Annotated in this window: 47 protein-coding genes and 2 pseudogenes; 27 read left to right on the top strand and 22 right to left on the bottom strand. The window is 59.7% G+C overall.

What is annotated here, in order from left to right; translation table 11 throughout:
• Positions 1-111: 111 nt before the first annotated feature.
• Positions 112-360 carry a CsbD family protein gene (locus LJ655_RS15945; RefSeq protein WP_230562246.1) on the bottom strand — a complete coding sequence of 83 codons (249 nt, stop codon included), beginning with the start codon at positions 358-360 and terminating at the stop codon, positions 112-114.
• Here LJ655_RS15945 and LJ655_RS15940 point away from each other — a divergent pair.
• Positions 274-453, top strand: a complete 180-nt coding sequence (locus LJ655_RS15940; protein ID WP_230562250.1) for a hypothetical protein — start codon at positions 274-276, stop codon at positions 451-453. The genes LJ655_RS15945 and LJ655_RS15940 overlap by 87 nt on opposite strands.
• A gap of 318 nt (positions 454-771) precedes the next feature.
• Here the strand turns inward: LJ655_RS15940 and LJ655_RS15935 are convergent, their stop codons facing one another.
• The gene (locus tag LJ655_RS15935) at positions 772-1,893 is read right to left on the bottom strand and encodes a sensor histidine kinase (protein ID WP_230562207.1); all 1,122 of its coding nucleotides are present in this window, start codon (positions 1,891-1,893) and stop codon (positions 772-774) included.
• A 125-nt stretch (positions 1,894-2,018) separates the two neighbouring features.
• Between LJ655_RS15935 and LJ655_RS15930 the strand changes: the two genes are divergently transcribed.
• The 6 genes from LJ655_RS15930 (at position 2,019) to LJ655_RS15905 (ending at position 8,801) form a co-directional block, all read left to right on the top strand.
• The gene (locus tag LJ655_RS15930; RefSeq protein WP_230562206.1) at positions 2,019-2,399 is read left to right on the top strand and encodes a response regulator; all 381 of its coding nucleotides are present in this window, start codon (positions 2,019-2,021) and stop codon (positions 2,397-2,399) included.
• A 745-nt stretch (positions 2,400-3,144) separates the two neighbouring features.
• Positions 3,145-3,732, top strand: a complete 588-nt coding sequence (locus LJ655_RS15925) for a phasin family protein (RefSeq protein ID WP_230562245.1) — start codon at positions 3,145-3,147, stop codon at positions 3,730-3,732.
• Positions 3,733-3,748: 16 nt separating this feature from the next.
• Entirely contained in the window at positions 3,749-3,904 is a 156-nt protein-coding gene (locus LJ655_RS15920; protein WP_230562205.1) for a hypothetical protein, read from the top strand.
• A 510-nt stretch (positions 3,905-4,414) separates the two neighbouring features.
• Positions 4,415-6,400, top strand: coding sequence for an acyl CoA:acetate/3-ketoacid CoA transferase (locus LJ655_RS15915; RefSeq protein WP_230562204.1), 1,986 nt, complete (start codon positions 4,415-4,417; stop codon positions 6,398-6,400).
• Positions 6,401-6,438: 38 nt separating this feature from the next.
• Positions 6,439-7,677, top strand: coding sequence for a thiamine pyrophosphate-dependent enzyme (locus tag LJ655_RS15910; protein WP_230562203.1), 1,239 nt, complete (start codon positions 6,439-6,441; stop codon positions 7,675-7,677).
• Positions 7,674-8,801: a zinc-dependent alcohol dehydrogenase family protein gene (locus LJ655_RS15905; protein ID WP_230562202.1), complete on the top strand. Its 1,128-nt coding sequence runs from the start codon at positions 7,674-7,676 to the stop codon at positions 8,799-8,801. Before LJ655_RS15910 ends, LJ655_RS15905 begins: the two co-directional genes overlap by 4 nt.
• Positions 8,802-8,970: 169 nt before the next feature.
• Here LJ655_RS15905 and LJ655_RS15900 read toward each other — a convergent pair whose 3' ends face one another.
• Positions 8,971-9,198 (bottom strand): hypothetical protein, encoded by a 228-nt coding sequence (locus tag LJ655_RS15900; protein WP_230562201.1) that lies wholly within the window; start codon positions 9,196-9,198, stop codon positions 8,971-8,973.
• A 326-nt stretch (positions 9,199-9,524) separates the two neighbouring features.
• Between LJ655_RS15900 and LJ655_RS15895 the strand changes: the two genes are divergently transcribed.
• A complete protein-coding gene (locus LJ655_RS15895; RefSeq protein WP_230562200.1) occupies positions 9,525-10,400 on the top strand; it encodes a manganese catalase family protein in 876 nt (291 codons plus the stop codon).
• 121 nt (positions 10,401-10,521) lie between these two features.
• Positions 10,522-10,926 carry a hypothetical protein gene (locus tag LJ655_RS15890; RefSeq protein ID WP_230562199.1) on the top strand — a complete coding sequence of 135 codons (405 nt, stop codon included), beginning with the start codon at positions 10,522-10,524 and terminating at the stop codon, positions 10,924-10,926.
• Here the strand turns inward: LJ655_RS15890 and LJ655_RS15885 are convergent.
• From LJ655_RS15885 to LJ655_RS15870, 4 genes are all read right to left on the bottom strand, one after another.
• The gene (locus LJ655_RS15885; protein ID WP_230562249.1) at positions 10,923-11,108 is read right to left on the bottom strand and encodes a hypothetical protein; all 186 of its coding nucleotides are present in this window, start codon (positions 11,106-11,108) and stop codon (positions 10,923-10,925) included. The genes LJ655_RS15890 and LJ655_RS15885 overlap by 4 nt on opposite strands.
• Before the next feature lie 91 nt (positions 11,109-11,199).
• Complete coding sequence (locus tag LJ655_RS15880; RefSeq protein ID WP_230562198.1) at positions 11,200-12,057, bottom strand: YsnF/AvaK domain-containing protein; 858 nt, start codon at positions 12,055-12,057, stop codon at positions 11,200-11,202.
• 59 nt (positions 12,058-12,116) lie between these two features.
• Positions 12,117-12,539, bottom strand: a complete 423-nt coding sequence (locus LJ655_RS15875) for a YsnF/AvaK domain-containing protein (protein WP_230562197.1) — start codon at positions 12,537-12,539, stop codon at positions 12,117-12,119.
• A gap of 84 nt (positions 12,540-12,623) precedes the next feature.
• Positions 12,624-13,340, bottom strand: a complete 717-nt coding sequence (locus LJ655_RS15870) for a TIGR04086 family membrane protein (RefSeq protein ID WP_230562196.1) — start codon at positions 13,338-13,340, stop codon at positions 12,624-12,626.
• A 1,173-nt stretch (positions 13,341-14,513) separates the two neighbouring features.
• On the opposite strand from LJ655_RS15870, the gene LJ655_RS30235 reads away from it, so the two are divergent.
• A complete protein-coding gene (locus LJ655_RS30235; protein ID WP_329959706.1) occupies positions 14,514-15,203 on the top strand; it encodes a sensor histidine kinase in 690 nt (229 codons plus the stop codon).
• Between the two features lie 234 nt (positions 15,204-15,437).
• Here LJ655_RS30235 and LJ655_RS30230 read toward each other — a convergent pair.
• Positions 15,438-15,674 (bottom strand): annotated as a pseudogene (locus tag LJ655_RS30230) (transglutaminase family protein); the annotation flags it as partial.
• Positions 15,675-16,045: 371 nt separating this feature from the next.
• Here LJ655_RS30230 and LJ655_RS15860 point away from each other — a divergent pair.
• From LJ655_RS15860 to LJ655_RS30225, 12 genes and pseudogenes are all read left to right on the top strand, one after another.
• Positions 16,046-16,318 (top strand): hypothetical protein, encoded by a 273-nt coding sequence (locus tag LJ655_RS15860; RefSeq protein WP_230562195.1) that lies wholly within the window; start codon positions 16,046-16,048, stop codon positions 16,316-16,318.
• 43 nt (positions 16,319-16,361) lie between these two features.
• Positions 16,362-16,790 carry a type II toxin-antitoxin system HicB family antitoxin gene (locus LJ655_RS15855; protein WP_230562194.1) on the top strand — a complete coding sequence of 143 codons (429 nt, stop codon included), beginning with the start codon at positions 16,362-16,364 and terminating at the stop codon, positions 16,788-16,790.
• A 285-nt stretch (positions 16,791-17,075) separates the two neighbouring features.
• Complete coding sequence (locus tag LJ655_RS15850) at positions 17,076-17,528, top strand: DUF2934 domain-containing protein (protein ID WP_230562193.1); 453 nt, start codon at positions 17,076-17,078, stop codon at positions 17,526-17,528.
• Between the two features lie 1,530 nt (positions 17,529-19,058).
• Positions 19,059-19,645, top strand: a pseudogene (locus LJ655_RS15845) (BPSL1445 family SYLF domain-containing lipoprotein).
• A gap of 94 nt (positions 19,646-19,739) precedes the next feature.
• On the top strand, positions 19,740-20,534 hold the full coding sequence (locus LJ655_RS15840; RefSeq protein WP_230562192.1) for a PRC-barrel domain-containing protein: 795 nt from the start codon (positions 19,740-19,742) through the stop codon (positions 20,532-20,534).
• A 321-nt stretch (positions 20,535-20,855) separates the two neighbouring features.
• On the top strand, positions 20,856-22,040 hold the full coding sequence (locus tag LJ655_RS15835; protein ID WP_425605813.1) for a DesA family fatty acid desaturase: 1,185 nt from the start codon (positions 20,856-20,858) through the stop codon (positions 22,038-22,040).
• 526 nt (positions 22,041-22,566) lie between these two features.
• Positions 22,567-22,818, top strand: coding sequence for a hypothetical protein (locus LJ655_RS15830; protein WP_230562190.1), 252 nt, complete (start codon positions 22,567-22,569; stop codon positions 22,816-22,818).
• Between the two features lie 99 nt (positions 22,819-22,917).
• Positions 22,918-23,949: an alpha/beta fold hydrolase gene (locus LJ655_RS15825; protein WP_230562189.1), complete on the top strand. Its 1,032-nt coding sequence runs from the start codon at positions 22,918-22,920 to the stop codon at positions 23,947-23,949.
• Between the two features lie 95 nt (positions 23,950-24,044).
• A complete protein-coding gene (locus LJ655_RS15820; RefSeq protein WP_230562188.1) occupies positions 24,045-24,539 on the top strand; it encodes a YciE/YciF ferroxidase family protein in 495 nt (164 codons plus the stop codon).
• A gap of 1,736 nt (positions 24,540-26,275) precedes the next feature.
• Positions 26,276-26,737 carry a hypothetical protein gene (locus LJ655_RS15815; protein WP_230562187.1) on the top strand — a complete coding sequence of 154 codons (462 nt, stop codon included), beginning with the start codon at positions 26,276-26,278 and terminating at the stop codon, positions 26,735-26,737.
• 9 nt (positions 26,738-26,746) lie between these two features.
• The gene (locus LJ655_RS15810) at positions 26,747-27,439 is read left to right on the top strand and encodes a nucleotide-binding protein (protein WP_230562186.1); all 693 of its coding nucleotides are present in this window, start codon (positions 26,747-26,749) and stop codon (positions 27,437-27,439) included.
• Complete coding sequence (locus LJ655_RS30225) at positions 27,432-27,668, top strand: hypothetical protein (RefSeq protein WP_329959705.1); 237 nt, start codon at positions 27,432-27,434, stop codon at positions 27,666-27,668. The genes LJ655_RS15810 and LJ655_RS30225 overlap by 8 nt, the downstream gene beginning before the upstream one ends.
• Positions 27,669-27,798: 130 nt before the next feature.
• On the opposite strand, the gene LJ655_RS15800 is transcribed toward LJ655_RS30225, so the two are convergent.
• The 11 genes from LJ655_RS15800 to LJ655_RS15750 form a co-directional block, all read right to left on the bottom strand.
• On the bottom strand, positions 27,799-28,044 hold the full coding sequence (locus LJ655_RS15800; RefSeq protein WP_230562185.1) for a hypothetical protein: 246 nt from the start codon (positions 28,042-28,044) through the stop codon (positions 27,799-27,801).
• Between the two features lie 84 nt (positions 28,045-28,128).
• Entirely contained in the window at positions 28,129-30,342 is a 2,214-nt protein-coding gene (locus LJ655_RS15795; protein ID WP_230562184.1) for a ParB/Srx family N-terminal domain-containing protein, read from the bottom strand.
• A 120-nt stretch (positions 30,343-30,462) separates the two neighbouring features.
• Positions 30,463-31,296 carry a DUF932 domain-containing protein gene (locus tag LJ655_RS15790; RefSeq protein WP_230562183.1) on the bottom strand — a complete coding sequence of 278 codons (834 nt, stop codon included), beginning with the start codon at positions 31,294-31,296 and terminating at the stop codon, positions 30,463-30,465.
• A 1,105-nt stretch (positions 31,297-32,401) separates the two neighbouring features.
• Positions 32,402-33,514 carry a hypothetical protein gene (locus LJ655_RS15785; protein ID WP_230562182.1) on the bottom strand — a complete coding sequence of 371 codons (1,113 nt, stop codon included), beginning with the start codon at positions 33,512-33,514 and terminating at the stop codon, positions 32,402-32,404.
• The gene (locus LJ655_RS15780; protein ID WP_230562181.1) at positions 33,484-34,629 is read right to left on the bottom strand and encodes a hypothetical protein; all 1,146 of its coding nucleotides are present in this window, start codon (positions 34,627-34,629) and stop codon (positions 33,484-33,486) included. The genes LJ655_RS15785 and LJ655_RS15780 overlap by 31 nt, the downstream gene beginning before the upstream one ends.
• Before the next feature lies 1 nt (position 34,630).
• Entirely contained in the window at positions 34,631-38,833 is a 4,203-nt protein-coding gene (locus LJ655_RS15775) for a DEAD/DEAH box helicase family protein (RefSeq protein ID WP_230562180.1), read from the bottom strand.
• Complete coding sequence (locus LJ655_RS15770) at positions 38,833-41,208, bottom strand: hypothetical protein (RefSeq protein ID WP_230562179.1); 2,376 nt, start codon at positions 41,206-41,208, stop codon at positions 38,833-38,835. The genes LJ655_RS15775 and LJ655_RS15770 overlap by 1 nt, the downstream gene beginning before the upstream one ends.
• Positions 41,209-41,663: 455 nt before the next feature.
• Positions 41,664-43,400, bottom strand: coding sequence for an HsdM family class I SAM-dependent methyltransferase (locus LJ655_RS15765; protein WP_230562178.1), 1,737 nt, complete (start codon positions 43,398-43,400; stop codon positions 41,664-41,666).
• A gap of 296 nt (positions 43,401-43,696) precedes the next feature.
• Positions 43,697-45,760 carry a DUF3732 domain-containing protein gene (locus LJ655_RS15760; protein ID WP_230562177.1) on the bottom strand — a complete coding sequence of 688 codons (2,064 nt, stop codon included), beginning with the start codon at positions 45,758-45,760 and terminating at the stop codon, positions 43,697-43,699.
• Entirely contained in the window at positions 45,757-46,233 is a 477-nt protein-coding gene (locus tag LJ655_RS15755) for a three component ABC system middle component (protein WP_230562176.1), read from the bottom strand. The genes LJ655_RS15760 and LJ655_RS15755 overlap by 4 nt, the downstream gene beginning before the upstream one ends.
• A complete protein-coding gene (locus LJ655_RS15750) occupies positions 46,233-47,447 on the bottom strand; it encodes an ABC-three component system protein (RefSeq protein WP_230562175.1) in 1,215 nt (404 codons plus the stop codon). The genes LJ655_RS15755 and LJ655_RS15750 overlap by 1 nt, the downstream gene beginning before the upstream one ends.
• Positions 47,448-47,498: 51 nt before the next feature.
• On the opposite strand from LJ655_RS15750, the gene LJ655_RS15745 reads away from it, so the two are divergent.
• Complete coding sequence (locus tag LJ655_RS15745; RefSeq protein ID WP_230562174.1) at positions 47,499-47,759, top strand: hypothetical protein; 261 nt, start codon at positions 47,499-47,501, stop codon at positions 47,757-47,759.
• A 378-nt stretch (positions 47,760-48,137) separates the two neighbouring features.
• Here LJ655_RS15745 and LJ655_RS15740 read toward each other — a convergent pair whose 3' ends face one another.
• Positions 48,138-48,521, bottom strand: a complete 384-nt coding sequence (locus LJ655_RS15740; RefSeq protein WP_230562173.1) for a hypothetical protein — start codon at positions 48,519-48,521, stop codon at positions 48,138-48,140.
• A gap of 457 nt (positions 48,522-48,978) precedes the next feature.
• Here LJ655_RS15740 and LJ655_RS15735 point away from each other — a divergent pair, with 457 nt between their 5' ends.
• The gene (locus LJ655_RS15735) at positions 48,979-50,034 is read left to right on the top strand and encodes an AI-2E family transporter (protein WP_230562244.1); all 1,056 of its coding nucleotides are present in this window, start codon (positions 48,979-48,981) and stop codon (positions 50,032-50,034) included.
• 40 nt (positions 50,035-50,074) lie between these two features.
• Here the strand turns inward: LJ655_RS15735 and LJ655_RS15730 are convergent, their stop codons facing one another.
• Entirely contained in the window at positions 50,075-50,824 is a 750-nt protein-coding gene (locus tag LJ655_RS15730; RefSeq protein WP_230562243.1) for a TetR/AcrR family transcriptional regulator, read from the bottom strand.
• Positions 50,825-51,079: 255 nt separating this feature from the next.
• Here LJ655_RS15730 and LJ655_RS15725 point away from each other — a divergent pair, with 255 nt between their 5' ends.
• Genes LJ655_RS15725 through LJ655_RS15715 form a run of 3 tightly spaced genes read left to right on the top strand, consistent with a single transcriptional unit; the run spans position 51,080 to position 56,819 of the window.
• Positions 51,080-52,183 (top strand): efflux RND transporter periplasmic adaptor subunit, encoded by a 1,104-nt coding sequence (locus tag LJ655_RS15725; protein WP_230562172.1) that lies wholly within the window; start codon positions 51,080-51,082, stop codon positions 52,181-52,183.
• Positions 52,180-55,353 (top strand): efflux RND transporter permease subunit, encoded by a 3,174-nt coding sequence (locus tag LJ655_RS15720; protein WP_230562171.1) that lies wholly within the window; start codon positions 52,180-52,182, stop codon positions 55,351-55,353. Before LJ655_RS15725 ends, LJ655_RS15720 begins: the two co-directional genes overlap by 4 nt.
• Before the next feature lie 2 nt (positions 55,354-55,355).
• Positions 55,356-56,819, top strand: a complete 1,464-nt coding sequence (locus LJ655_RS15715) for an efflux transporter outer membrane subunit (protein ID WP_230562170.1) — start codon at positions 55,356-55,358, stop codon at positions 56,817-56,819.
• Positions 56,820-56,843: 24 nt separating this feature from the next.
• Here LJ655_RS15715 and LJ655_RS15710 read toward each other — a convergent pair whose 3' ends face one another.
• Positions 56,844-57,593 carry a TetR/AcrR family transcriptional regulator gene (locus LJ655_RS15710; protein WP_230562169.1) on the bottom strand — a complete coding sequence of 250 codons (750 nt, stop codon included), beginning with the start codon at positions 57,591-57,593 and terminating at the stop codon, positions 56,844-56,846.
• Positions 57,594-57,671 lie beyond the last annotated feature (78 nt).

Below are 57,671 nucleotides of genomic sequence, written 5' to 3'. Positions count from 1 at the left end.
TCACGAACCAGTCGTTTCCTCGTCTCGTCGAGCTCGACGGCGACCAGCTCACCATAATCAGCGGCTCGTTCGACACAGAAGCTGCTGACGTTTCGCCAACCCTGAATCGCTTTACCTCCGGTCTCTCAAGTCGTGCGGTGCGTCGTTGGGCCGGGAGCGTGTTGCCGCGTGTAACGCGCCGAGTACGAAACCCACGCCGGCGGCTATCGCCAGTGCCGCGAATGGCCGCTCTGCGGTAGATTCGCGAACGACGTCCGTGAAATCTGCATAGAGTTGCTGCGCTTTACCGCTCAATTCCTTCGCCGTACCGCTAACTTGTGCACCGACATCGCCCAGCAGATCACCGGCAATGATGCGCAAAAGCCGGGCCCGCTTCCGCAATTCATCGAGGCGCTGACGAGAATCGCCGGCGTGCTTCGCCTTCGGTTCTCGACGCATTTTCGCCGGACCTGACGCAAGCGGAGCACCGGTCGCCTGATCGGTATCAATTCGCCCGGCCGGTATCCATCGATCGCACACCGCGCGAGCCTGCCGGCTGGCTGCGGCTCGTGTCCGGAATCGAGCCCGGTGAAGAACAGTTCAATGAATATTTTGCAACGGACGATTCGTTGGACGACGGCAGTGAACCGTGTTCACCCTGACCCCGGCGAGATTGGCGGCGCCCGAACGGCGGCCTGATATGACGGCCCCCACGCTTCTGATCGGCAATCGCAAGTGTGCGCACTCCAAAGCACGCCGACGCTCGATCCGTGCGGGGCGCGTGCATGAGCGCTACTGACCGCGCGGCAGGCGCACAGCGAAGACGGTTTCTTTCTCGTCGGACCGCGCCTCGATCTCACCCCCATGCGCCTTGGCAATCTCGCGCGCGATATACAGTCCGAGCCCCAGACTGCCGTCGGCGTTATATGCGCCTTCCTCACTCAAGCCACGCTGAAGTGGGTCAAAGATCCGATCCAGCGTGATTCGCTCGATGGCGGGCCCGTGGTTCCTGACCTCGAAGCGGACATCCCGCGCGTCGCCTGTCACCACCACCCGCACCGGCGCATCGGGCGCTCCGTACTTGATTGCATTCAACACCAGATTGCCGAGCAACTGCTGCAGACGACGGCCGTCCCAAACACCCCGACAGTCACCTTCCACGACCAGATCGACCCGACGGTCTGGATGCGCTGCCCGCAACTGATCGAGTTCATCGGCAAGCAGTTTGTCCAGGTCGGCATTAGTCGGCGCGATATTGATGCCCAAACCCAGCCTGGTTCGATTGAAATCAAGCATATCGCTCAGAAGGGCCTGCATGCGAGTGCCGCTTCTGATCAAACGGGATGCGGCTCCGGATACCTGCTCCCCGGCGTTCAGCGCTGCAAGATATTGGGCCGTCATCAGGATGGTCTGGAGCGGGCTGCGCATATCGTGTCCGAGCATCCCAAGAAAAAGATTCCGAGCCTGGTCTACATGCGCGCTGAAATGACCGACCGATTCCGCAAGTGCCTGGTCGATGGCCTCGTTGAACCGGATGACATCATCGGGATGCGGGGATCTAGGCTGACAGTCGTCCATCCAGAGGCGCAGAACGCTGGCTCGCAGCGCGCGGTACTCCGCGGCCAACTGGTTGATGTCGAAGCCGCCGCGCGCCCGCAAAAGGGCGTGCGTCTGCGCGGCTGTCGCTGGAGCGCCGATCCGTACGGGGGCTCGTCCCATTGACTTTTCGGTTTGCGCCTCCCTGGTCTGGTCCGTCGAAAGATCCTTCGCTACGGCTTGCAGAATCTGTTGTGCATGGTCTCGCAGCGCCAGTGATTGCATGGTTGCGGCTGCCGGCAACAGGGTGGTGGCAAACGCCTCCCAGTGCGCCAGAATCGTTTCCATGTCGCGGAGGATGAAGTCAGCCAGTCGCATGTTCGCCCTCGAAGAAGGAAAAAATCCGTATGGAGTATTCGCTGAATTTGTATTAGCTGAAAAGATCCGCTTTGATTCTATCGGGTCCCTAAATTGCGTGACATAGGGGCAACCTACAGGAATCTATGTCCACCGTGAAAACGGAGCGCTTACTGACCGCCGACGACGACGCGGGTTTGGTCGAAGCCTACGTATTGTTCTTCGAAGCTTACGGCTACACCGTCCAGACGGCGGTAGATGGTGCAGCCGCGCTCGCCGCGTACTACACCTGGCGTCCGGACGTGGTGATGCTCGATATTCAGATGCCCGGCGTGGACGGCCACGCGGTGGCGAGAGAAATCCGGCGTATGGGTTTCACCCCCCGTCCGTTTCTGCTGGCCGTAACCGCACTGCGTGCGCCCGCAGAAAAAGCCGAATCGATCAAGGCCGGTTTCGATCATCATTTTGTAAAACCGGCCCGACTACCGGTCATTCTGGCTGCAATTGCGTCCCGCCCGACCATTTGAGACCGGACGTCCTATAAAAAAAGGAAATCGACAGCGGCGTTGAGCGGTTGCTCCCGTGGCGCGCGGTCGACCACGCGGATAGGGCCGGTCCACGCGTTCTGTAAGCGCCAGCGTCGGTCGATATAAGTGGCCGTTGTTATCGGGCAATGTGGCAATGTTCTTGCGCGCAATCGTACGAAAACCTGGGTCCACTGACGGCACGTTGCATCCCTGAGAGGGGATGGCGCTGGGCCGTGTGACATACATGTGGGAAGTGGTAAGGGGTAGCTCGCACATCGCCAGTACGCGCAAACCGGAGACATTGCAACACGCCATCGTCGAGGTGCTCGCGGAGTTCCGCCAGTTGCACGGCGTACCGGGGTTGGGCGTTTTCCGGGAACTGCTTGCGCAGGACGTCGAGCAAAGGGGGAATCTAGGCGCGGCTTCCGCTATACGCGGTTTTCGATCCGAGAGAGTAGACGAAAACACCCCCGATGCCTTATCGAAATCGGCCTGAAAAGCTTCTGGTTCTGACTAGCCTCGATCGAGCGACACCCGAATCCAATTACACATTTTATTCACCAGCATTCAAAGCAGAAATATGTTCGTTTTTTTTCTGCCTGGATCCGTAAATTGTACTTTCATAGTATATTAAGGATCTGCAAATGTTTGTTGACTAAATAGTTTAATGCTGTAGGCTTGAAGATGTTGGTGCGGCGCAGCATGAAAAATGCGTCACGGCGAATTATTTCGTGCGTGACACCTCATTCGATATTGGAGGCGGAATGTTTTTTACTCGCAACAGCAGATTTCAGACATTAATAAAGCAAACTATCAATCGTTTGTAAATGTGGTTGGAAAATTCATGAATGGTTATCGGGAACTGGCGGAGCTGAACATGCAAACCGTCACGACGATTATCAACGAAAGCAACAATTTGCCGACAAATGCAATCGATGAAAAAACCGATAATCTTCCGGAATGGCAATCCAGCATGCTGAGTCAATTTCCTCAGAAGGCGGCCGCCTATAACCGTCATTTCCGCACGATAGTGCTATCGACCGGCGCCGAAGTTGTGCGCGAAGCTCGACGTCAGTATGAAACCCGCGGCAACCAGATTAACGCGATTGTCGCGGAGGCGGTAGAAAGCGCAACGACGGCGTCGACCAGAGCAGTTGAGAAAGTGGCGGAGAAGATCGCACAGCCAGCGCAGGACTCCTTTGACGCCACTGGGAAAGGGGTGGAGCGCTCGTCATCGGAAGCCCTTTCGCAAGGGATCAAGGCGGGCGACGATATCGAAGGCGCGATTGAAGCCCAGCAGCAGGCACACACGAAATCAGGCAACAAGCGTTGAGCAATGCATTTTGCCTGTGGATGAACTGTTCCCAGTAGACGAGACCCGCCAGGCGCGGGTTTTATTTTGCACGTATCTGGAGCACGGCCGCTTCATACAGAAAGGATGGCTGGTGGCGCTGTCTTTTTCGCTGTACGCCTGGCTCCAAACCAGCGCCGCGCCGTGCCGCTAAGAAGTTCTGTTTTAAATGGCGCGTCGGGCACCGACGCACGAGGACAGCTGGTTCCAGCATGTCGAATTTGGCGCCTGTCCCGGATCCGCTCGGCATCATGAACCTGTTCCCTTCGCTGGCGGATGCGTGTTCGTTGCGCGCGCCGCATGACTCAATCAATGTAGGACCGTGAGTGGGCTCGCATCGCCCCAGGGTGGCCCAAATAGGTGCGATCCGCTCAGCCACGAACGGGCGCCGGGAAACGTCACTTATTTGTCCCGGCCGGCGCGATTAGAACCGGTCCGTTTTTACTCTTTGACTGTTTGCCGTCCGGTCTGGGAATAGCCGTTGCGCAAACAGGGATGCCGATGCGGCACGGACCCGGAGCGTCTTTCGGTTTCCGAACTATTGGCAACTCGTGCGCCGCCTGCGAATAGGTAGACAGCCACACGTATCTACAGGTCATCTCGCATAGGTTTCTTTTGTGGGCCACGGCGCCGGTTGCGACTTCAACTTTTTCAGATAGGCAATATGCACGACAAGATTGTCACTGCTGACGACGCGATCGGATTGATCCGTGATGGCGAGGCCGTCTGTTGTTCGGGTTTTGTCGGCATTGGTACGCCAGACGAGTTGATCTCGGCTCTGGCCCAACGTTTCACCGGCTCCGGCTTTCCCCGCGACCTGACGCTAGTGTTCGCGGCCGCGCCAGGCGACGGCAAGGATCGCGGACTCAACCGCATCGCGCTGAAGGGATTGATCAAACGCGCCATTGGCGGACATTGGTCGCTGGTGCCAAAGCTCGCTCGAATGGCGACCGACAATCTGATCGAGGCTTATAACCTGCCGCTCGGGACGATGTCGCATCTGTATCGCGACATCGCGGCGCACAGGGCGGGCACGCTTACTCAGGTGGGATTGGGCACCTTTGTCGATCCGCGTCAGGCGGGCGGGAAGATCAACGCGCGCACAACCGAAAACCTCGTTAGCACTGTCGATATCGACGGCAAGACGTGGCTTTTATACAAGGTCTTTCCGCTGAACGTAGCGCTGATTCGCGGCACAACGGCCGATCCGGAAGGCAATATCACGATGGAACGTGAGGCGCTGGTGCTCGACACCCAGGCGGTGGCCATGGCGGTTCACAATTCGAACGGACTCGTGATCGCGCAGGTGGAGCGGATCGCGGCAAGCGGGACGCTCGACCCCCGTGCAGTTGTTGTTCCGGGCATCTTCGTTGACCGTGTTGTGGTCGCATCGCCCGATGCGCAGCCGCAGACTTACGGTACGGCCTACAACCCCGGGTTTTCCAGCGAGATCACGATGCCGTCTGAAACGAACGCATGCCCGCTACTCGATGAGCGGAAGGTGATGGCTCGTCGTTGCGCGTTCGAGCTTCCCCTCGGTGGCGTGATCAACCTGGGTATCGGTGCCCCCGAAGTCGTTGGTGCAGTCGCGGCGGAGGAACGCCTGCTGAGCCATCTGACTTTGACAGCCGAGCCTGGGATCATCGGCGGCGTACCGCAGGGTGGCCTGAACTTCGGCGCAGCCGTCAACATGGATGCGCTGCTTCACCAGAACCAGCAGTTCGATTTTTACGACGGCGGCGGCCTGGATCTCGCGTGCCTCGGTATGGCGCAGATCGACCGGAGCGGAAATGTCAACGTAAGCCGCTTTGGTTCACGACTAGCCGGAGCCGGCGGCTTTATCAATATCAGTCAGAATGCCTCGCGCGTGGTATTTGCTGGAACGTTCACGGCTGGTGGTCTCGAGGTCGTCGTGGAAGCGGGGCAACTTCGTGTCGTCACGGAAGGTGCGCAGAAGAAACTTGTCGAGTCGGTCGAGCAGATCACATTCAACGCACAACTAGCTGCCGAACGCGGCCAACCGGTGCTGTACGTGACTGAACGATGCGTGTTCCGTCTAACGTCCGATGGGCTCGAACTGACGGAAGTCGCACCCGGCGTAGACGTTGATCGGGACATTCTCCCTCAAATGGACTTCGCGCCGATCGTTCGAAAACTACGACCCATGGATTCGCGAATCTTCTTGCCGCAACTGATGAATCTGGCAGCGGAGTTGCTCGATTCGCAACTCACCCAGCGGCTCAGCTACGAACCCAGGCAAAACACCTTGTTTGCAAATTTCGAAGGGATGGCGGTTCGCTCGACTGGCGACATTGAAAGCGTGCAGCGCGTGTTCGAGACATTCTGCAAGCCCATCGGCCGGAGAGTTTCACTCATCGTCAACTATGACGGTTTCAGGCTGGACCTGGCGGTGGCCGATCAGTACTTTGAAATGGCAGCGCGGCTGCAATCGCAGTACTGCCGATCGGCGAGCCGCTTCACCAGTTGCGCGTTCATGCGTGCAAAGCTGCACGCGGCTTTCTGCGACGCGGCTTCGGTCTCCCACGTATGTGAAACACATGCCGACGCCATGGCGTTTGCGATAGAGCAGCACGAAGCTGTCGCCGACGGCGTGCCGCGGTTCCCCCGGCGTCGCCACCAGCCGTTCTGAAGGGCTGGCAGCGTATTGAAGAAACAAGGAGTCTATTTGTGAAAGCGTCCGACCTGTTCGTCATGGCACTGGAGAATGAAGGTGTCGAACGTATTTTCGCCGTGCGGGGCGAAGAAAACCTCGATGTACTGGAGTCGTTGCGGCACTCGGCTATTGAACTCATCGTGACTCGCCATGAACAATCGGCTGCCTTCATGGCGGCCACCCATGGCCGCCTGACCGGAAAGCCGGGAGTCTGTATGGCGACACTGGGCCCCGGAGCATTGAATCTCGTGACCGGCGCTGCGTACGCGCATCTTGGTGCGATGCCGATGGTACTGATCACGGGCCAGAAGGCCATCATGACAGCGCGCCAGGCGCGCTTTCAGATCGTCGACATCGTCGCCACGATGAAGCCGCTTACCAAAGCGTCGCGGCAGATTGTCAACGGCGCCAGCATCCCGACCGTGGTGCGCGATGCATTCCGCGTGGCCTCAGAAGAGCGGCCGGGCCCAGTGCATCTCGAGTTGCCGGAAGACGTGGCGGCTTCGGAGGTGTTCTTCCCGCATGCGGAAGTGGTGGGGGACCTCGGCCTGAGTCTTGCGCGGCTTGCGGATCTGGTCGAAGGCAAGCTGCCGTATGCGGCTGCAATGGCGCCGCTGCGTGAAGGCATCCTGATGCGTACGCTGGAACGGGCGAATGAATCGCGCTTTCCTTTGACGCCGCAACGCATCGTCCACGACGTGTGGAAGATCATGCCGGCCGACGGTATCGTCGCGCTGGACAACGGCATGTACAAGCTGTGGTTCGCGCGCTGCTACAGAACCCGCAGCGCCAATACGCTATTGCTCGACAATGCGCTGGCGACCATGGGGGCGGGCTTGCCTTCGGCGATGATGGCCGCGATTCTTTATCCGGATCGCCGTGTCATGGCCGTCTGCGGCGACGGCGGTTTCATGATGAACTCGCAGGAACTCGAAACCGCTGTGAGGCTGAAGCTCAATCTTGTTGTGTTGATCATTCAGGACGATGCCTACGGAATGATTCGCTGGAAGCAGGCCGTCGACAGCTTCGCGGACTGGGGTCTGACTTTCGGGAACCCCGATTTCGTCAAATATGCGGATGCATACGGCGCAAAAGGCAGGCGCATCGAGACGGCCGAAGCGCTGGCTCCGACACTGGAGAGCGCATTTCGCGAAGGCGGAGTTCAATTGGTCATCGTCCCGGTTGATTACTCGGAGAACGTTCGTGTCTTCGTTGAGGAACTGGGCAATCGGGTCATGGAGGTCGCGCAATGAAGATCAAGGCAGCAGTGCTGGAAGCAATGGGCGCAGCGTATCCCTATGCCGTTTCCCGTCCTTTACGCATCGACGAGGTCGATCTCGCACCACCCGGCGCTGATGAAGTGTTGATCAAGGTCGCGGCTGCGGGTCTGTGTCACTCTGACCTCTCGGTGATCAACGGCGATCGGCCTCGCCCCATGCCGATGGCGCTCGGACATGAGGCGGCGGGTGTCGTGGTGGAACTGGGAGCAAGTGTCAGCGATCTCCGGATTGGCGATCACGTCGTGGTGGTGTTCGTGCCGAGTTGCGGTCATTGCGCGCCTTGCGCCGAGGGACGGCCAGCCTTGTGCGAGCCGGGCGCCGCGGCGAACGGCGCGGGCACGCTGCTCTCCGGCGGGCGTCGCCTCACGCGTAGTGGGGAGCGATTGAATCACCACCTTGGATGCTCGGTATTTGCAGAGTACGCGACCGTGTCGCGGCGCTCGGTCGTCAGGATCGATGCCAACGTGCCGCTGGATGAGGCCGCGCTGTTCGGATGCGCTGTGTTGACAGGCGTCGGTGCTGTGGTGAACACGGCGCAAGTCCGCGTGGGCGCTTCTGTTGCCGTGGTCGGTCTGGGAGGAGTGGGCCTTGCGGCACTCATTGGCGCGCAAGCGGCCGGCGCTCGTCAGATCATCGCGGTCGACCTCTCCGATGCGAAACTCGACCAGGCGCTCGCGCTCGGCGCCACTCATACTGTCAACGCGAGTCGCGATGACGCTGTTGAGCAGATCCGGGCATTGAGCTCCGGTGGGGTCGAGATTGCGTTCGAATTCGCAGGTGCCATTCGCGCGTTGGACCTCGCTTATCGCATCACCCGTCGCGGTGGAATGACCGTTACGGCTGGGCTGCCACCTGCTACTGCACTGTGGCCATTGCCGGCAGTGAGTCTGGTGGCCGAAGAGCGCACATTGAAGGGCAGCTATACCGGCACGTGCGTGCCGGCGCGCGACCTTCCCCATTACATCGATCTTTACATGCAGGGCAGGCTGCCGGTGAACAAGCTACTTACGGGCCATCTGGCGCTTGATGAGATCAATCATGGTTTTGATCTGCTTCACGAAGGCAAAGCGATCCGCCAGGTGGTGGTGTTTGGCTGATCCTCGATGCCGGCCCGACCATGCACCTCACCTCGCAGGACAGGAACGCGATGCAGCCACACAGCTGAAGCAGCTCTGCGTACCACAACGCGGTAGGCCTTCATAAGCTCGGATGATGGGGCACTCCAGCGGTACCACCGAAAAGGTGCGGACGAGACCAGTGTTGAGTCTAGAGCAGACCGGTTGCGATCGCTCTCGCGTTTTCCAGTTGTTGAAGAAGCTGGAAACGGTTTGCCGGCTCCACGTTCTGGTTGCGTTCGATCTCCGTGCGCAACGCATCGATTTCGCCTTCAATCGCTGCCAACCATGCCTGGCGGCTTTCCTCGGGCATCCCCGCGGTTTCACGACCGGCGTTGGCAAGGCGTGCTGTCAGATTGCTGAGTTGCGCTTCATACATCTTGTGTCTCCGAGGCTGGGTCATTTGTGACGCGCAGACAAATACGTCGACGCTATCAACGCGCAACGCCTATTCCCGGAGTCCTGATCACCAAAAAATATATTCGAGACGTGCGCGTTGTTCCGGGAACGCGTCATGCGGAACAAGGACGCAGTCTCCCTGCCCATGTGCGGTGCGTTTGCCGCCCCTCGCCAGAACTCATCCTTCTGAGACCTCCGTTGTGAAGGCGGTGCGCGACAGCGCCGCCGCTCTCATGACTTCCGCATTCTGTTGCCTGGCGTTATGGACGGTGCTCCGTCCTTCCCAGGCCCTGAAAGGAGAACACCATGTTTGTCCATAACAAGCGCCTCCAATACACGGTGCGTGTTTCCGCGCCTAATCCCGGCCTCGCAAATCTGCTGCTCGAACAATTTGGCGGACCACAAGGTGAGCTCGGCGCGGCATGCCGGTATTTCACTCAGGCTGTGGGCGAAGATGATCCTGGTCGCAAGGACCTCCTGTTCGACATTGCAACGGAAGAACTGAGCCATCTGGAAATCGTCGGGTCCATCGTCGCGATGCTGAACAAGGGGGCCAAGGGTCAGCTAGCAGAAGCGGTTGAAAGTGAAGCCGAGCTGTATCGAGGCATGACCGGCGGCGGCAACGACTCGCATATCACAGCGCTGCTGTACGGGGGCGGCCCGGCACTCACCAATTCCGCTGGGGTTCCGTGGTCAGCGGCCTATGTCGATACCATCGGTGAACCTACCGCAGACCTTCGTTCCAACATCGCGGCGGAAGCTCGAGCCAAGATTGTGTACGAACGGCTGATTAACGTGACCGACGACCCCGGCATCAAAGAAACATTGGGCTTTCTAATGACGCGCGAAATCGCACATCAGAAGTCGTTCGAAAAAGCGCTTCACTCAATCCTGCCGAATTTCCCGCAGGGAAAGCTTCCCGGTGTCCCGGAATTTACAAGCGTCTATTACAAAATGTCCGCAAGTGATGGGGCTCCACGAGGTCCGTGGAATGAGGGACCCCAGTGGGAATTCGTCGAAGCGCCGAAACCGGCTGTGGACGGTGGCGACGGCACGGCAACAGTGAACGTGACTGCCGACGAGGCCGAGGTTCTTCGCGCTATGGCCTCGCGTACGGCGTCAGACACTGCCTCCGACCCCATGACCGGCGCTGACCTCGGTGTGGGAGAGGCTGTGAAGTGACAATCTGGCGGGGCTCTGGGTAGGAGCCCGTCCTCCAGATTTTCCATTAAGCGCTTAACAGAAGCAGATCCATAGTCGCAACAGTCGGCCCGTTTCATTAATCGGTTGGAGCCTGGGCGGGGTGTATGCGCGCGAACTCGCGAAAAAGCACCCGGAACTGGTGCGGCAGGTTATCACCCTTGCGACTCCGTTCGCCGACCAGGCGAACTCAACCCATGCCGGTTGGCTTTTCACGCTCCTGAACGGGGGAGTGTCGCCGATGGATGAGGCGCTGCTCCGGCAACTGGGTATCGACCCTGTGGTTCCCTGCACGTCGGTATATTCGCCATCCGACGGTATCGTGGGGTGGTCAGGATGCGTCGGGACAGAGTCCGAATACCATCAGAACGTCGAAGTGGATAACGTGAGTCACTGGGGCATGGTTCACCATCCGGAAGTGCTTCGTGTCGTGGCTCGCCTTCTTGGCGAGCCTCGGCACCGCTCATTTCGCTCGCTGCTCGATGCCTGTGTCACCAAACTGTTCTAGACGAAAAAAGCTCGAGTCACCGTCGCGCTTTCCTTTTGTTGGGTTTCGGCGGCGCGAGCGCCGCAGTCCAGAATGCCGCAGTTCCACGCTTTGCGGCAGCCGTTGCGTGACCTCGCGCCGAGCCCGTCACGGCATTTGCCCCGCTTAGCCACATACTGAGAAAGGGGTTTTTCTTTGTCCATGGATTTTTCATGTCGTACTCGATCGATTGGAGCATGAGGCGGAGGTTCCCGTCCGCAGCGGCATGCGGCCGACGGGAACCAATGACTGCACTTAGGGGCGCTTTGCGGGCAGTGAAGCTGACTGATCGCCAGGCGAAGCAGACGGTGCAGTTTCGACGCGCTCGACCTCGACTTCGGTGCCTTGCAGCGTCTCGTTGATCGTCTCGATGTGATCTGAAGCCTCCTTGCCGACCGTTACCTCCTCGACCACGTGCGCAGTCTTCGCGACGACCGCGTGCTCTGCCTTTTCGCGGATTTCGACGGATGCCGCCTTGAGATCCTCGGCTGTCGCAATGCGGTCTACGGGTTGCCGCTCGATTGTGGCGTGCTCTTCGCGCAAGCTGACCGTCTCGGTGACGGGCGTTTCAGTGACGCGTGAATAGACGCGTACACCACCGGTCTGCACCTCGCGCTTGCCGACCTCGAGCGACTCCCGCACAACCGCAAAGGACTGGCGCTCTGCGGCCGTCTCATCGGCGGAAAATCGTGCTGCGCTCGGGTCGTATCCCTCATATCCTGTGTTTTTCCACTGGGCAACGCGCTCTTCAATATCCACTGCGCCAGCTTCGTGCAGGGCGGAGCGCACGGCGATCATCTGTGCTTCAACGACAACGGTGACCGTAACGACGGCGCTTCCTCGGCGCACGGCCTCCTGATAATGGCCGACCTCGGCGGGCTGCCCACCGCCGCCAAAAAGTTTGCCGAAGAAATGCCCGATCTTGTACGACGCGCTTTCCTCGGCGTGCGCGCCCGGTTCCACGGCGCGGTTGCCCTCCGGCAGTCCTGCGCTCGTCTGGCTGTCTGCGTGAACCTGTATAGCGCTTCTGGCAATGCCAGTTTGCGACAGATGTTCCTGCGCCTCCTCGGCCTGTTCAAACGAATCGAATACACCTACAACGACTTGTGACATTTTCAATACTCCGTGATTGTGTGAGTGGCTCTACGTCAGCCAGACGGAACTGCTGTACTTCAAAATGCCGACTGCTCGCCATCGTCGGAGGACGGTGCGGCTGATTGCGCGATCCAGTCTCCATCAGTTCCGGTTCGCCGTTCCACCACGAGCTCCTGCCGTTGCACTTCGGCCTCGTGCACGCTCGTTTCTTCAATTTCTTCAAGTCGGATCCGGACTTCTTCTGTCAGCATCAATTTCATTTCGGTGACGGGCACATATTCGAAGACCGGAACGACAAGAACGCTTCCCTCCCGGAAGGGCTCGAATTCGCTATCCACAAGCCGGTGCGCGGGGACGCGTTCAATCGTGACAACGCGCCGCGTGAGTACAACCGGGATTTCCTTCAACTCCTTGTGGACGACGGTTCTGACGCGTACGGCTGCCGTTTCCTTTTCCGTGACGTCGACACACAGCCGCTCCTCCACTCTGGGGACTTTCATCGTTGCCACGGGCGGCACGGATGAGGGGTCGGATACTGTTTGTCGGCCATGGCAGCTCCTGCAACGTATTTTTAACGACACAGATCAGGGAGCCTGATGTCCAGACATCGCGCGGGCTGGATTGCGACGAAGGGGTACGCCATCAGTCGAAGCACCGCCAGCTTCTTCAAACGGCGGTTGATGCCGGAACCCGGCGCGCCCTGACACGATGGAGATAACTGCGCCGACAACGAGTGCCGCAAACGAAAACCACGACGCGCGCGCCGCGCCCCGTGCTGCGGTATCGGCCGTCTGACGTGCGTCGGCTTCGGCTTGCGGACTTGAAGCTTCGGCGCTGGCAGAGGCGATCACACCTTGCACCCGTTGCGTCAAAGAGCCCGTAATTGTCGCGGCGGCGCCCGAGGGACTTGCCGCAGCGCCGACGGTTGCACCAGTGGCCGCTACACTTGCTGCGGCGCTCACCGCGCTCCCGACGAGGGACGTCGTGCCATACACAATCATCAGGATCATGACTGCCCACGCAAGCAGGCCATGGAGCCAACCAAGCACCGGTGCGCAGCGGCCCGCAAAGTAAGAGCCGATGAAGACTGCAATCACCGTCATCACGATTAGATAGGCACCCGAAGCGAAACCAAAGCCCTGGAGCGGGTTCGGGCGAGACAGGGGAGAAAGGGGCGACATCCCGATCGCGGCCCCGAGCACACTAAGAATGAGATAGACGATGAGGGAAAGAATAACGCCGGCGATGACGGAACCCCATGAGACCCGGGGTAGACCGTCTTGGCTAGTAAGGAGTTGCATGGATAAGCCCTCAAAGGAACTGCGTGGATCGACCGGGCGGACGCTCCGGTTCGTGACGCAGCAGAGGGCGCAACGGCTGTACCTGGCTGTCCGCGGACGTCGCCGCAACCCTAAAGAAGTAGGGAGATCGAGTCAGTGAATGCAAATGGGTAGATCCCACTTGTGTGCGCGAGCCGGTCGCGCGGAATCTGCCTCGCGGGCAGGTGTCGACAGCACGGTCGAGATGCACTTTTGACAACGACAGGTTCGACACGACAATTGCCGGGAGTGGCGCGTTTAACCGTAATTGCTCATCAGCGCCGCATCAATCGCCAGGCTTCAATCGTTATCGACAGACTGGTGCTGCGAGCTTCCGGGCACGTCGCATGCGTGCACAGAGGGGCAGTTTCTCCGGTGCGTTACTGCGCGCACGCCAGGCCAGGCAATCGCTCTGAGACTACGGCCGGGAAATCCCGACACGCGTTCTTACCGCCCTCCAGCCTCTTTCCAGGACAGGCCTCCTGTGGAGGCAGCCTCAATGAAGAGCGCCTCGGGCGCCTGTGGAGAAGAGAATGCGCAGCTTCAGACGCATCATGCTGGCTTTGCAGCTGGCCGTGTGGTCAGTGGCACTGATTCTTTCGTACGTCGGGCCTCCGGGCTGCGCCGCGATCAGTCGCTGATCTGATGTCCGAGCAGGTCCGTCGGTGAGTCGGAGCGCCGGCCGCACGGGTCCGTATCCGGCACTCCTCACGCACCCGTGCGGGAGGCATCATGCTTCACACACTTCTGGCAAATAACCGCGACGAACTTTTATCGCGGAGCAGGACCAAAGCGGCCCAGCGGCCCAGCGGCCCAGCGGCCCAGCGGCCCAGCGGCCCAGCGGCCGGCGCGCGGCGCGTCTGTTGTGCAACTCGAAAACGGCGTGCCGCTGTTTCTCGAACAGCTCATTGAAGCGTTGCGGGTCGTTCGGACATTGGAGAGGCGGCAGCCCAGCACGGACACGAGTTGTTACGGTAGGGGTACACGGTTGATCAGGCTATCCATGATTATGGAGATCTATGCCAGGCCATTACCGACCTGGCACATGAACGCGATGCGCCGTTTTCGATCGACGAGTGTCGCACGCTGAACCGCTGCCTCGACAACGCAATCGCCGACGCAGTCACTGAGTTCAGTTATCAGCGAGACTTCAAGATGGCTACTCAACACGCCGTGGAAGAAGGCGAGCGCATGGGGTCGTTCGCCCATGAGCTTCGCAGCTTTCTGCACACTGCAATTCTCGCATTCGCCGCAGCAAAAGCCGGAAATTTGCCCCTGTTTGGCGCTACCGGTGCCGTCCTCGAGCGGAGCCTGGCGGGCTTGGGGAAACTTATTGAGCATTCAATCGAAGACACTCGCATCCCCTCAGGCGATAGCGCGATATGGACGCTGTTTTCACTTGCAGACTTCATAAACGAAACAAAGCACGCCGCAAATCTGGCCGCACATCTACGCGGGTGCGGCCTGGTGGTAACGCCAGTCGATCCCCAACTGGCTGTTAGCGGAAACCGCGGCCTTCTTTATTCGGCGCTCGGTAATCTCATACAAAACGCATTCAAATTTACTCAACCAAACTCTGACGTCACCCTGAATGCATATGCCGTCGCCGACAAGATTCTTATTGAAAAAAAGGATCATGGCGGTGGTCTCCCGCCAGGCAAGGCAGAACAGATGTTTCTGCCGTTCCAGCAGTTCGGTGCGGATAAGTCCGGGCTTGGACTCGGCCTGTCTATAGCACGTCGCAGCGTCGAGCTGAATGACGGCGTTCTGAGCGTGCGCGATATTCCCGGCGTGGGATGCATATTCACCATCAGTCTTCCGCGACACACGTTGATGAAGAAATAGCCGATGAACCATTGATAGACAGACATCCAAAGAGGAAACCTCGTCGGTGCTTCATGGCCGGCTGGTCTCTGACTCGGTCGGTCGGCTCGGGTCGTCTCACACCGGGCATTCGGCTTTGCCCAAAGCGGCCGCCGGGAGAAACTTCGGTGCGTAGCCATCACCTCTGCACCCACCACGAAGGCTCAGCACTGCGTAGTGCGCCACTCTCAGCGGTGGCAGAATGCAGCCCGGTCGTTCCTCGTCGCAGTGCATCTTGAAGTGCGTTAGCACGGCTGGCCCGAATGCATGACTGATTGCGACGTCCGCGGCGTCACGACCCTACGCCATCAGCACGCGCCCGATGCGCGGCGCGATGTTGGCGGATCGAAGGTCTGCCAGCTACCCTCACATAGGCTTCAAACCACCCGCGAAATCCATCGGCGCGGCAACGGACCGCGAGCGCACATCGCCGATATAACCTGCGCAGTAGCGCGTTGTTCCGTATGCTTTGCCCGATCTGTTCCTGACGCCGTGCAATCTTGTTGGCAGCGCCCAGGCGCGCAGCGGCTATCAACGGTTCAGGGCTTTCGGCCAGCTTCTCCGACTTGCTGGTCTGGTGATCTGCGGCAGCGTCGCAGGGACCGTGCGGCAGCAATGACGTATGCAGCGGCCGGACGGTCTCGCCGTCCGACGAGAGGCTGGCAAGTCGCTGTCATCTATTCTTGCGTCCGCAAGATTTCGCTTGCTTTGCAGTGCCATTGAGCGCATTGTGAAGTAGTCCAGATGTACCTCTGGCCGCCCTTTTCAGCATCCGGATGGATAGAGTTCAATGACGGTCAGCACCGCTTACGGAGCGTGTCATCATGACCATTCCCACCATTGAATACCGAGGGCACGAACTACGTGCCTACTCTCATCAGGAATTTCCGCTGCATCGTGACCCGTATGCCACGGGTCCGCGTCAGTTTTCGTCCGTCGTGCGAATCGACACGATCCAGCCCAGCGAGGCCAAGGCCCAGCGCTATGCGACGGTGTTTGATACAGCGAGTCCCACCACTGCAGGCGATGCCATCGACCTTGCGATGCAATACGGGAAGGACATCGTCGACGGCAAGGTTCAGGCGAGCGGGCTTTGACACATCGAATTCCAGTCAGTCCGCAGTTCGAGTGGAGCAGATCATGCAATATCCGCTTTATGTCCACCGCGAAGGTGACGCCAGCTTTCGCGCCAGTTTTCCCGATTTTCCCCGTGCGGTTGCGCACGGCAAATCAATGGACGAAGTAAAGATCGATGCGAAGCGGGCAGTCGAATTGACGTATGACCGTAGCGAGCAACTTATACCCGCCCCGACGTGCAGTACGTCGGAGTTGCATGCGCTCGAGATGGACGATGGGGAAGGGATCTGGATGTTTGTCGACATCAATCTTGCGCGGGTTACCTCGCAAGCCGCCAGCATCCAGGTTAGTTTGCTTAGCACCTTGCTGCAGCAAGTCGATCTGGCGGCAAGAGAACATCATATGACGCGCTCCGCGCTGATCACGCTGGCTGTCGTACACGAACTTGCGGGTCGGCACGCAGGACAAGTGCCCTACGTGCCGGTTTCCTGACGAGCTCTGGTGGACAGATGACCTGCGCGGCGCGACACCGTCAGAAAACCAGTTCAATGCTCAATGCGTCGCGCAGGTCACACGATTAACTGATGTTCGCTCAGACAGCGACTCGCTGCTGTCGCACCATCCTTTGCCGAGCAGCAAAAAGGGAGCAAGAGTGTATTTCTCGTGCCATCGAAAAATGACAGGGAACGCAAAATGTATCGCTACAGTCGTTCTCAAGGTGGCCCAACTGTAAGCGTCGGCCCCTATCTGATGCGAACGACGATTGAAGGAGTTGTAATGCAACGACTTGTTGATGTATTGAATGGCAGAGGCGCTGTGCTGCACACGTACCCCATCACCCTGGGGGAAATGGGAAATGCAACCGACGATAGCCTATACGAAGCGAAGGCACTGGAGGCTGCAGCGAACGGCCGTTTGGTTCCTGACGATGAAATCGAACGTTTAACGGCTCGACTGCATGTCAGCCGGAGCCGGCAGATGACTTCCTATGGTGACGACCTTGAACGAAGCTCCGAAACGAAGGACGGACTGGAACAGTCGGTTCGTGAACGCGCTTATGCTCTATGGGAGCAAGACGGTCGCCCGGACGGGCGAGCGGAGCTGTACTGGCATCGGGCGCTAGATCATCACCTTAGCCAGCGCGCGTATGCATTGTGGCAACGGGAGGGCTGCCCGGACGGGCGCGCGGACGAATTCTGGCATCGTGTAGTCGGTTTTGAGGCACAGTAAAGCGCGTCGGGCCCGCTACCGTCGCTGAGTCGACGTGGGATCGTCGAGCGCACGGCGATCCGTCACAAGCTGACGGGCGGCCACGTCTGGTCTGAAACGCCCACTATGGTCGCATTGGTCGAGACAGCGGAGGCTTCTGCGGCCCGTCGCGGGCACTCGGCACATAAGTCAGGTTCGTCAACAACCGGTGCATATTTCACCGAATGATCATTGCGGTCCAGTCGCCTCCGGTTTGCAGCCTTTTTTCGCATGGCGGCGCATGCTGGCAAGCGCGCATGGTAACGTCTGTGGCAACGAAAGTTTCCGTGCGACGCCTGTGCAGGATGCCGTAACTGTCAAGCGGATCGTTTTTGGATCCGCTCGAACGCAATCAGTAGACGCGTCACCCGCCGCGCACCATTTGGAAGCGATCCCTGAACTGCTTCCAGCGCTGCAATACGGCCACGCCAATAAGGGAGTCCGAGCGGGCTGTTAACGGCGAGTTGCGGGACTATGCGTTCGAGGTGAGCGAGATCGTCTTCAAAGTGATGATGCGACACATCGATCCTCGCTGCGTTAGAGCGGAACGGCAAGGACCTCGCCATCGAGGATGTCCTTGCCGGATTGCTTTCTGAAGGCTGCGTCGAGCATTCCGTCGGCCTGGACGCGGACCGGCTCTTTCATCACTGCTCTGACTGGCACTCCATTGCTACTTGAACACTGTCGTGGGCGGCGGCCGACACGTCGGGATTCGTGCGACCGTCGCATGCCTTGCCTCGTGGCCACACAGTGGCCCGCTGAATCGGCGTTCACTCTATGTTACGCGCCGGCGGTCACGGAATCCGTCCGGCACCGTACCGACTTCCACAGAGCAGCGCGCCCCTGCCGCTGATTTTCTCGCTGCTTTCCCTATTCCACGCTGTTGAACGTTGCCAACGTGTGACAGAAATTCGCGACTCTGCGCGTCGGCAAACTTCAGAGCGTTGAAGGGACCGGGCTCTTCATGATCATCGCTAGCTGGCGCGTTGCTTGTGTCGATCAAGACGGCGGCATAAGGAAAGCGGGGCAAATATTGCGAAACGCGAGCGCTCTTTCTGCAGATGCCGGGTAGCCTGACGAGGCCGTCCCGGTTTGTTGCGAACCGGTGGCTACAAGCCTAGCCTCGCGCGCAATCTGTCGATCACGTGATGTTCATTCAGCCCGCGGATTTTCTCTCGTCGTGCCAGGCTTTGCCGATACCTGTAGAGCGAGAAGGCAAACATCGTCGTCATTCCGGTCAGAATGCCCCACGTTGAATCGTTCATGTTTTCCCTTTGGATTTGCCGAGTCCGTCACCATTGGGTGAACTGGCAGCGGAGAGTTGGGCTTTATATCTTTCCCATGAGAACCATCATGAGTAGAGCCATCACGACTGCACCTGGCGGCCAATCGTTAGTTAGCCGCTAAGCTCAAGCCTAATGAGTGCGCAGCGGCGTGTCTGTACGCTGCCGTACCGCTTCCGTACGGACTCTCGCGTAGCGTCGGACGCATCCGTTCAACAGGGAGACGGGTGTGCAACGACGAACATTCCTCTGGGGCGTGCCGGGATCGATGATTGCTGCCAGTCTGTCGCTGTCCAGCTGTACGGCGACGCCTGCCGGACTGACACGATGGCCGAGCATAAGGACAAGCGCCGTACCATCGACTCCGGTGTCGACTTTACGCTCACCCGGCTCTATAACGTGGCTCCCGGCGCCCGCGAACTGGTCGGCAAGTCGAGCGGCTTGCTCGTGTTTCCGACGGTTATCAATGCCGGTATCGGATTGGGCGGACAGTATGGAGAAGGGGCGCTGCGTGTCGGTGGAAAATCGGTGGGGTACTACAGCACCGCGAGTGCTTCGGTTGGTTTGCAAGCCGGCGCGCAATCGAAGGCGATCGTCTTTCTGTTCATGACCGCGAATGCACTCGATCGATTTCGCAGCAGCGAAGGCTGGTCAGCGGGGGCTGATGCATCGGTGGCGGTGTTGAAGGTTGGCTCCAACGGTGATCTCGACACGGGCACAACCGGTCAGATCAATGCATTCGTGCTGACGAATGGCGGCCTGATGGCAGGCGCGACCGTGGACGGTACGAAAGTGACCCGACTCAAGACGCTGTAGCGGGCAAGATCGTCGCAGCGGATATTTATCCTTCGTTCGGCAATCGTGAGTGCATTCATTGATGCCGTTTCACACATAGCAGGAGCATCGAATCATGTTGCGAAGTATCGAGAGTCTGAAGGGATGTACGGTGGCCGCGAGCGATGGCGAAATAGGCAATGTCGAAGAGGCCTACTTCGATCACGATGCATGGGGTATCCGCTACCTGGTGGTCAAAACAGGAAACTGGATCGACGGGCGGCGCGTGCTGATCTCGCCCTATTCGGTCATCCGCATGGATCCGGCGTCGTTGAGCGTCCACGTCGATCTCACGCGTCAGCAGGTGAGCGACAGCCCTCCTCTCGATACCGACGAACCCGTCTCGCGTCAACACGAAGCCGAGTATCTTCGCTACTACGGTTACCCCGTGTATTGGGGCGGCATAGACGTGTGGGGCGCGGGCAGCCATCCGGCGTTCAGCCGTGCGGCCCTATCGCCTGTGTCACCGGAGACGCTTGCGCAACTCCCGTTGTTCGGCGACAGCTCGCCGGGCGACAGCCATCTGCATAGCACTGACGAGGTGGATGGTTACCACGTCGAGGGGGCCGATGGCGACATTGGGCATGTGTCCGGATTCATTTTCGACGATGAGGCCTGGACTATCCGCTATCTCACCGTCGATACGCAAAGCTGGTGGGCGTCAAAGGAAGTGTTGTTGGCAACTGAGTGGATCTTCCTTATTGACTGGCTCGATTCGACTGTTTCGACACAACTGACAAGCGACGAGATCAAGGATAGCCCGGACTACGACAACAGGATTCCGCTGGAGCGCGATTTCGAAGCGAAGTTGTACGCGTTCTACGGCAAGGCGGGGTACTGGTCGGAGGAAAGGGCGGCATTGCGACTCTAACAAACTGGCGCAACCGGCTCTGCGGCGTCTTATGTAGAGCGATGAGTTATTTCACTGTGTTTGGCAATCGATGTCGAGGTCAATTCGCGTGAGCCGGCCACCTGTGATGGCTCTTTAGCGGATCTCCTTTCGACACCCAGCCGTGGGTATCGCCCGCGGGGTCGACAGGTACGGCACCGTACCGACGCACGGAACAGGCGGGCGCATACTCTGCCTGGTGTCGTTGTAGCGCCATTGCGTTCCCGGAGGGTTCAAGCCGCGAGCGTTGGTGTCTGCGGTCATTGTTGCCTGAAAAAGAAGGTCCATTTGATTACTTCGTTGGTGACGTTTTTCTCGCAGGGCCTGCTTTCGCTGCCGTGGTGGCAAATCCTGCTTACGACTCTGCTGCTGACGCACGTCACGATCGTCAGCGTGACGGTCTACCTGCACCGTTGCCAGGCACATCGGGCGCTTGAGTTGCATCCGGTTGCCGGCCATTTCTTCCGCTTCTGGTTGTGGATGACAACGGGCATGCTGACGGGAACGTGGGCTGCCATCCATCGCAAGCACCACGCGAGATGTGAGACCGATGAGGATCCGCATAGCCCTCAAATCCGTGGGATCTGGACCGTATTGCTGGGCGGCGCGGAACTGTACCGCGCTGAAGCGAAGAACGAAGAAACGCTGCGGAAATTCGGCCACGGCACGCCGAACGACTGGATGGAGCGCAACGTCTATTCGAAGTATCCGAATCTCGGCATCAGTTTGCTCATGGTGATCGACGTAGCGCTATTCGGTGTAGTCGGCGTCTCGGTCTGGGCCGTCCAGATGATGTGGATTCCGTTCTGGGCTGGCGGTGTGGTCAACGGCGTTGGACATTTTATCGGCTACCGCAACTTCTCTTCGCCCGATGCGAGTACGAACGTAGTTCCCTTGGGTATCCTGATAGGCGGCGAGGAGTTTCACAACAACCATCACACCTATGCAACCTCGGCCAGGTTCTCGAGTAAATGGTTCGAATTCGATATTGGATGGATGTACATCTGCATTCTTTCTTCGCTGGGACTGGCAAAGGTGAAAAAGGTGGCACCGACGCCGCATCTGGTCAAGAGCAAGACGGTGCTCGATGACGATACGGTTCAAGCCGTTCTCCGCAACCGTTATGAAGTGATGGCGCGCTATTCCCGGTCGGCCGAACGCGCGCACCGGCAGGAACTCAGTCGTATGAGACACATCGGCCTCTGTGAACGATTTCTCCTCAAACGCGCTGTAAAAAAATGGCTTGACGGCGCTTGCGGCGGTGCATACAACCATCGACGTCAGCAGCGATTGGCGGAAATGTTCGACGGTAGCCAGACGCTGCGGATCTACCTGGATCTGCACGACGGCCTGTTGGCTATCTGGGAGCGGTCGAACGGGTCGCGCGAGCAATTGCGATCACAGCTACAGGAATGGTGTCGTCGCGCCGAGCATAGCGGTATCAATCCACTAAGAGAATTCTCGGAGTGCCTGCGGCAGTACGCGTGATGGTTAGCAAGGGCTTCGCGGGATCGGCTTCACACCTGATGCGCACCGCGGAAGATGCATGACTGAAAACGCAATACGCAGTACAGTTTGAAACCGCTATCCCCCATGCCGCAATCGTTCCAGCTTCGCCTGTTTTTACGCAGAGCAATGTCTTTTATGAGTAGCTGGCATTCAAACCCGTGTTAAGCCGCTACCAGCACCCGGCCGGGCTCGCCCCCGCGGGCTCTGGCAATCTGGCGCGCCATGAAGCCATGTCCCTCCTGCGGGTTGTAGCGCGAAAGCGGCGCAAAAGCGTGGGCCGTGATCATTCTGCTCGTACCCGGCGTGTGGGCAGCCCTTGGGACCGGAATACGTTGCGGCGCGCGCACATCGTGTCTTCAAGGACACGAGTGAAGGGCTCGGGGTCGCACGTCGGATTTGAACTTGCCTTGTTGCGAGCACTTCTCGGATAAAAATGAAATTGTCGCGCTCTTGCGGCACAGCGATTGCGCTTACACAGGAGCCACAAACCTACGAGGAGTGAATCATGACGCACACACCTGTTGAGCAACGCGTACCGGACGAAAAGCCCGACGGCGTTACTGACCAGACAATCGAGGACACCTTTCCTTCAAGCGATGCGCCGGCGACAGGCGGAGCGACGCGGATCGAAGATGAGGAAGATAGTGGCCTGCCCAGCATCGAGCCGGATGAAGAAGGCCCGGAAGATGAGATGCCTGGTGAGCCGTCACCTGGCGATGTTCCACCCGACGAGGCTACACCTCAAGGGAAGAAGTAATGCAGTGCGGCCGCACGAGACGCAGTCGCTCCAATCTTATCAAGCGCCGATTTTCTGGAATGCTGATCTTTCTTACCTGTACCTTCTACAAGGGACGTCATGCCCACCTCTTTCAAGAAAGCCGGCTTATCTCGCGGCACGGCCGGAGCGGTCGCAGCCACGGCAATCGCCGGTGCAGCCACAGCGCTGTGGGTTTTGCATCGGGCACGCAAAGCCGAACGCGATAATCCGCCCCTGGGCCGCTTTATCGAAGTGGATGGTGTTCGGCTCCACTTCATCGACAAAGGCAAGGGGCCAGTTGTCGTGTTGCTGCACGGGAACGCCGTCCAGTTGCAGGATTTCATCGGCTGCGGTTTGATAGACCGGTTAGCCGAACATCACCGGGTGATCGCATTCGACCGCCCGGGATTCGGACACAGCTTGCGTCCGCGAGATCGCCTCTGGACCGCGCAGGCCCAAGCCACAGTCATACGGCAGGCACTCGTACAGATCGATGTGAAGCAGCCCGTCGTGGTGGGGCATTCGTGGGGCACGTTGGTTGCACTCGGCCTGGCAACAGAATTTCCGACGGAGGTACGGGGCCTCGTGCTGATTTCAGGCTATTACTATCCTTCGGCCCGCATGGATGTCGCGCTGGCGACACCGGTGGCGCTTCCTGTGTTAGGCGATGCGTTGCGTTATACGGTTTCGCCGCTAACCAGTCGCGTCATGCTACGGCGCAGCGTGGAGGCGATGTTCGCGCCAGCACCGATGCCCGACAGGTATTTGGATGTCGTGCCCCGTGAAATGTTGCTACGACCCATGCAGATCCGGGCAGCGGCGGAGGATGCCGCGTTCATGATCCCGTCCGCAGCACGTTTTCACGCGGGTTACGGCGCACTGAAAATGCCCGTGAGTATCTTCGCAGGCGAAGGCGACAAAATCGTCGCCCCCGAAGCGCAGTCCGTCCGGCTGCATCGGGATCTGCCATGCAGCGACCTGACCGTGATGCCCGGAGCGGGGCATATGGTGCACTACGCACTCGCTGAGGAAATCACCAACGCGATTGATCGTATGAGCGCCGATACGGATACGAAAAAGATCGAATCGCGCATGTCCGTGGACGAGGTTCCCCTGACGATCGCCGATTAAGCAGTTCTGTCTCGCTGCCGGATTTATGTTGGATCCACTCGCATCACGCTGCACTCATCCCGGGTGCAGTTCCGAAATTCAATCAAGGAACAGTCATGCCTACCAAGACCCTCAAGGATCTGTTTATCCATTCGCTATCGGATATCTATAGCGCCGAAAAACAGATGACGAAGTCTCTGCCCAAGATGGCACGCGCTTCGAGCAGCCCGGATCTCAGGGCCGCATTCGAGAAACACCTCGAAGAGACGCTGGGGCAGGTTCAACGGATCGACCAGATCGTCGAGACAAGTGAAATCAAGCTCAAGCGCGTCAAGTGCGTCGCGATGGAAGGTCTTGTCGAGGAGGGGCAGGAGCAAATCGACGAGATTGAGAAAGGCCCTGTCCTCGACACGGCGCTGATCGCCGCAGCTCAGAAGGTTGAGCACTATGAAATCGCATCTTACGGTTCGTTGATTGCACTGGCCAGGCAACTGGGAGAAACAGAGGCGGCGAAACTCCTGGCCGAAACGTTGAAGGAAGAGAAGGCGACTGACGAGGCGCTTTCGTTGCTGGCCGAAGAGAAGGTGGCAGCAGAAGCAATGGGCAAGTAAGGGGTCGATGCGGCTACCCCCGCATCTGACAAATATCAAGCAATGCTTTGTCTCAACACGGAGTATTAAAAGCTTTTTGATTCGCCACGTCAGACTGCGGATCTTCATAAAGCCAGTTACCGGTCATTGGTCAATCTGAATCGCCCTTTACACACGATCATTCTGTCGACGGGCGCCGAAGTCGGGCGCGAGGTCCCACGCCAGTGCGAAAGTCGGGGTAGCCAAATCAACGCGATGTGCATCGAGGCGGTAGAAAAAGCGAACGCGGCGTCTGCAAGAACGGCTGAAACGTGGAGAACACTATTACAAAGCCAGCGCTGGACGCCGTCGGCTCCACGTAGCCGCGGGCTGCTGTTTTACCGGGTCCTGGAACTCGCCGTCGCCCATGACCCCGTGCGCTACCGGGATCTGACGCGCAAGATAGGTCCCCAGGCCGCCCACGCCGCCACGGAAACGCGGACATCCTCCCAGTCTCGAGCGCCCTCGGCAGAACCGGCCTTGGCGACGGTTTGACTCCGGTTAAATGGACACCCCAGACAGAAGTTGTCGCAGTAGCCAGATGTCGCAAGGGCGGCCGGCACGGATCGGCTGGGGTTGCCCGACTCGAAGTAGTACGACCTTTGGCTTTCCTTAAGGGCCCCGACCGACGCCGCTAGAGGCTCGCTTTTCCGCAGAGCAGCCACCTCATGACGATCTGGCAATGATCGCAATGGCCGAGACCGGCAGGCCGCGACGACGCCTCTAACGCACGCTGTTCCTTGCAAGCAGTCTTGGACGATATAATGCCCGGCCTGTTGGAGTAGTCCGCGTTCAGTCTCTTAACGCCGCCGCAGACGGCGAGCTATTCGACGGTCGCGAATCCAGTTCTCGATGTTCGCGTAAATCTGATCGATCACCCTACCGAAACACGCAACAGGGTCCCGGTCGACGCGAGAGCGGTTGTTGACAAGCGCAAGGCTACTGAGGCCGCAACCATGTTTAACCAGTAGAAGTTCATTGCACATGGCGCCCAATACCGGCGATAGCCTATCCTGCCATCCCTCGTTTTTCTGTTGTTCCATTTGTTGCGCGCAAGTCCCATGAGCGAGGTCGAGCGCTCTGCGCAAATAAAACGACTGCCCAGCGCGGGAAAAGCGATTCGCCAGCGCAGGAAAAACATCTCCGGAGCGCAACAAACTGAACTTTGTGCGTGAAATGGTAGATGTCTACTTCGGAGGGCAATCTACCTGCTCGCGGAAATTGACAGACTCGTTTGGAATGTTGAGTCGCCGGTGCCGGCGCAATATCGAGGACGCAGGGTTCCGTGTTTCGTTCAGAGGAAGCTCAAATGCAGTGCCGAATTGCTACCTAAAAGTTGATGGCTTCCGCAACTTGAAGATGCCGGGGGCGACGAGCGGTGCAGGAAAATCCTGCAGGGCACAACAGGCTAAACCTAATTCGCCGATCGTCCGGCACAGCATGCGCACGCGTAGCATTACTTGGTTCGTAGCACACGAGTCTGTTGAATCCAGCCGTTAGATGTTGATCGTTCGTCTCGATAGTCGAAGCCGCCGTGATCCCCGCGTGCGGATCTGTGTGGGTTGTCCTTGCGCGGAGGCACAAAAAAATTTTCTGTTCCGCTCAGTCCCGCCGTATTCCAGCGTGTTCCCGCACCCCGATTCGAGATGAATTTCGGCTATTGACGATCACCATGAACCGTTTGCAAGATGACGCCATGTAGTGCGTCGGAGCGAATCATGCCGGTGGTGAAGAGCTTTACTCAGGCGCAGTGGGATGCGGCTTCGCGCCGTCTGGATGCGCTACCCGAGAAGCCAGCGCACGAGCATCGCGTCAATGTCCGGGATGCTATCAAGTCAATGCAGGCGGAGATCAGTAGTGCCCAGCGGAAGGGCTATACGCTGGAAGAAATCGTGCAGCAGCTTGCTGAGGATGGCGTCGAGATCAGTGCGAGCACTTTGAGATACGCCATGCAGCGCGCGACGAAAGAGACTAGAACCAAGCAGGTGGACATGAATACCGTTCCAAGTACGGCACCGGCAACACGCGCAAAGAAGGAGCGCAAGGAACGGACATCGCATGCCGTCAACACGCTTGCAAGGAAAACGCAGGATGGGGGGAAGGCAGTCAGTCAGCAGGGCTCAATGGTGATTCGGGATGCGTTCTCGTTCGAGATTACGCCCGATGTTGAAAACTTGTAGAGGGTTCAAATGGACACGACGATTCCCCCCATATATCTGGTTGGCGGCAGCAAGGGCGGTGTGGGCAAGAGCTTTGTCTCGCTTGCACTGGCCGATTATTTTCAGCGGCAGGATATCCATGCCGCGCTGGTCGAAACCGATACCTCGAATCCAGACGTCATGAAAGCGGTACAGGACGAGATGCATTGCGTTGCCTATAGTCTGGACGATGCAGACGGCTGGATTGGCCTCGTCAATTTCTGCGACGGACACCGGGATGCGGCGGTAATCGTCAACACGGCGGCGCGTAATCAGGCTGGTGTCGCGCGATTCGGCGCAATGCTGGCCGGTACATTGGGCGAGCTTCAGCGCCGACTCGTTGTCCTGTGGGTAATCAACCGGCAACGCGATAGCCTGGAATTGCTGCACGGTTTCAGCCGGACGTTTCCCGACGCGCTGACGCACGTTGTACGCAATGGGTACTTCGGTACGCCAGACAAGTTCTCGCTATATCAGACATCGGAGCTTCGTAAAACCATAGAGACGAAGGGGAAGTCACTCGATTTTCCCGAACTGGCGGATAGGGTTGCCGACGAACTCCGCGGTCAGCGTCTGTCGATACGCAAGGCGGCGGAGACGATGCATATAGGCGAACGGGCCGAATTGCTGCGATGGCGCGCGCTATGCGGCGCCATGTTTGCCAAGGTGACGGTCGATGGTTAAGGCGAGGGGCAAGCCACCAGACGCGCTTGCCCGTCTGTATCTCGATGTCACGGGTGAACTACCGGACGACGCCAGTGTGCTGAGAATGCGTCACGTGTCGACGGCGCTGAACCTGCGCGATAACGATGCACTCTGGTCTGTACTGGTCATGCTCGAGCACTACGGTCGGCTCTATGAGTCGATGCCCGAACGCATCCGTATGAACGTGTCGCTGGGCGACGTTTCCTGAGGGCTTGCTATGGACTGGCAGTCGGCGGGTTGGTTGTGATGGTGCTGGCGGCGGGCGTAGGCGGGCTGGCAGGCTGGTGGGCCAGCGCCCATGGGGTACGGGCAGACGGCGGACCGTCTGCCCGTACCGCCTACACCTCGTCGGTATCGCCTTCCATGAATGCGGCGGCGTGGCGGAGCACGTCTGCTGCCCCGTCGTTCTGGTCGAAGGCGATCACCGGTGCCCGGTAGCCTCCATCTTCGGGGTGGGCAAGGGCCATGTCATAGTGCTGGCCCTCGTTGTATCGCAGGTCAGCCGCTTCTACGAAAGTCAGGTAGAGGTCGGGCGAGCCTTCTGCGTCGGTGGCGAGCACGGCCATTCGGATGCTTTTGGTCATGATGTGTTCCTCCGGTTCAGTCTGGCAGGCGGCGAATACGGGCTTGCACCCTGCTTCGCCCCGTTGCAGGGGCGAGGGTTGGGGTCACGCGGCAAGTGGGGCGGATTGCGTGCCGTTCATGCTGTTCGAAGTCGGGAAGGGCCACGGCGTCAGCGGGCTACTGGCGGATGCAACTGCTGCGCCGGTGGGGGTATCGTTGACATGCTCCGTGCCGTTGCCGGAGTCCGCTTCAGCGTGGGCGTCCTCGCCTTCCGGCGTTTCGTCCGATTCGTCTCCGGTATCCTCGTCGTCACACTTTTCCCATGAAGGCGTGGCCGGCGCTTCACGATCGGTGAGGATTTCCGGGAGCCATGCCGTCTTGGCGAGCCTAAGCTCGGCGGCTGCAGCCGCGTCGGCCTTCTTCATCTTGGCGAGGTCGGATGCGGCCTTGGGTGACACGGCGTCGGACACGACTTCGGCGATACGCGCCTTGCTGACATGATCGAAATACGTGGCGCGCGTTGGTGTCCAGTACCGGGTCATGTCGAGGTTCAGCGCGCCCGCGAGCGCGTTGATCGCATGCGGCTTTTCCTCGCCCGCGATGCCGTCGAGCAAAGTGCCGGTGCAGAACGCGAGCAGGTCGAGCAGCGTCGTGCCGGGATCCTGTTCGGTCAGCCACGGCAGCAGGTCGGTCCGTTTTGCGGGCAGTCCCGCAATCCAGCGCGCCCGCTGTGTTTCGATGACGTTCCATGCTGGGCTGGCGGGCAGGTCGTCGGCGGCGCGCAATAGGCTATCTTGGTTGTTCTCGCCGGACAGCGCGAAACAGCCACGTGAGGACGGCTGCCCGTAGTGCTCGGGCAGTGCCTTAGGGATCAGGTAATGCAGTAGCGCGGCGAGTGCCACGGTGGGCTGTGCGACCAGTTCCGCGTGGACCGCGGCGGTGCGGTGTGCCGTGAGCCGCTGGCAGAGTTTCGCGCTGTGAACGGGTTTGACCTCCGACGCCTTGGCGGATGCGGCGTTCGGGCCTTCGGCTGCGACGATGCCAGTGACGGTCGCGCCTGCTGCGTCGAGCGCCGCGCTATTCTCCCGCCGCACGAGGCCGCGCTCGATAACAAGTTCGCCATGTGGACCGACAATCACGAATGCACCCGCTTCGGCCATCTGCTGCGCGTCCCATACGAGCGTGGAGCTTTCGAGCGCGATGATTGCCGCGTTGACCTGCTCGATTTCATCGTTGAGCCGGTCGGCTTCCTCGTAGGCGTTTGCATCGTCCTCCGACAGCGCCTCGATCTTTTCAGCAAGTTCGTCCTGCTGCGCGGTAAGGGCGTCCATTTCGCGCTGCTCGACCTCGGTGTACGGGCGTTGCACCGGGCGCAGCCTGCCGTAGCGGTTCAATTCGGCAAAATCGCGCTCAACACGCGTTTCAGTCCAGCCCCAACCTTCTGCCTGCACTTCGGCCGCAGCGGCGTCGAGCTTCTGCGAGACGAGCTTCTGCAGCAGTTCGGCGTCGGCGATGTAACCCGAGTTTCCGTCATCGCTGAACAGATCGCGGCGTACGTAACCGCCTGCTGCTTCATAGGCGGCGAGGCCCACGAAGCGCACGAGGCGGCTGCGGCTCGCGTCGATTTCGGCCCGCGTGATCGCCTGCCGCAGGTAGTTCGGCTGGCGTTGCCATTCGTTCGCGTCAAACCAGATATGCTCCTGCGTTTCTTGGTCGTCTGCGAGGGCAAGGGCGGCAAGCTGGTCGAGCGTGATCGCATCTTCGCGCAGCAGGGCGAGCAGTTTCGGCGATACGTTGGCGAGTTTCATGCGCCGCTTGACGGTGAGCGGCGATGCCGAGAAAAGCGCAGCGATGTAATCGACGCTGCGGCCTTCCTCTGCGAGCATCCGGTACGCGCGCAGCACATCGAACGGGTCGAGTCCTTCGCGTTCGCTGTTCTCGATCAGCGAAATGGCGAGGGCTTCACCTTCGCTGACGATCCGCACCGGCACCGGATAGTCGGCGGCGATGTCTTTCTGCCCGTACAGCAGATCGAGAGCGGCTTCGCGGCGCTGGCCCGCGCAGACACCATACCTGCGCTGCTTGCCTCGCGAGCCCTTCATTTCGTGGACGATGAGGTTTTGCAGCAGTCCCTTCGCCCGAATGTTGGCGGCGAGGGCGGGAATGCCCGACAGGGGTTTCGTGCGGGCGTTGAGCGGCGAGGGTCGCAGGCTGGAATGTGGCACGGTAACGACTGGTTGTTCGTTGCCGAAGTTGGTTTCGAGCGGTGAGACGGTTTCGTAAGTGTCTGCCGGGGTGGCTTCGGTTTGGGCTTGCATGACTGACTCCAGAAAATTAATGAAGGTTCCGGGTCCAGTACTGCCCGATTCCATCAGGACGTGACCCGGATAGGAGTCCTGATAGGGTGAGGCGGCGCGACGTTGCCGCCCCTGTGGCGCTTACGCCTTCAGCTGGCGCATGGCGTCAGCGAGCATCCACAGCGCGCGGTTGAGCTTCACGTTCTGGTCGATGCCTGTGATGGGGCGTGTGGACATCGCGCGCCCGCTGCGCGAACGGCCATGAAGGCCGCCCTTCGTGAGGTTTTCCTGCACACGGTTGAAGACCGTCCAGAGGTCGTCGCGGCGATCCTCGAAGCGGCGCGGGGCAAGTAGCTGGCTTTCGGTGACCGGGGCTGGTTCCTCGGCGTCGGTCGGGTCGTAGCGCAGTGCGAGCGCGGAACGGGCGAAGGCGTGCTGCTCGTCGCGGTTCAGTTCGACGGCACGCATGCCGTCCTTCTGCTCGCGGATCAGATCGAAGCCGTCGAGCACGTCGAATGCGCCATTGATGACGTTCTGGACGATGTTGCCTTTGTGCGGCACGCGTATATCGCGGACGTTGTCGCCCGCCACCATTCCGTTCTGACAGACGAAGCGCAGCACGCCTGCGAGCATCTGATAGCTGCTCGTGCCATCGTGCGAGTTCAAAAGCACGATTTCGTTGGCCTCGTCACCGATAATCTGCTTGGTGGGGCGAAGTCGGAGCATATGCTTTGTGTATTCGCGCTTGCCTTCGTCGCGCACGCGGGTCTGGCAGACCATGAACGGCTGGAAACCTTCATTTCGCAGGCCGCGCAGCACGTCGATGGTCGGAATGTAGGTGTAGCGTTCCGAGCGGCTTTCGTGCTTGCCATCCGCGAAGATCGACGGCGCGACGTGGCGAATCTGGTCGTCCGACAAAGGCGCGTTGGCGCGTAGCATCGGGGAGCCGTAACGGAAAGATGAGGCAAGTTGCATGGCGTTCTCCACAGCAAGAAGGTTGAATTGCGGGCTGCGGGATGGTCTTGCCGTTTGCGTGCGAAACCTTCCCGGTGGAACTCGGGGTTGGCTTCTGTTTTGCCCGGCACCCGGTTTCCTGCCCGTGCGACCCAAGGAGTCGAAGGCCGGGCGGTGTCAAGGAGAGAGGCGAGGGATGGTGCGGGCAACACGGTCCCTCGCCCCTTGACGCCGTCCGGCCTTCGACTACGGTCGCGGGACAGGGCGGGAAACCGGATGCCGGGCGTGCCAGAGCACGAGTTCGATCGGGAGGGAACAGCGAAGCCTCGGTTATTCACAGTTTTTGTTCACAACGCTGTGGATAACCTTTCCGGACTGGGCAGCAAGTGATTGATGGCGATCGGATTTCTCGATGGCGGCAGATATACTGACGATGAGAGTCACAACGTGATCGGGGATGCGCCGTTGGAAGAGCATCGCCGATACGCGGCCCTCCGTGATTCACGGCAGAACATCATAAATAAAAGCATTGAGAACTTGTCAGGACCCAGTCTCCAAAACTCGGTGACCGCTTTAAACGCTGCTTGCTCGAAGTGGTCCTCAGGACATGTCAGAGAATCAAGGGCGATGTGCGTTACGCTGGGGTCGCAAATATGCTGCGTACGGCATTAATCCATGGGGCAGACTCGCCCAACAAGCTGAGATATCGGCAGGAGCTTAAGCGGATTTTTCACCGACTAGACCACGTGCTCCGGTTTGAACTGCTGAGGTTTTCTGATGAGCTGGCGAGAGGTCAGCACTGACTCAAGCGTGCTTGAGGGAGTTATCGGGAGATGAAGATTCATCGAATCACTTTGCGACGAGGCAAGAGGCCCGGTGCCGGTGGCAGCACTCAAAGATCCGCCGAGGTAGCGAGACCCGGCATCTGGGCGCGACTGGCTCGGTCGAGGATCCGCCGAACTGGATCAGGGATGTCATGGATCACAACAGGTCCCTCATACCCGCTTAGATTACGATAATTGTCGTTCCTGTACGGGGATAGATCCCGGACCAAGCGCTCGTCGCGCTGGCAGGTCAAGGGGCGACCCGCCACCTCAAGCCGGGTGGTGGGCACCCACGGTGCTCATCAGGTCACACCGTTGACGGAATTTACGACGTCGAGAAAACCAGTGATCCGCTGCCCTTTGTGCGTTGCATCTTCACGTGGTGGCGGGCCGCCTTTCAGCACGGCACGAGAAAGAAGCTGATTTTGTGCGATGCACGATGTCTCGGGGATCATGATACAGTCCGGGCAGGCACCGCCTGCCGTGTCGCAGAGCCGTCCGGAGTTGCAGCGATGCGTAGAAGCGTTGAGCAAGCGGGAGAGGAAACGATTGTTCTGGTTGCGCCAGAGTGACGACAAATTTCCCAGGTCCATTGTCGTGCCATTCCTATAGACCACGAATGCCAAGTCCAATGGGAAGATGTACTCGCCCATTGAGCCCAGATCGAGTCCGGAAAGTTCGGCCACGTTCTTCATGATCACGTGCGCGTAGGTGTGCAAGAGCGTGTATACATAGCGATAGGTCGACGCGTCACCCTCCTTAAGAAGAGCGAAGTAGCGGCCGAACGGGTGCGCCGTCTCCAGCACCTTGCCACCGAGCTTTACAGTCGCACGCTCATCCCAGACTGGCAAATCCAGTACGCCGACGGCCTGAAGCCACTGATACACCACTACTGGGTTAAGCCTCACATACAGCGCCTCGTTCGCTTGCGTTACGACGTAGATCGGTCGCTTCCCATTGCGCAGCGGATCGAACAGCCTTAAGCGGACGGGGACGTTTTGGTTACGCTTGTTCAGTGTCGGTATCGCCGATACACGCGTATATCCATGGGTGAAGCGGCACAGGTCGAACTCGCGAATCAGGCCGAGATCGGCCATGCCGAGCTTATTCATCAGTACCTGCGTCTCGGCTTCCTGGGTAGCCTTCGTGGTCGCATCCTTCGGAGCAAGGTCCTTGTCGAGATGATTGAATCGCACGAACTTCGCGCGACTGCCATCGCGGGGGGCGAACAGTTTTCCTCTGCTTAGTGCTTCATGCTCGACTGCGAGGACAAATGGGTCGAAACGGCTGGTGTATTCACTACGCGACGCAAGTTGCGCGTTGACAGTCGGAGGGAGGTCGATGCTTGACCGCACGAGCGGAGAGTCGCCGGCGGTCCATCTCGTCACAAGCTTCTTAAGCTCGCTTTCTGCCATCTCCTGAATTTTCGCATCCCCCCTTTGCGGGCCATGTTCAACATGCTTGACCAATTCTCATACGACTGCCACTCGCTCTCTTGACCTGCCGCCAACAATGCTGATTTCATGTCATCCGCAGTGAGTTCTTCGCCCCCGAATCGGAACTGGGTGCCAATAAAAGCAGCGAGGTCTGCCTGGCGTTGCGGTTCGAGCATCATGAGGAGCTGATGCTCCGACTCTGGGAAGAGGACAAATTGCTCCGACTGCGCGTAGTAAGCTGATGACGCGCGATACGAGATGGCCTCCATACGGCGTTCACCCACGCGCGTGCTGGCTCTGTCTCGGAAGATTTCCGTAGTGAATGGATCGTTCTGGCGCCACTCGTTTGACCCTTTGTGACCGCAAGTTGGATTGGCGCAGTAGAAGTGCCATTGGCCGATGCGTGGCGAGTCGGTATTGAGCTTGAAGGAGCGCCCCCCGCAGACCTTGCAATCCTCGCCGTTGAGCCTAAGGGCGTTATTCCGGTCATCCCACTCCCAACGGCCGGGAGTGACTGGCATCCATTCACCAGACCAGTGAACGAAAATGACGTCTACTTGGCGCCATTGACACGGCCCGTTGGTGTCGGGGGCAGCACATTGCGTATTTCTCAGTTGGCGCACGTTGGCTGCCAATTCGTGGGCCGATTCGAAGCGCCTGAACAGGCGGCACTTGTTACATACGAAGGTTAGCGGCGCGGGCGCGTATCCCATCCTAAGCGGGCTCAAAAATGCCAGACGGTCTGCGCCCATTGGAACGACGGAGGACCCGCGCAGAAGCGGTTCGTCAAGACACTGGCGCGGGTCGATCTGACGCTCATCCGTGCCGACGGCATACGCTCGAGCAAACCAGCTCTGCCAGATTTCCTGCAGTCTCAGGACGATCTGCGCTTTGGTTGCAGGCTGAATGGGGGCGTCGTCTACGGTGGCCGAGAGGTCCGGAACGGAAATGCACGCTCCCAATCCACCTTCGAAGGTAAAGAACGCTCCTGGCGCATACGCGGAGCCGAGTTGTCCTCGCGAACGCACCATAGTCGGCGCGCTGAGCGTCTTTTCTTCGTCTTCGCTCTGGAGGAAGTCTCTACGGTTTGTCATGTCAGTCCCCGGTGAGTGCGTTGTCAGCACCATCGTTATTGCCTACGCCATGACGAACGAGATCCATCACCAATTGAATTTCGCCCGGTAACTGCTTATGGCCGCTGGCGTCACGGGTTGATGCCTGGATAACACCTCCAAGGTCTACGTCACGCAACGACGTCATTGGTTTCAGCATCAAATCGGTCTGGCCTTTGAAGTAACCGTCCATCGTCCCGCTGCCCCAAAGCGCGCTGCTCCACGCGTCGACGATGAGATTGCGCGCTTGTTTGTCAACTAGGCCGCGGTAGTGCTCTTCGCCTTCCGGAGCGAAGTTTTCGCGTAGCCCGACCGCTAGTTCAATGAACTTGTCAATCTCTCTTATGAACCCATCTCCCCGAGAGTTGAATTCCCGTCGAACGTTGGGAATGAAGCTGAAGTCGGACACCTTGCCTTTCTCAGACTCCGGCAATCGAAATAGCTCAACGCTGGGCACCACGCCTAACAAATAGGCCTGAAACAGGCTAGGGAATACGCGCTCGACCGCGCGTTCCGCCCAGCGGTCAATTGCAGCTGGCTGAACCATACGCTCAAGGAAACGATGGAAAATATCGAACACATGCACAATGTGCCGGTCGCGACGCCGTTGCGGCGTTGGCACCAATACCACGAAGCCGATGTGTGTGCGACCTACGCGGGACGATGCCTGGATGTATTCGGCAATGTCTGATGGCATACCAGCGAAAAACATCGAGTTGAACTCGTCAACGTCGACGCCGTGCGAGATAGCGGATGTAGCAATGACTGAACGCAACTGCTCCCTCAGCTGTGGCAGCGGTTCGTCCGGGGCAACGCGGCGTTGCGCGGTATCCACGACGTTCTGTATTTCGCCTTGCTCCACCGAACCGGTGATGAGTCGGGTGTCCAAGCCTCCCAAGTCAATGCCTTCATTGAGGTGCCGCTTTCGCGTCTCTTCTGCCTCGGCCGCCATGATTTGGTCGCCACCCTTCTTGTTGGTGACATAGGTCAGCGCGATACGATGAAGATCGATGAGTGTGGCAAGTTCCGACGCGCTCGCGGCGACCAGGGCCTGCGCGTGCAAGCCCTGAAGTGGCCCTTGGGAGAGGTGATCGACCAGCATCTGGAGTCCGGCCTGGAACTCCGGCTGGATACCGCTCGTCAGGCTGTCGAATAGACGCGTGATTGTGAGGTGAAAGCCAGACAGCACTGCGACGCTGGTCGAGGTGTGCGGCTTACCGTTGGTCATGAAAGCCGTGTACACGCGGGCCTGTTTGCTGGCCACTTCTACATCCTGGTAGGCCCGGCGCTGAACCTCGTCTGCCTCCGCCGGCTCGGAGTAGAAGGACTTGTAAAGCGACGGACCGGGCTCTGGAAACTGGGTAGCAGGAATCGACCGTTGATATAGGTGTTCGAGTTGTCTTTCCGGCTCGGCGACCGTTGCGGAGGCAGCGATAACCTTCGAACGGCGCCTGTGGCCTTGGTCGTCTACAGTTACCAAGCTCCCGAGTGGCGTCGCCAAGTACGCGAATACGGCATCTAATGCCGATTCGAACAGCCCAGCAAACGTGCCAAGCGACTCGTCCAGCAAATGCGCTTCGTCCTGAATGATGAGGCTCGGGAATGGGTCATGGAACACGCGCTTACCAGAAGGGTAGGCGGGGTAGACTCCCTCCATGCCCTTTGCTGCGGGCCCTGTGGCAAGCTCGCGGTTGTCAACGGGCACATACAGCCGCCCATTGACCGGATTGATCCATGGCGCTACGCCGAACATCCCGTAGATGCGCCTGATCGTGCGGCCTGAGTGGCCGATGAGCGCCAGCTTGTCCACTGTGCCAAGGAGGACCGACGGCGCGAGGTCGTAGATGTCTTCATCGACAATGTAGAAGGGCATAGCCCTCCATTGGCCCTCGTTGGAGTCACAGTGAATATCTGTGCAGACGTGGCCGAGCGTCTGGTCTCCATGGTCAACAAATAGCCGAAGTGCAGTTTCACCCCCACAAAAGGGACATTTGGGCAATTTGCGCCATGCACGCATCGCTGCCGAATACTTAGAGTCTTTCTCCCGGAGGGCTAGCTCGTTGTCCAGAGTGGGTGGGCTAGCGGATACGGTCGGGATACTCTTGACCCCCTTGGCACTATGCCGATTCGGCGAACCACCGCTACCGACCCAAAAGCCGATGGATAGTGGATCTCCTTCGTACCCGCGGTGACGGCGTACAAGTTCGCCTTGCGCCAGTACGCGCGCGCATCGCTGCGCCTGTTGGATTGTCAGAAGCCGCAGCGGGTAGCGAATGAGTGCCGTAATGCCGCGTTTCTTCCTTCGAAGGCGATCAAACATGAGGTTGAAAGCCAGAAGTCCGAAGAACGCTTCGGATTTTCCACCGCCGGTCGCGAAGTACAGCAGCGTGACGGCGTCGTCTCTGCGCTTGTCGTAGAAGTGTGCGAATTCAGGAATACGTGAAGCCAACGCGGGGATGTTGGCGATGACAAAGGCCAACTGGAAAAGGCGCCACTCACTATCGTCCCTTTTGAATCGGATCTTCATGAAGTTGGCCATTGACTCATTCATGGCGAGCCACGCCTCGTAGACGATCGCTTTCGGATCGGTCTGCGGCCCGCGCTTGCGCCAAACTGCGCGAGACTCCTGCAGACACTTTAAGCCGGTTGCTACTGCATCCATCTCTGAAGCCCATTTCTGCTGGTCCAGACGAAATGCCTCTTGTTCGCGTGCGATGCCGTCCGTGTCGGATGATTCAAGCCCTTCCGCAGGATTCACATGCGCGGGAAGGCCGTCGAGCCACTGTTGCATGGCCGGCACGAGCGGCGTCAGACCGTCTAGGCCGTCCGGCTCAGCTAGCGCGCGCACTCCACGTTGAACGCCATTCGCACTAGTCGGGATTATGCGTGGTTGGGTGTAGCGGGGCGTCCAAGTCGTCCGCAACAAGCGATTTTCGGCATCGGATTCCTCTTGGACGACACCGCAGTTGTGCCCCATTGCGGGATAGGTGAGGTACTTGTTATATCGATAGTAAGGGTCGACGCGCTCCAGTTTGAGCGGGTGATGAAGCGCTATCGGAACGCGTGCTTGAAAAGACACAAGGAAGACGGCTTCCTCAGTTTCGTCGATATGCTGCTGCGGCATGGGGCTGACGTTCTCAAGCGCGAGAAAAAAGCTACGCTTGGAAGGATCGAGCCAGTCAGTGTGCAACTCCAGGTCCCAGCTCAACTGGATCTGCGGCAAAGCGATGCGCAGCTGTGACCTGCGCACAAGCCCGAGGAAGTCCGACCACTTTGTGTACTGGCTAGCAGGTATCGTCAATTGATGACGATACCCCCATGCCTTTCCGCCGTTGTCTGGGTCGTCACTTTGGGCCCAATCGAGGAGACGCTTTGCCACGGCGCCATTCATCAGCGCTGCGTGCGTATCAATATCGAAAAGAAGTGCCTCGGTGGGCTTCGCGGTATCGAGTTCCAGTGCAGGGAGTTCGACGTCAAGTCTCATCCACTTGTGCGGGACTGTGAGTGGCTCGAAGTGATCGTCCCGAATTGGCAGCGCCTCTCCAGCAGTGACGCCAACCGCTTCGCGGTTGGTTTCACCCGGCGAATCAGTTTCGTCGAGTTGTGTCTCTTCCGGATCAACCTCGTTCGGCGGAAAATCAGACGTCAGGAGGTGTCTCGGGATCCCCTTTGCAGCATAGATCCCATCGACAATCCTTTCGCGAATAGCCGTCCATTCCGGATGCTTCCATCTTGATGTGTATGCGCCTTTGACCTTCTCCCATTCTTCGTCCAGCTTTCTGTTGCGCTCCGCCTGGATCTCTGCAACCACCTCCTGACGCATCATGAAAACGGGCCTGCAGTTTGGTCGCTTGAGGTCGTCCTCTCGCGGCAGCGTTCGCACGTAGACCGAAAGTCGAGGCTGCACGGTTATCACTGAAGGGGTGGCCGCATTGAGCTGCATTTGCATGCCGTGGGACGATATCCAGATGGGCGAAGTTACTTCGTCGTCGCCCGTCGGGCTGCGCTGTGGCAACAGAAAGCCGGAGTTCAAAAGCGCCCTCGGACGGGCGCCGAAAATATATTGACCGGTTTTCCCCTGGCCACTGAGTTGTGCGTAAGTCAGGTTCAGGATACTATCGACGACTGCCTCCTTGAGGGTCGACGGAATACCGTTGGGGTCAGCGCGAAGAACGGACTGGCTCATTACAACGACTCCTTTAGGGGACCGGCGTATTCGACTGTGAACAGATTGTCGCGAGCTTCATCAAACAGTTGCGTCAGCGTCCGACGCTTGATGTTCGAGTTGGCCATGGCGGACTCAGGCTGCAATAGCATGTATTCGTAGATATCCGAAACATGGCGGCCATCCAGTCGACGCGAGTTGCGTACTGCCAAAATGACCCGCTGCCACTGGTATGCAGCTTCAAGCGGCGAGAACCCTAGGACTTGGGCAAAGGCCTTGAACGTCGGCTCGCGCAGCGGCGCCTGTGGACGGAGTTCGTCGAAAGGAGTGTCAGGCGAACGGCCAAGGTCAATCCACTGACGCATCGCTTGAGGGCTAGGTAGGTCCTTTTCCTGGTTCGGATCGAGCTGAAGGATTTTTTCGCGTATCGCACGTACCTTCTCGGAAAGCGTGATCTGGGTAAATCGCTGCGCAAGATGGATTTGGACCTGTTCATGATAGCTGCGCAAGGCAGCTTCGAACGTCTTGTCTTGTTGAATGGGCAGGCCCGCGTCGCGTAGCACTTGCTCGACCATTTCGCGTAGCTCGGTCGACATGACAAACATCCTGTCGCCGATTTCGAGTGAACGAACCTGGCACGCCCTGAATCCAGCGTCGGACGCATACTGCGAAGCAGGGTCGTATACGTACACCTCTGCTGTGTCTCTGCGGTACTGCACGCTGCCGCTGTCGAACCGGATGACCCACGAGTCCTGAGGTATCTCGTGGTCCTTAGCCACAGCATCCGACGACAACTCGACCCGGAAAGTGGGGAGGGCGTAGCTCCCGGTGGATAGCACCGAGGCGTCTTCTGGCACGTCCTTCAATTGGCGCAGGATGGATTCCATCCTCGGCTTGTAGGACTTGAATTCCGGCATGCGCTCGACGATGGAATTGAGTGTAGCGCGGAGGAACTGACTCGCTCGTTGAGTTAGCAACACGGTCGAATGCGCGGGGACGCGATCGTCGGTTAGCAGCACACGCAAGCTATCCTCATTGAGCCCCGCGAAGACCAGGCTGGAGGATTGCAGCGCATCAAGATGTTCCTCGAGATGTGCAGCTGACACTAGATGCACACGTTCCTGGAAGGTGTAATATGCAAGCCCACCCGGGTATTGTCCGTATTCGACGAGGAATCGCTCTGCCAGGGATCGATAGAGCGCTCCGGTAAACACCACGGTTACGTTTCGCTTCTTGCCGGCTGCCGCGTGCGCGATGATGCTGGCAAGCTTGTGAGCAAACGGTGTTGCCTCGAAGTAGTTAGTGAACAGCTTCGAGCCGCGGTCCAGGCACTCCATGACGCTGGTCCGTTTGTCACCCAGCCCGCCACTGCGGTCAAACTCGTGAACCGCCCCGAGATGGGCGGGCCAGTCGAATGCGGCTCGTGTCCTGCTCGATATTTCCGGAGCAGCGAGATATTCCGACATGTGTCGAACTCCGCAAGGGAGCGCCGCGAGACGAGACAGGAATGATGCGGCTTGAACGAGTGAGTCTGCAGCTATCTTGCCGGCAGGACTGGCGTTGGCGATCCGAGCAAGCTTGCTAGCAACTTTTGCGACATCCATGTCTACGACGTGGACGTCAAACTCGCGTGGAACGGGATACAACGTTTCTTGACCTCCGGCCGGCAGCAGCCCATCCCCATCGACGCTACTTGGAACCCCCGAAATCCTGTACTCGTGAGGTGTGTTCCACCGCCGTTCGGGCTCACGCTTGAGGTTCTGCTCCCATAGGTCATCTTTTAGCCTGAACGCGACGTACGGATCGTCTGTAACGACAATGACTCCAGGCGGCTTGTCGCGAAAGATTTCCTCCAGCATAAGGGAGAATCGGACGAGGCGGCCCTTCCAGCCCGACGCTTCGAGGCGTATCGCTCGGGTGGCCTGCACGAGGACAACCTCGGGCGCCCCGAGTTTGGCGAGTGTCCTGCAGGCCTGCCGAAGCTCGCTCTCAGACATGCGGCCGTCCAACGCGAAGAGGGCATCCGGCGCTGACGCGGGTGCACCGATAACGGCGCAGTTCGTTCCCAGGGCTCTGGCATGGGCTCGTCTTATGAGCTTCGCTCGGATGAGACCAAGAAGGCGGGAGTCACACGACCCCCAACCACTGAATCCAGGAGTCGCGAGGAAATGTGGCAGCAGTTCTCCTATGGTCGGATTGAACATCTCTCCCGGAATCTGGGGAAGGCTGCGATCTGACAAGGAGAAGAAGAAGGGGTCCTTGTCCGGCATATGCCTGGTGATTGTCGCGTCGGAATTGCCCTCGAACAGGTCGTTGGCGATGCGGAGAATGCTGGGCCGGTCGAAATGTATGTGATTGAGACTATGGAAGGCGTTCGTTTTTACCGGAAAGAGCAACCCTCGCACGCCTTGTTTGTCCCCTTCGTGCCACCTGGCCAGCGTGGCAAGCGCGTGGACAAGTGTCAGGGTCTTTAGCGATGCCGGCCACACCATGGCGAGGTGGCGAGAGCGATGTTGCGCTGCGTGCAGGTACAGGTCAGCCAGAGATACGAGCGCACTTGAGGGCGCGCTTGGCTGCCTACCTTCATCCCGAAAAAGCGCAATTAGCGCGTCACGGGTGCGAGGGACGACAGGCGGCGGTGGCTCCGCTTCCAGTCGCTGGGCAGCGGCTTTGCGTTTGGCGCGCCGTGATGGTGGAGTGGACGGCGCCGCAGGCCTGCGGGACGCGAACAGCTTTGCCTGCTCCTCGCGTCGTCGCTTTTGTGCCTCCCGTAGGTCGTTAAGCTGCTTCCTCGATTCCATGATTCGTGTCTGTGCCGATATTTGCCGAGATTTAGCTAGAAACGAGTGGCCTACCGCTCTCCCAACGCCTTCCGCGCTGCGCTGGCCATGTCGTATCCCTGTTCGAGATACCTCTTGAGCCTGGAGGGATCAGGCAGGCGTAGTTGACCCAGCTCAAAAATCGATACGTTGGTTGCCCCCGATATACAGCGGAAATAGCGGTCTACCGTTGGTGTTCCCAGCAACTCTGCAAGCTGTGCCGGCGCAAGCGCAGGATCGGGCGCCGTCTGCTCAAGGATGACCGTGTGGTTCTCGCCAACGAATCCGCCGTAGGTGTCGATGAGTTGCTTTGGAATCGCTGCGGCGACCAGCCGGCGCGGCTGCTCATTTGACGTGACGCGTTGAAGCACGACGCTAGGCCTGCGTACGACAGATGGATGATCCTTTGTGCCCATGTTTACAAAGCAGTGCTCCTTGTTGGCCTTCGGAGCACCGGTGAACCGTAGGGTACCGTCCTGAGCAATGTCACTTGACCATAGCAGTGGGACCGCCGTGCGACCACGCGCGCGCTCGGCGCTTTTGGCTGAAGCATAGGTTGTCCGGGTGTCGCGATTCCAGACGAACGCACCAATTCGCGCCATATATCCGTAATGGGCCAACGTGGCCTCAGAGCTGCTCGCTTTCTTTAGCAGCGCGACATCGCTCTCGATGCGCGGAATCGGCCAGGCAGCGCCGGAGTTCGGCAGAACGCAGCGTCCAACGTCAACGTAGTTACCGTCCCGCGAGACCACGGATACCTCGGCGTCGGCCTTCTGCTCGTGCCCAACCTCTTCGCGGCGGGCGAGCGTAAGCGCCGTCTCCTGCTCGACGTCGATGAACACACCGAGGCGGCTGCTCACCATGCCGATGCTAAGTATCGTGGTTTGTGCAATCAGGTAAGTTCGCAGCTTTGAGAAATACTGGCCAGACATAAAGCTGGTCGGTGTAACCAGTGCACACACGCCACCCGGCGCAAGCAGCTTGACGCAGAGAGCGATGAACAGCGAATACAGATTCGGCTGTGCCTCGATAACATCGCTGAATGCGTCAAAATACACTTCGACTTCAGTAGCTGGCATTTTCCTGAAGGGGGGATTGCAAACCACCACGTCGAGCGAGCCGAGCAGGTGGTCGGCCTCGAGGAGAGAGTCAGCTTCGTAGACCTGAAACGTCGGGCATTGACCGGCGGCCACGACTTCGTCGTAGAGAGCGATGAGCAGGAAGTGCTTCGACAGCTCACAGAGCACTGGGTCCTTGTCGAATCCAAGAAGGTGGCACTCCACGTGCTCGAGAATCTGCGCCGCACTTGCTCCGCGACGTAACAGCGCATCACGCATGCGAATCGCGATTGGCGTCAAAAAGGCGGCACCGCCACAAGCTGGATCGCAGAAGCTACGGGTAGCGAAGTGCACTCCGCTTTGCGAGAGGTCGTCGAGTAGGCGCTTCGTCAGGGACGGAGGTGTGAAGAACATCGCGAGTTGCTTGCGACGCTCCTCCCCCGAAAGCTGGGCATATGCCGAGGAGAACCAGTACGTAGCTTCGAGAAGCTCTTCTTCCTTCACGAAGTCGACAAATGCGCATACTGCAGGGTCGTGTTTCAACACCGCAATCGTGCGTAGACCAGACTGCGGCAGGGCGGGGAACGAATGCTTGCACCAGACGGCTAGCGCGCTACCAATGAGATACTCCGGACCAAGTTGCGTCTCCTCCATGACTGTTCGGAGTTCACGAACTATGCGGTGGAAGCGGGTCTTCTTGGGTAGTGCCATTGGCGTAATAGTCGGGTCAACGTGTGCGTCGCCGGAACTCCTGTTTCCCCGGGAATCCCAGTGCTTCGAGTCGTGGCTGTATTTAATACTCGCGAGTTCGTTTTGGCCACGGGACTCATCACCGCGCTGCGACCGAGGAGAGCCCCTTTGTCCCCACCGGGTAGGACTTAAGGGGCTTCGCTCGTGAGCACCCAGAAATGTAACACTGCGTGACGGCTCGTGTTCACGTCCGTGCGACAAAATTGCTTTCGGAGGATACTTGAAGCCAATTATGCGAAACGCATACGGGCCGCATATTACTTGGTATCCGGGCGACGCTCCCAGTCCCGCGGGATGAGGGCTTCTCCGGAAGCCCGAGTCCATCGATGTTTCGTCGCCGCGACGTATCTTGGGTCATCCGTCAGGTATGCGTGTTCGAGCAACAGGACCTGCAGCCCACTCCGCCTACCAACCTCTTCAAACAAGAAGTTAATGTGCTGCCGCATTGCCAAAAAGTCCTCGTCGTCGGCTCCGATGGGGATTTCGTCGCGCCCGTCATCATCCGATTCGTCGAGATCGTCAGAATCGACGTTGCGCGATTGCGCAACAATTTGACTCCCTGCGAGCTCGAAGCTCACCTCGGTATCGCGCGAGTTCCGATTTGGAAAGTACGGGCGGCTGATCTGATCAATCACTAGAAGGCCCGGAACAGGGCGGTTGTCTCTTTCGAAGTGGTGTTGAAGGCCGAAGGCCAGCGCCACGTGTACCGCCAGGCAGTTCTGGTCGGAACCGATATCGTGCATTGACAGAATTGCGCCATCTGAGCCAGGTTCGACGACATTCACTCGAGGTTCACGAGCAGAAAACAGGAGTTCAGCCTCGATACACGGCTGTGCTTTCGGTAAATCCGAAAACGCGTCTGATGCGAAGCGCGATACAGCGGATTCGGCCCGTTGCAGGCGCATACGCCGATTGTCGGTATCGATAAGTGCCTCAAGTCGTTCGATTTCGCCCTCAAGCCATGTGAGGTCCTTGGCGGGCGAAAGCAGTTTGTCGTCAATAGACTCCAGAAAGCCCGCGATTTTGCCGCGAATGTAGGCTTGCAACTGTCCGAGATCCGCCAATCGCTTGCCTTCCTGAACGCGAGCTAGGGTGGCTGTGATGCTGGCATCCAATTCTCGCAATTCCGCGCTTAAGCGATTGGAACTCTCGGCCAGTTCGGTCACGCGAGCATCCAACTGAGGGCGGACGCGTTGAATTGCCGAACTCTCCTTACGAATCGTCTGTATCGTCCGTTTAAGAGCTGCAGCGACCTCAGCGCCTTGCTCGGTGTCGGCATTGCAGACGGGGCAGACTGGCGCAAACCCTTCGAGCTGGAGATGTTGAGCAATGTTAAGCCGTTCCTCCTGTTTTTTTACTGCGCCCTGATAGCCAGCCGACTCGCTGGCAGCAAGTATGGCTGCTTGATGGCGGCGCTTTGTCTGATTGAACTCCGTCAGCAGGGCCTTCCGTCGTGCATGTAGCTCCCCGATGTCGCCATCCGTCGGATATTGTGCCGTGAGGGCATCAGCCGACATTGCTCGGCGGAGCAAATCAACAAGCATCTGCTCGTCCGCTTCGATTGGAGCTTCTGCTGCGATACCGGCACGAGTTGCTTCAGTAAGCAACACCCGTGAGCGTTGCTTGAGCAGGCTGTCGTTCGAGCGGCGGGCGTGCTCTCTCGCTCGCTCAACCTCAAGTTCCTTACGGCGTTGTCGCAGCAGCCGTTCATTTAACAGCGAAGCGGCTGTGCTGACGCCGAGGAAGTAGGGCAGTGTCGAAATGATGCCGCTCGCCTTTTTACTATCCTGAAGCCCGTGGAGCAACACGGCTTCACTATCGATTACTTCCTTCGTAACGAAGATGTATGGTGCTATATGCCGAACGGTCGCTCTGTCGGTTCGAGTTCGCCCCAGCTGTTCGGCTTCAACTGCACCCTCGTCGCCGATGCCGAAAGCGCGCTCGAGTTCGCCCTTGGCTGCGTCGATCGTTGTTCTTCCTTCAAATTCGTCAATGCTGCGAGGTACGCGTAGTTTGCGACCAGTACTCACGTACATGTAGTGGCTGCTCTGCTTTCCTGCGCCTGGAATCTGACGGCAGACGACCATCTCATCATCACCGCGTACCCACTTCACTCCCACTGCGATGCTGTGTCGGCGAACATAAACCGGTAGCGTGCAGGTTGACGATCCCAAACAGTAGTCGAGCGCCTTGATTACGGCCGATTTCCCCGTACCAGACGCTCCAGTGATTACATTCACTTTACCCGGATCAAGCGAAATCTCTCGGAATGCGCTGTTTACGCCGAGAAAGAAAATCGTTTTCACATTCCAGCGTTTCATACAGTCACTCCAAAGCCCTCCATGATCACGCGGGCCGAGCCTGCGGCCGCCATCCAACGGCCGAGCAAACGCGCCCGCGAAAGAATTTCGCTGATCCCGCTGGTTTTCTCATATGTCGGCACGCGTTTGAGATCACCAGATAGCAGCCCCTCGTTGTCGAGGCGTAGCATCTCTATGTGACAGCCGAAGCGAACAGCGGTGGTCGTGATTTGCAGCGTTCGGTTGACGCGTTTTGCGAAGTCCTCACGGATGCGTGGGCTCCGATGTAGCCACGACATCAGACCGGTAGAATGATTGGTATGCGCGAACGTTGCTGCCAGGTCCTCAGACATTGCAATTGGGAGGACCGGGTAGGCGACGATTAGCGAAGGCGGTACTCCGATCGTCTTCGAATGTGAGGCGCAAAACTCGGCTAGCACGGCGGCACAGAATGCTGGATTGGTGTCGGCGTAGATGTCGTAGGCCAGTTCCATCAGTCTTTGTCCAGAAGTTTCTTGAATTCAGGGTGCCACCCGACTGTAAGTGACATCGCCAATGTCTGATACGAACCGCGGACGTAATAGGGGGCGTTCCAGTTCGGTGCAAGAGGCCTTACCTGTTTGTATGCTTCGTCGTGAGACCATCGAAGTATGTCTAGGCCCTTACGACATTTATTATCGTCATCATCGCTGGTGCAACCCCGTGCCATGCGGCGATGAAGATCACTCCATGCTTCGCGAAGAATGGTATCGTATTGAGCGAGTCGCGTTGCCATATCGAGGCGATTTTCGATCCACGCGTGGCGTTGCTCGCAGGCACGCCATTGTTCACGGGTGGCAACTTCAATATCCAGGTCGTCGCCACCGACCAAGGCAATTTGTGCGACGAGCATGGAATCTGCCTCATGATCGGGAGGCGGAAGTAGTGTCTCGAACTCGGGGAGCAACTCCTCGCGCTCGATTTCGCCGGCGAGATGCGCGATTTCACGCTGAACCTCTATCCTGGCGATGGAATGCTCTCGCATATTGCATAAGGTATGGATAACCTGAAGATCCCACCAGGCAATGAGGCGCTGAGCCAAAGGTGAGCGATACTCGTCAGGAAATAGTGTGAGCCTGCGTGCAATGTCCACCTCAAGGTCGACAATACAGGATTCTCCGGACATGATGCTCGTGCGCTTGAGGAGTTCCGTTTGAGTCGACTCGGGCAAGGCGAGGAATGCCTCGCAAGCTTTGACCCGATCTAAGTGGGGAGGTTTGGGATTGCCAGAAGCAAGAGCAGCACCGTGTTCGTCGACAACGCGTTGTGCTTCTTTTGCGAGGGCCTCGCGTAGCTCAGTTCGATCCGCTTCGTGGTCCAGGAGAGCCTGGAGTACAGGCTCCTCACCGAGCGGCGCAACTGTCACCAACTGGAACTTCGTGGCACTGAGAACCAGCCGCGGCAGAACGTCAATCCATGCTTTGAGCGTTCGCCACAATGGGCGCGAAGCAAGCGTCACAGCGGCCGGATCGGCCGACAGCGAGTGCTTAAGCTGGGTTAGCAGTGTCTGCCCGCTTGACCGGAGTACGACGTCGTCCAACGTCTCGACGCAAACCGTTGCATCGTCGTGCGAGTGGTCCAGGAGCGTGCGCAATGCATAGAACGCCTGATAGTAGAATCCGAGCGCGGCATCACCCGCCGAGTGGCTTGTTGCCTTGGTTGCGTTCACGTCTCAAATCCCCACGGAATGACGATACTGCTGCCAGGCGTTTACAGGACCATGTACCCCAGATCGTCGAGGGAGCAATTTCCGCGGCTCGTTAGCAACTTCTTGGTCCGCCTGCATTTTCAGAAGGGGATCGACATCCGCACTAAAATCGTCGCCAGTCTCGGCGAAAAATTCGTCTGCGTCGGCGCTGGGGGACCGGCGGTCAACCCTGTTGCTAACTGGAAGGAGCAAATGCGCAAAGCAAAGGCGAAGGACAGGATGGCTCGCGGCATGCCGGAGGCCTTCCGGCCCCTTCCGACGGCGAGTGATTAACTTGTCGTTTCCACCTGTTTTCTGATTCTGGCCTAGCATCCCCGGATTCACCCTATGTGCAGTCAAGCGATATCGCAATGAGCGCCTCATTAACGCTCTTCCCGTACCGCATTTATATGGAGCGTATTTAATCACGTCGACGAATAAAAACCCATCTGCGGAGGGCCTGCTCGTTTCTGTGCGGAGACGCGGATCTTGACAAATTCCGATGTATCAGGCAATCGCCTTCCTGCGTAGGTCGCGCAGCTGAGTATTTATGCGTTATGCATTGACGGCCGCAACCTGCGTTTGTTTATCGATGCACAAACCTATAGCGTTACGAGGTTCCGACGTAGAAGGCTACATCTGCAGTTGGTCGGCCAGGCGTCCGATCTGGAATCAGGGATACGACGCATCGGATATTTCGGCCAGAGTTGAGGATCGCGGCACCGGTTGGCTTTGATCGTACCGTGCTGGAAAGAGCCTGACGGTATCGATAACGGTATCACCTTCAAAAATCGCCTTCAGGTATCCCGTCCCCATCGCAATTAAACAAAAGGGGCCATTGGTTTTCCATTGCGATCCACAGAAAGTCGCGAAGTGCTGGAAAGATTTTTCGGTATCACTGGCGGTATCATCCCATTGCGAATTGGCGGAACCATTGTCCCATAAGGGTTTTGGCCATTGATTGACAATCAAGTGGGAATGATCGGGTGGTGATTCGATGCCAGTTCGCAAGGACCGGATCGGAAGCGCCCGCGTGGCATTTTCTGGTCTGTCCAAGCGATTGACCTTGCTGTATGGGTAGGATGATGGGTAGGCCATCGTCAGGCAGAGTGGGAGTCAAACCTGGCGGGGCTTTGCGGGCCACTGTTGGAATCTGCTGCCTTCCGCCACAGTACCTCCCGGGGCGCCTTGGGCTGCCCTGTCTTGTCGTATCGAACTGGATCGCAATTCCGCCACGCCCACCAAAAAACTGTTTTTGTATCATAGATGATAAGTGTATCATTTATGACGTGTATGACAATGGGGCGGCGCGAGATGTGTGCCGGTCGTGCAGCGGCGTGCGTGCAGTGTCCCATTCCGCAACAACGAATTGCGCACATGAATCTGCCCGATTGCGCGCTAACCAGCAGGAGAACTCATGGAAAAGCGACACGTCGCTGGAGTCGGTCAAGCGAAAACCGGAACCCTCGGTGCCATCGAAGCGCCCGGTGAACCCGCAACAAAAGACGCGACCGTGACCGCCTACTATCGCCAATCATTGTTCTGGGGCGCTGTTGCCTTGTCGGCCGGCGTGCTGCTGTGGACCCTGCGCTCCGTGCTGACGCCTTTTCTGCTCGGCGCGATGATCGCGTATGTTCTCCAGCCGGGCGTGGAGTGGCTGGTCCGTCGGCGCGCGCCGCGCGGTCTTGCAGCGCTGGTCATGATGGCGCTATTCGTTGCGCTCGTGGCGCTGCTGGTTCTGCTGGTATTCGTGGTTGTCCGGATGGAAGGCCCCGAGCTGACCGGGCAGATTCCTTCGCTTGCATCGAAACTCGAGGCGGCCAGCAAGCCGTGGCTTGCTTCCGTTGGAATCGACTTCCGGCCTGATTGGACGAGTCTGCGCGCCGCACTGGCCGCGCACCTGATGGCAAGCGAGCACGATGCTGTCCTCGCCGTCTGGCAATATCTGCGCACGGGCGGCAGCGCGATGATCGACGTAGCGGGAAACCTCGTGATCTTGCCACTCGTGCTGTTCTATCTGCTGTATGACCGGCCCGAAGCACTGGAACGGATCGAAAGCTTCGTGCCACGGCGCTGGCTCGCAAAAACGCGGGACTTCGTCGCCGGAGTCGATCACATGATGTCGCAGTACTTGCGAGGGCAGCTTGCCGTCGTCGCGGTGCTGGCCGTCTTCTACCCGGCCGCGCTGACAATGGCCGGATTACGCATCGCGTTGCCCGTGGGTCTCCTCACGGCCCTGGCCGTCGTCATTCCGTACATCGGATTTGCGACAGCGCTGACGTCTGCGCTTGTCGCCGCGGTTCTGCAATTCGGGGACTGGTACGGCGTAGGAGCGGTGGCGCTCGTGTACGGAGTCGGCCAGATCCTCGAAAGCGTCGTTCTCACACCACGGCTCGTCGGCGAGCGCATCGGTCTGCATCCGCTCGCGGTCATCTTCTCGTTGCTGGCGTTCGGGAAGGTGTTCGGGTTCTTCGGCATTCTGCTCGCACTGCCGGCCAGCGCCGCGTGCGCTTCGGCGTTGCGGGAGCTGCGCCGTCACTACCTGAGCACCGCGCTTTATCGGGGTTGATCGCGCTGCCGCGAGCGCGCCCGACGGCATGCGCCGGCGCTCATGACACACTGGCGGTGCCGGGTGGCATGGGGCGCCGCGCGATCCTTTCTGCCTCCATGCGCTTGAGGCCGACGCCCTGCAACACGACTGTCGCGATGTTCTCGGCGAACCGTTCCTCCCGCGAGTGGAGGGCTTGTCGCGACTGGCTGGTCCGCTGCGAAGACGACGGCGAACGAAGCTCGGCCGCGAGTCCGGCGAGGACGGTGCCGATCGCCGAGATCGCACATAACAGCTCGTCGGCGACCATGAAGCGGCTTTGAGCAATGCCTCTGCGCATGTCGCGCAACAGGCGCTGTCCAAGTCCCGTGCTGAGCGCGTGTGCGGATAGCCCTTCGCGGATCAGCAGTTGTCCCCACACGGGATCGCGACAGGCGCGCAACAGCGTATGACGTACCGACACGGCAAGCACTTCAGCCGGGTCGGCCAGGCCGCTGACGAGGCCATCGAGCGTATCGGCGAATTCTTCGAATAGCCATTCAATCAGTGCCGTGAAGAGTCCTTCTTTCGAGTCGAAGTGGTTGTAGAACGACCCGAATCCTACATCTGCAGCGTCGGTGATCTCGTTGATCGTGACGCTGTCCATTCCCTTTTTCGAGACCAGGCCGAAGGCGGCATGGAGCAGACGCATGCGCGTTTCACGCTTGCGCCGCATGAGCCGAGGCGACCGTTCCGCGCCGCGCTCGCGCGGCGCATCCGCCCCTTCGGCTGTATGCCGATGACACGCGCGCTGACTGCGGACATTTGACATGTTGCTCCTCCGATTACTGTTTGTTGTGATGTTACGTTTCAACGTCATAATTGACAAGCTTATCAGAAGTGGGTTTAATGTCACCGCTGCGACGAAACGACCCAGACGAGTCGGCCGCCGGCCGCGCGATTCGCTTCGGGCGGCGCGGATCAATTTCCACCTGGACTCATCAGCTTCCTTGTGAACATCGTGAAACACTCCGGTACCCACGCGCCGATACGGGCGCGCTCCCTGTTACTTTCCTGCGCCCGGTCGATGCACCGGGCACCCGCCGTCATTGCGGCGTGCAGCGCCATCCTTCTTTGCGGATGCCACCACCGTGAAGCGCCTGTGCCTGAAGCCAAGCCCGTAGTCGCGCTTGCCGTCCACCCGGATGGGCGTATCGCGGGCGACTCGTTGCCGGCCCAGGTTCAGGCGCGCTACTCCACGCCGCTTTCCTTCCGGGTCGGGGGCAAAATCATCGAGCGGCGCGTGCGGATCGGCGATACGGTGAAGGCAGGGCAGACGGTCGCACTGCTCGACCCCACCGATCTGCAAAACAATCTCGTCAATGCGCGCGCCCAGCTCGATGCCGCCGAACATCGTCTCGTCTTCGCGAAGCAGCAGCTCGACCGGGACGAGGCGCAGGCACGCGCGAACCTGATATCGACCGCGCAACTGGAGCAGACTCAGGACGCCTACGCTTCCGCGCTCGCGCAGCGCACTTCCGCCCTCGCGCAGATGGCGCTTGCGACCGATCACCTGCGCTACGCGACGCTGGTCGCAGACCACGACGGCGTGATCACGTCGGAAGATGCCGATACCGGCCAGAACGTTCAGGCAACCCAGGCGGTGTATCACCTCGACTGGACGGGCGACATCGATATTGCCTGCGACGCACCGGAAGCGACGGTGAATGCGCTGGCGCTCGGCAGCAAGGCGCGCGTCACGCTGCCCGCGCTGCCCGGCAAGACCTTCGACGCCACGGTGCGCGAGGTGTCCGCCGCCGCCGACCCGGAAAGCCGCACCTGGCGCGTCAAGCTGACGCTGACGTCGCCAGGCCCGCAGGTGCGTCTGGGCATGACCGCGAACGTGAGCTTCGATACCGCGGGTAACGCCGCCACAGGACAGTCGTACACGCTGCCCGTCACCGCGCTCTTTCACCGCGGCGAGCAACCCGCCGTGTGGGTGGCGCGCAAGGGCAGCGACACGCTCGAACTGCGTCCGGTTACCGTCGCGCGATACGACGAACGGACGGTCTCGATCAGCTCGGGGCTGCAAGACGGCGAGTGGGTCGTCCTGCAGGGCGTGCATGCGGTTAGCGCCGGCGAGCATGTGCAGGTCGTGCCTCCACTGCATGCGGAGGACGTTTCGTCATGAACGCGCGCGACCATGAGAAAGCGCGCGACGACGCGCGCGTGAAAACGGGCAACGGTTCCGGTGCTGAAGAGACGGGTTTCAACCTGTCGGCGTGGGCGTTGCGGCACCAGCAACTGGTGATCTTCCTGATCGGGCTGGCCACGCTGTTCGGCGTGATCGGCTACACGCACCTTGCGCAATCGGAAGATCCGCCCTTCACGTTCCGCACGATGGTCATCAAGACCTACTGGCCAGGCGCAACGGCCCGCGAAGTGCAGGAGCAGATTACCGACCGCATCGGCCGGCAGTTGCAGGCGGCGCCGTATGTCGACAACATCAAGAGCTACTCGCGGCCCGGCGAGTCGATGATCTTCTTCGCGATGAAGGACTCGGCGCCCGTCAAGGAAGTGCCCGAGACCTGGTACCAGGTGCGCAAGAAAGTCGGCGACATTCAGTCGACGCTTCCCAAGGGAACGGCGGGGCCGTTCTTCAACGACGAGTTCGGCGACGTCTATACGAACATCTACGCGCTCGAAGGCGACGGCTTTTCGCCCGCTCAACTGCACGACTATGCGGACAAGCTGCGGACGGTGCTGTTGCGCGTACCCGGTGTGGCGAAGGTGGACTACCTCGGCGATCCCAATCAGCACATCTTCGTCGAGATTTCGAACGCGCAATTGACGCGGCTTTCGATCACGCCGCAGCAACTCGCTCAGGCGATAGACGCGCAGAACGCCGTGGCGCCCGTCGGTACTATCACGACGGCTGACGATCGCGTATTCGTGCGGCCAAGCGGCGCGTTCAGGAACGAACAGGCGCTCGCCGACGTGCTGGTCACCGTCAACAAGCGTTCGTTTCGGCTGGGCGACATCGCGACCATCAAACGCGGCTACGACGATCCGCCAGCCACGCAGATGCGCGTGGGCGGCAGCGCGGTGCTTGGCATTGGCGTGACGATGCAAAAGGGCGGTGACGTGATCGACCTCGGCAAGGCGCTCGACGCAAAGACTGCGGAACTTCAGGCGTCTCTGCCGGCGGGTCTGAAGCTCGCGGCCGTGTCGAGCATGCCCCACGCGGTGAAGCATTCGGTCGACGACTTCGTGGAGGCGGTGGGTGAAGCGGTGGCCATCGTGCTGGTGGTGAGCCTCGTCTCGCTCGGTTTGCGTACCGGCATGGTCGTCGTGATCACGATCCCGATCGTGCTCGCGGTCACCGCGCTGTGCATGCATCTGTTCGGTATCGGGCTGGACAAGGTATCGCTGGGGACGCTGGTGCTCGCGCTGGGGCTTCTGGTCGACGACGCGATCATCGCTGTCGAGATGATGGCGGTGAAGCTCGAACAGGGTTGGAGCCGCATGCGCGCGGCCGCCTTCGCCTATACCAGTACGGCATTTCCAATGCTGACCGGCACTCTGGTCACGGTCTCGGGCTTCCTGCCGATTGCGCTCGCCAAATCGAGCACGGGCGAGTACACCCGTTCCATCTTCGAAGTGTCGGCCATCGCGCTGATCGTTTCGTGGATTGCGGCGGTCGTGCTGGTGCCGTTGCTGGGCTTTCATCTGCTGCCGGAGCACACAGGCCACGGCAGCGGTGAGCACGACCACGAGCACGACGTGTACAACACGGGTTTTTATCGGCGTCTGTCGGGCTGGGTCAGTTGGTGCATCGACCGCCGCTGGGCCGTGCTCGGCGTGACGGCCGTGCTCTTCGCGATCGCGATGGCCGCCTTCACGCGCGTGCCGCAGCAGTTCTTTCCGAACTCGGAGCGGCCTGAACTGCTGGTCGACCTGAGGCTGCCGGAGGGCGCCTCGTTCGAAGCGACGCTGCGTGAAGCGAAGCGCCTCGAGAAGGTGCTGGACGGCAAGCCGGACATCGATCATTTCGTCGACTTCGTCGGCACCGGCGCGCCGCGCTTCTACCTGCCGCTCGACCAGCAGCTTCAGCAGCCGAACTTCGCGCAGTTCGTCATTACCGCGAGAGACGTCGAGACGCGCGAAGCGTTGATGCACTGGCTCGACGGCAAACTCGAGAAGGACTTTTCCGAGGTTCGCACGCGGGTTGCACGCCTCGAAAACGGGCCGCCCGTCGGCTTTCCGATCAAGTTTCGCGTGAGCGGCGACGACATCGCGACCGTGCGCGCGATCGCGGAGACCGTCGCCGAAAAGACCCGCGCCGACTCGCGCACGCGCAACGTTCAGTTCGACTGGGACGAACCCGCTGAACGCTCGATCTCTTTCGAAATCGACCAGAACCGCGCGCGGCAGCTCGGCGTGACCTCGGAGGACGTCTCCAGCTTCCTCGCGATGACGCTCTCCGGCTTCACGGTCACGCAGTATCGCGAGGGCGACAAGCTGATCAACGTCGATCTGCGCGCGCCCAAAAGCGAGCGCGTCGACCCCGCGAAGCTCACGAGCCTCGCGATGCCGACGCCGAACGGCCCGGTGCCGCTCGGCTCGCTCGGACACGTGCGCGACACGCTCGAATACGGCGTGATCTGGGAACGCGACCGCCAGCCGACCATCACCGTGCAGGCGGACGTGCGCGGCGACGCGCAGGGCATCGACGTCACGCGCGACATCGACCGGACGCTCAGCGCGCAACGCGCGAGGCTACCGGTGGGCTACCGGATCGACGTGGGCGGCGCGGTCGAAGAGAGCGTGAAAGGCCAGACATCGATCAACGCGGAAATGCCGCTGATGGTCATCACCGTGCTGATCCTGCTGATGATCCAGCTCAGGAACTTCGCGCGCACCTTCATCGTGGTGTTGACCGCCCCGCTCGGTTTGATCGGCGTGGTGAGCGCGCTGCTGCTGTTCGGCAAGCCATTCGGCTTTGTCGCGTTGCTCGGCGTGATCGCGATGTTCGGCATCATCATGCGCAACTCCGTGATTCTGGTCGACCAGATCGATCAGGACATCGCCGCAGGGCACCCGCGCTTCGAGGCGATCATCGGCGCGACGGTGCGGCGTTTCAGACCCATCATGCTGACGGCCGCCGCCGCCGTTCTCGCGCTGATACCGCTGCTTCGCTCCGGCTTTTTCGGCCCCATGGCAACCGCGCTGATGGGGGGTATCACCGTCGCCACGCTGTTGACGGTGTTCTTTCTGCCGGCGCTCTACGCGACCTGCTTCAGGGTCCGGCGCGACGAATCCGCGACGCAACCGCTCGTCGCCGAGCACACGGAGGTTTGATCATGAGCTTTTCCTATAAGACTTCCGTGGTGGCGGCTACTGCCGCGTTGACCATGACAGCCTGCTCGTTCGGACCCGGCGGCGAAGCGCCGGCAATGCCGTCGCCGGAACACTACGGCGCGCAGGCGCAGCCGTCCGCGACCGTGACGGCCGGCGGCGTCGCGCAGCGCTTCGATGTCGGCGCCACGGCGGCGCCGCAGTGGTGGCGCCTGTACCGGTCCGACGCGCTCGATGCGCTGGTCGACGAGGGGCTGCGCAACAGCCCGACCCTGGCGGCAACGCAGCGCACGCTCGCGGCCGCCCAGGAGCAACTGCGCGCGCAGGTCGGCGCATCGACGCTGCCGTCGATCGATACCGCCGCGCAGGTCGAGCGCGCCCGCACGTTGGTCGTGCCGGGGCTCGGGCCCGAGCAGGTGCAATACAACTTTTTCGCCGGCCAGATATTCACGCATTACACGTTCGACCTGTTCGGCCAGACGCGTTACATGAACTCCGCAAGCGCCGCGCGTGTGCATGCGCAGGCCTTCGAGCTGGAGGCGTCGCGGCGCGCGCTGGCCGCCAACATCGTCGCGAGCGCGATCAACGTCGCGGCTCTCGACCGGCAGATCGCGCTGACCGAGAGGCTCGTCGAAGTGTCCGGCGCTGTTGCGAGCGAGGATGCGCAGCGGTTCGGGTTGGGATCGGCGTCGCGCGCGCAGATGCTCGAATCGAAGCAGGATGCTGCGTCGATCGCGGCGACGCTGCCCGCACTGCGCCAGCAACGCACGTGCGCGGTTCATGCGCTGGCGGTGCTGATCGGCCGCACGCCCGATAACGCGCCGGTCGTGCCCGATCTCGACGCTCTCGCGCTGCCCGAGCACGTGCCCGTTGCGGTGCCTTCGGACTTGTTGCGCTCGCGCCCGGACATTGAGGCAGCCGACGCCGCCGTCAAGGCGGCCGCCGCGGATGTGGGCGCCGCGACGGCGCAGCTTTTCCCGAGTCTGTCGCTTACCGCCTCAATGGGACGCGGAGGCTTCAGCTGGCCGACGGTTCTCTCCGGCGCAGGCGGCCTGTGGGCGCTCGGCGCCGGGTTGTCGCAGCCGATCTTCCATGGCGGCGCGCTGTTCGCGCAGCGTCGCGCGTCGATCGATGCCTACGACGCCGCTGTGCTGCACTACAAGTCGACGGTGCTCTCCGCGTTCCAGGACGTCGCCAACTCGCTCGCCGCGCTCGATAACGACGCGCAAACGCTCGCGTCGGCGGACGTGGCCGCGGACGCCGCTCAGGCCGACCTCGACGATGCGACGTCGCGCCATCGCATGGGCTCGCTGCCCTCGACGGCGACGCACGCGAGCGAGTCCCGCTATCTCAACGCACGGATCGCCGCCGTGCGCGCGGCGGGCCAGCGCATGAGCGATACGGCCGCGTTGTTCCAGGCAATGGGGGAATTACCCGTGACCGGGCAGACCGCCGCGGCGACGCAATGACCGCGCGGGTATGAGGAGTTTCTACTAGTCTTCCTCGGCCGTTGCCTCGGCCACCGGCAGCGCGCGCGTGGCGACTTTCTCCGCTTCCGCGCGCTTGAGCCCGAGCGTCTGCAGCAGCATGGCCGCCGTGCGCTCGGGAATGTGCTCCCCATCGAAGCCGAGTTCTTCCAGCACGCCCGCAGCGGCGGCGCCCGGTATCACGTAGTTCAGTTCGGCCGCGATGGCGGACAGTACGGTGCCGCCCACCGCAAGAAATCCGATCAGAGGGTCGGCGACGGCGAATCGCTTCGCCTCGATGCCGTGGCCGATGTCGCGCAGCAGCCGATGGCCCAACCCGCGGCTCAACGTGCCCGCGGAAAAACCTTCGCGGATCAGAAATCGTCCCCAAACCGGATCGTGCCGCGCGCGGAGGATGGTGTGACGCACCGACACCGCCACGACTTCCGCGGGATCCGAGATGCCGGCCGCGAGGCGATCGAGCATGTCCGCGAATTCCTCGAACACATTGTCGACGAGCGTCGAATAGATCGCGTCTTTCGAATCGAAGTGGTTATAGAACGAGCCGAAGCCGACATCCGCGGCCTCCGTGATTTCGTTGATTGCCACACCTTCCATGCCCTTTTCGGCCATCAGCCGCAGCGCGGCATCGAGCAGGCGGGCGCGAGTTTCGCGCTTGCGGCGCGCACCGCGCGGCTCCCGTTCCTCGACAACAGGGGCTGGCGACGCCGCGCGCGGCGCGCGGCTGGAGGTCCGGCGATTCGTCGTAGTCGTCATGATTGACTCACTTGTGGTCGTTTCCGCAGTATAGATTCGAACGTCTTAGTTGACAAAACTATCAACGATGAGTTTAAT

It is taken from the genome of Paraburkholderia translucens (genome assembly GCF_020881035.1).
GTDB lineage: Bacteria > Pseudomonadota > Gammaproteobacteria > Burkholderiales > Burkholderiaceae > Paraburkholderia > Paraburkholderia translucens.
The sequence above is the reverse complement of the archived record's forward strand: the minus strand, read 5'-3'. Positions and strand labels throughout refer to the sequence as shown.

What these genes read in the sequence shown, in the direction of transcription:
- LJ655_RS15935 (WP_230562207.1), bottom strand. Translation starts at nt 1,893, where the DNA reads ATGCGACTGGCTGACTTCATCCTCCGCGACATGGAAACGATTCTGGCG.
- LJ655_RS15930 (WP_230562206.1), top strand. Translation starts at nt 2,019, where the DNA reads ATGTCCACCGTGAAAACGGAGCGCTTACTGACCGCCGACGACGACGCG.
- LJ655_RS15915 (WP_230562204.1), top strand. Translation starts at nt 4,415, where the DNA reads ATGCACGACAAGATTGTCACTGCTGACGACGCGATCGGATTGATCCGT.
- LJ655_RS15905 (WP_230562202.1), top strand. Translation starts at nt 7,674, where the DNA reads ATGAAGATCAAGGCAGCAGTGCTGGAAGCAATGGGCGCAGCGTATCCC.
- LJ655_RS15900 (WP_230562201.1), bottom strand. Translation starts at nt 9,198, where the DNA reads ATGTATGAAGCGCAACTCAGCAATCTGACAGCACGCCTTGCCAACGCC.
- LJ655_RS15895 (WP_230562200.1), top strand. Translation starts at nt 9,525, where the DNA reads ATGTTTGTCCATAACAAGCGCCTCCAATACACGGTGCGTGTTTCCGCG.
- LJ655_RS15885 (WP_230562249.1), bottom strand. Translation starts at nt 11,108, where the DNA reads ATGGACAAAGAAAAACCCCTTTCTCAGTATGTGGCTAAGCGGGGCAAA.
- LJ655_RS15880 (WP_230562198.1), bottom strand. Translation starts at nt 12,057, where the DNA reads ATGTCACAAGTCGTTGTAGGTGTATTCGATTCGTTTGAACAGGCCGAG.
- LJ655_RS15875 (WP_230562197.1), bottom strand. Translation starts at nt 12,539, where the DNA reads ATGAAAGTCCCCAGAGTGGAGGAGCGGCTGTGTGTCGACGTCACGGAA.
- LJ655_RS15870 (WP_230562196.1), bottom strand. Translation starts at nt 13,340, where the DNA reads ATGCAACTCCTTACTAGCCAAGACGGTCTACCCCGGGTCTCATGGGGT.
- LJ655_RS30235 (WP_329959706.1), top strand. Translation starts at nt 14,514, where the DNA reads ATGGCTACTCAACACGCCGTGGAAGAAGGCGAGCGCATGGGGTCGTTC.
- LJ655_RS15860 (WP_230562195.1), top strand. Translation starts at nt 16,046, where the DNA reads ATGACCATTCCCACCATTGAATACCGAGGGCACGAACTACGTGCCTAC.
- LJ655_RS15855 (WP_230562194.1), top strand. Translation starts at nt 16,362, where the DNA reads ATGCAATATCCGCTTTATGTCCACCGCGAAGGTGACGCCAGCTTTCGC.
- LJ655_RS15850 (WP_230562193.1), top strand. Translation starts at nt 17,076, where the DNA reads ATGCAACGACTTGTTGATGTATTGAATGGCAGAGGCGCTGTGCTGCAC.
- LJ655_RS15840 (WP_230562192.1), top strand. Translation starts at nt 19,740, where the DNA reads ATGTTGCGAAGTATCGAGAGTCTGAAGGGATGTACGGTGGCCGCGAGC.
- LJ655_RS15830 (WP_230562190.1), top strand. Translation starts at nt 22,567, where the DNA reads ATGACGCACACACCTGTTGAGCAACGCGTACCGGACGAAAAGCCCGAC.
- LJ655_RS15825 (WP_230562189.1), top strand. Translation starts at nt 22,918, where the DNA reads ATGCCCACCTCTTTCAAGAAAGCCGGCTTATCTCGCGGCACGGCCGGA.
- LJ655_RS15820 (WP_230562188.1), top strand. Translation starts at nt 24,045, where the DNA reads ATGCCTACCAAGACCCTCAAGGATCTGTTTATCCATTCGCTATCGGAT.
- LJ655_RS15815 (WP_230562187.1), top strand. Translation starts at nt 26,276, where the DNA reads ATGCCGGTGGTGAAGAGCTTTACTCAGGCGCAGTGGGATGCGGCTTCG.
- LJ655_RS15810 (WP_230562186.1), top strand. Translation starts at nt 26,747, where the DNA reads ATGGACACGACGATTCCCCCCATATATCTGGTTGGCGGCAGCAAGGGC.
- LJ655_RS30225 (WP_329959705.1), top strand. Translation starts at nt 27,432, where the DNA reads ATGGTTAAGGCGAGGGGCAAGCCACCAGACGCGCTTGCCCGTCTGTAT.
- LJ655_RS15800 (WP_230562185.1), bottom strand. Translation starts at nt 28,044, where the DNA reads ATGACCAAAAGCATCCGAATGGCCGTGCTCGCCACCGACGCAGAAGGC.
- LJ655_RS15795 (WP_230562184.1), bottom strand. Translation starts at nt 30,342, where the DNA reads ATGCAAGCCCAAACCGAAGCCACCCCGGCAGACACTTACGAAACCGTC.
- LJ655_RS15790 (WP_230562183.1), bottom strand. Translation starts at nt 31,296, where the DNA reads ATGCAACTTGCCTCATCTTTCCGTTACGGCTCCCCGATGCTACGCGCC.
- LJ655_RS15785 (WP_230562182.1), bottom strand. Translation starts at nt 33,514, where the DNA reads ATGGCAGAAAGCGAGCTTAAGAAGCTTGTGACGAGATGGACCGCCGGC.
- LJ655_RS15780 (WP_230562181.1), bottom strand. Translation starts at nt 34,629, where the DNA reads ATGACAAACCGTAGAGACTTCCTCCAGAGCGAAGACGAAGAAAAGACG.
- LJ655_RS15775 (WP_230562180.1), bottom strand. Translation starts at nt 38,833, where the DNA reads ATGAGCCAGTCCGTTCTTCGCGCTGACCCCAACGGTATTCCGTCGACC.
- LJ655_RS15765 (WP_230562178.1), bottom strand. Translation starts at nt 43,400, where the DNA reads ATGGCACTACCCAAGAAGACCCGCTTCCACCGCATAGTTCGTGAACTC.
- LJ655_RS15760 (WP_230562177.1), bottom strand. Translation starts at nt 45,760, where the DNA reads ATGAAACGCTGGAATGTGAAAACGATTTTCTTTCTCGGCGTAAACAGC.
- LJ655_RS15755 (WP_230562176.1), bottom strand. Translation starts at nt 46,233, where the DNA reads ATGGAACTGGCCTACGACATCTACGCCGACACCAATCCAGCATTCTGT.
- LJ655_RS15745 (WP_230562174.1), top strand. Translation starts at nt 47,499, where the DNA reads ATGTACCCCAGATCGTCGAGGGAGCAATTTCCGCGGCTCGTTAGCAAC.
- LJ655_RS15730 (WP_230562243.1), bottom strand. Translation starts at nt 50,824, where the DNA reads ATGTCAAATGTCCGCAGTCAGCGCGCGTGTCATCGGCATACAGCCGAA.
- LJ655_RS15725 (WP_230562172.1), top strand. Translation starts at nt 51,080, where the DNA reads ATGCACCGGGCACCCGCCGTCATTGCGGCGTGCAGCGCCATCCTTCTT.
- LJ655_RS15720 (WP_230562171.1), top strand. Translation starts at nt 52,180, where the DNA reads ATGAACGCGCGCGACCATGAGAAAGCGCGCGACGACGCGCGCGTGAAA.
- LJ655_RS15715 (WP_230562170.1), top strand. Translation starts at nt 55,356, where the DNA reads ATGAGCTTTTCCTATAAGACTTCCGTGGTGGCGGCTACTGCCGCGTTG.
- LJ655_RS15710 (WP_230562169.1), bottom strand. Translation starts at nt 57,593, where the DNA reads ATGACGACTACGACGAATCGCCGGACCTCCAGCCGCGCGCCGCGCGCG.